Consider the following 45,495-nt stretch of genomic DNA (forward strand, 5'->3'; position numbering starts at 1 on the left):
AAATACATTATATTTTTCTTGGAAATCATTCATAACGGTCAACTCCCAGGTAATTTAATAGGTTTTTACCTAGTGTTGACACCTATATGAGGTTTTAGACTAAACACTAAATAGCGAAGAAGCAATTCATTCAAATCATGAACTTGTCTAGCAAGATTTTGAGTTTTAGAACTTACCCTCGCATAACCGATGATCATTAAAAAACACCTCTATATGTAATTCAATTATCATACAACCCTAATAATACACCGAAAACACCTTCAAATCAATGTTCATTTATGTATCGTTAGAGTGTACTCTAATTGAACAATAAAAAAGATTGAATGACAGCTAGATAGCTTGGTAAACTTTGCTTGTCTTTAACGGGAACAAAAGTTCTTTTTTATTGACTTAACTTAAATAAACGGGTTATAATATAATCAACCCCCTAAGGGAATGTATGTTCTAATTGACACCCTTTTATTTTGACCACCTTATAATGGTGGTCTTTTTATATAAATTACTGAAGAAAGTATATAATCGGTTATTTAAAGTTCATTATCCAAGAGAGGAAGAATAATTTTGCAGCTGTCTGATTTCGAAAGAAAATTAGTCACGGTTCTGCAACACGATAATAAAAAGGGAAAGGTGGCTTCTATTCGAGAATTAGAGATGCGTTTAGGGTATAGTTCAGATAAGATTCAAAAAAGCATTAATGATTTAATAAATAGAAATTGGATCGAGAAAAATAATGGGGAATGGATTATAAAAAACAAACTGTTTTAATTGTAATGTTGGTGTTTTGCATAATCCCTCAAAAAGGTGGAATAAATTGTTTGAAACTTCTTGTGTTGATCTTCCAATACAGAACGGGCGCTTTCTAATTCTGTTAAAGCGCTCTAATATGCGATATTGGCGCCATTCCTTATTAGAGAATAGTGCCCGTTAGCGGAAGACTCGAACTCAAGATAACACAAACTTTTAATTATATAAGTAAGTCCTTCTGAAAAAAATTCATTTCCATCTAGTACCTTTTCAACGAAAATGAGTCAGTAAAACAATCATATGGATTAGACATCGTTATAAACCTTTTCGTACATAAATTTAAATGGGGAGAATAACCTATTGGGTAATCGTCACCGTTAGTTATGTCTCGATATCAAGAGAATTATTTGAAATTTAACATTAGTAGTAACTGACCAAATTATGTATTCCCACGTTTTACACAAAGATTAAACCGGGTCAATTAGAGTTAGGTTGATTGCATTAAAAAGTGCATGTCGGCACATACTGCCCTGTATTTATCCATTCATAACACTGGACGGACGGCATCCCGTTCCATCGGTGACCTAAAAAGAGCGCTAAAAGAGCCGGCCCGGCATAAAATAAATGAACTTTCTCTGCATCCACTTTGGTAGCTGCAGCTTTAATTTCCTTTTTTAATTTGTTTACTACCAGACTAGCCTGCTCTGCAGTAGTTATTGGTGATTCTGTATGCATATAGAGTTTTGAAGAATAGCTTAGTTTTTCACCTTTTAAATAAGCTGTAACTTCATCGGAAATGCTGTCTCTTGTAATCCCTATTGTAACAATCAGCTGTTTATCCAAACCTTCTTCGAAATCAACTGCAAAGTCACATCCTGGAGTTTGGTTATTTGGATGTTTGTTTGTTGCCCAAATATCACCTTCTCTTAGCTCTGCTTCAATAGTAAATCCTGATACCGATGAAAATACAGCTCCTATTGCCATAGCTGAAGATAGTCTGCGATGCCCACTTAAATGAATCCTTTTAGAAGACCGGTTCTTTTCAATCCACTTTTTTGTTGCAACTATATTATTGTACATCTCTTCTGTCCAAACAGCTGACTCTGGATATTTTCTTTCCTTACCACCAAAAAAGGATTCCCATAAAAAATTTATTTTTCTGGGTTCTTCGGGCAATTCATTAATTTCTGTATGAATATGTACTTTTTGATCATGTGGTATAGTATCTTCACTAATAACTGAATGCATAGCTTGCTTTAACCATTGACGGAACACCGGTTTATTTTTTTGTGACCGGACAACGCTGTGCAACACATCAAATACTTTTTCTTGTTCACTTCCTCTTAAATCATATCCTGGGAGATGTCGAATGAATTCGATATTAAACATACCCTTTGCCTGTTCACTAAGTGATCCCCATTTATCCTCAATGGAAACCTTACGGAAAAGAAATTCTGCCATTTCTTCACTTTTGCCTAAGCCGATTACCTTTTCTTTATAATCTTCATAAGAGTTTTCAAACACACCTGATGTTTGACTGTAGAACGGATAAGGATCGCGCAACCTTCTCAATCCATTTATCAGAGGATGTAACTTTTCAGATAACCCTGTACAGGACAGTGTGAACCATCGGTATGTGCCCGGGCTGCCTTCGTCCATATTCTTAAATCGATCGATTTCTTCCCAAAATTCTTTTGGTATTATCCGATGGTCCTTAGCTTCAATCGCCTCAATCACTTCTCCTTTCTGAGGATCAAAAAATTTTGCTTCAATATCACCTACCGATTCCCAAATTACAGAAGAAAAACCCTCAAAAGATAACCAATGTGGAAGTTTGCACAAAATAAGGTACTCTTGAAAATCGAAACCAGAGGAAGCAATATCGCCTCCTGTAGATTCTTTTTCTAACAACGAGGGTGATTGCTTTCCATTTTCATTTTTCACCATTCACTCTACCTCCTCTCTTATTAAATCCCCTAGTATCATTGGATTTCCCGGTACAAAGATTGACACACTTCCCTCAACTTCCCCCTCATTCCTCTTTACCAATAAAAGCATAACGAAGTTTGCTCCCACAGTAGGATCGTTCACGATTTGCCACATAGTTTGCCTATCCCTTATACTCGGCGTTAGCTCGAAGGAGGGATGCGAGTGCCATTCCCCTAAATAATTAAATTTGGTGTAGTTACATTTTGTTTTATTAAAAAAATCAGTCAGATGATTTTTTAACGACTGGTGGATATGCCGAATAAAAGATACTACAGTCCCGCCTGATCGTTGGATGGTGAAATCACTAATCCGGAATACCCCTTCGCTGACATGTTCCCCTAAAAGCACACCTCCAATTTCCTGTGTCCCGGCTACTATTAACTCCTTCTTCAACTCCTGTTCAATTGCCTTAGGAAGGATAAGCTTAATCATCACTTTTCTCCAGTAAAGATGCAATAAAATCAATGGTTCTATTACGTTCTTCTTCATTTTCTACTGTTTCTGTTTCATCTGGTAGATGGTTAATATGGACAGGGCGTGTATCAAACGGCGCTTCGAATATCCAAGAATTTGACAAACCTATCAAGTACATTGAATAGGGATATATGGATTGACCAGGTTGTAAGACAGTATCCAACACAAAACGAGTAAGGTGACCAGCTATTATCGAAACATCGGCATCTGAAGCTACCATTACTTCTTCCTGCTGGTCTTCTGTTGCATACAATTCACGGATCTTAAATTCAAATTCGGGTAGATGCATGGTATATCCATTAAAGCCTTTTCTCATCGTCAGTGCATCCGGATCAGCTTTTGGTCGGCTTCTTGCAATTAATCCTCCAATCCCACCAGCAAAAACCTCACCCCAAACCATTGGCTTTCCATAGGTAGTCCCAACCGCTGACAAGAAATTAAATACTCTTGGGTTGGCTGTTGAATCTATGATCAAGTCGCAATTACCTAGCTTGGACAGTACCGTATTTAATGAGGTTGTTGCTTCTTGACCGGATAAATTAATTTTTGAAACTTCTACATCCACAGCAGATGATATATTCATTAATTGATTTTCTACTGCATCTACTTTATGGGAAGCAACACTTTTCCAATCCAAAGTATGACGCACCAAGTTCCCCGGTAAAAAGACATCGTCATCCACTAAATAAAATTTTCGGACTCCTGTCCTCGCCAATGATTGCGCTATCTTACTGCCTAAAGATCCCAAACCGACTAACCCAATCTTCTTTTCGTTCAAACCGACCAATTGATTGGGAAGTCTCTCTTTATGCTCTTCCGTTACCAAAGGAATGGAGAACAATTTTTCTTTGCTTGTACTACTCATTAGGACATGGGGATTGTTTTCATTATCCATTGCAATAATTAGTTTTTCTTCTGACAAAGGATTGATTGATTCCGTATCGTAATGTTGTTCCCATTGATTGATCGTATTCAACTTCTCAACTTCAGTTGACGATAGATCAGTCTTCAATAATAATCCTGTTAATTCATAATTAGGTTTAATATCGTCCGGTAAAGAAGTGTTTTCCCAAACACTTCCTTCAATGTCCTCTATTTCAAGCACATGCAAAACAGCTGTTTTACGATCCCCAAAAATAAAGACAAACTTTATGTTCGCCACATAATTTTCCTGTAAATTTGATATGATGTTCAGGAGTTCAGGTTCAACATGTAACCTGAATATTTTGTTTCTTAAATTTTGTCCTTGTGTTAAAAAGTGTCTGGAAATGACAAGATGCTTTTCCCCTGTCTCGCCTAAAGGATTTTCCATATAAATTAAACGGTAGGTACTTTCCAACATATTCGCTCCAGTAACAGATCGATACCAATTATCTGGTCCCCATTCCAGACACAAGGAACCATTTTCATACTGGTGAGACGACCAATCCGCCTCCTCCTCCATTGGTGTTACCATTGGCGGTGTCGATGGAAAAAAAGGTGGATAAGTTAATTTCACTTCATAAAGGTGCCCATGGGATTTTATTTTGGCTATCAATGCTAACCCATCATCCAAAATCCACTCTGTTTCCTCTAACCATGCTGCCGTTAACTGTAATTTTTCAATTTCATTCTTTTCCTTGATTAGACGACTTGTGTCCGATAAAAACCAAAATTTCATTAAGCAAACCCTCCAGGTTTATTTGGTTTTATCGGGCGGTCGGGAAAAGATAAAGAAGGTTCTACAGCATTCTTTAACAGGGAAGAAGAGTTTGCACTTTCGGTGGTTGGAAATCTCGGCCCGAAAATCTCTCGCCATAATTTAAGCCCCTTTTCTTTATCAGTTTCATTGATCGCTTTCCTTCCTTTTTCCGCATGGGATTTAACTTTATAATAAAATCCCTCAAATGCATCAAAAGTAATGCCGTTCATGACCGAATTACCCGGAACCCCAGGATCTTCAATGTGAGGCACCATACGTAACCCAATATAAAAAGCATACTTTTCTACGATTTTTTCTAAGGTCCCTACAAATAACTCATCATACTGCTTTTCGTCCTTATCCATGCATTCTGCTGCAATACATTCAATTACAAATCCTTTTGGTTTCTTAGCAATAGTAGGATTTTGCCTGCGCCACCATTTCATCAATTTAACTAGTGGTTTAAATCGCCCTCCACTATCCGTGTTTACTTCTGTTGTCCATTCTGTATGCTTGGGAGGGTCAGTCTCAACCCATTCCTCTTTCTTACGATCCGGAATATATAAAGTGCCATCCTTGCCATTGGGTGCAATAATCGGCACCACATCCATATCTACTTTATTTGTTTCAATTCCTACCGAGCGAGCTTGTTTCCGAATAGTTGAATATTTAGGTTTCAATGTATCGTACAGTAAATCAATGACCTCTTGTTGTTCATCGTCTTTTATGTGATTTGTCACCACAATTATGTCTACATCTGGACGAGAAACAATCCCATCTTTCTTCCTTGGTCTGATAGCCGTATTTCGTTTATATGAACCGGATAAGAAGTCCGTTTCACGGTAACTTTTGAATGTGTCATCATCTTTAAGGTACTTTCTTAGGTTTTCATGACCTGCGCTAGCATCACTTTTTGTAGTTTGGCTTGGTTCAATATCGCTTAAAAGCTTCCTAAACTGTGATTGTGCTCCCAAATAAATGACCTCCCCATTTTTCCATCACTCTCTAAATTCATCATAACACGAACATATATTCCCTAAAAGTTAAAATTCAATGATTCTTTTCGAAAACACCCATGTATGGTAAAGAACCGAGGGGATATGAGCGAATAACCCTCTTGGACAATCCGGCCCGAATGTTTAAGTATTTTCCTTGACAAAGATACTCTTCATCTTTTATTTACAAACTCTTACTTTAATAACAAACCCCTTTTCCTTAGAAAATGCGCTTTTTAATTGTATTCTATCAGAATTATCTCTAAAATTGTTAACTTTGACTAATATGAGTTGTATTAAAAACGAATGTTTTTGAAACAACATGGAATAACTTATTTTTTCTTAAATAACAATAGGATTATCAGTTTCAAAAGTTTATTCAAAAACTATGCATTTAAAACTACCTTTTGTGATACAATTTGACTTGAAAGGTGGTTATTTTATGCCTCAATACATTTATGGGTATGCGAGGGTCAGTACCCAGCAGCAAGATTTATCCCGACAGGTAGATTTACTGGAATCCTATAACTGTAATGAAATATTAACGGAAAAAATGACCGGGACCAAGGCTGATCGACCTGAATTAGAACGCTTGAAAGATAAAATAAGACCAGGTGACATGGTTGTCGTTGAAAGTTTCTCAAGACTCGGCAGAAGCACAAAGGATTTAATTAATCTGGTCAATTACTTTGAAGAGCATGATGTAAAATTGGTCAGCAACAAAGAAAACTTTGATACATCTACGCCGCAAGGAAGGTTGATGATGACCGTTTTTCAGGCATTCAGCCAATTTGAAAGGGATTTGATTGTAGAACGCACGAAAGAAGGATTGAAAAGTGCCAGAGCCAGAGGTAGAAAAGGCGGACGTCCAACAGTGAATCAAAAAGACATTACTAAGGCCATCAAACTGTATCATACCGAGGAATACAGTGTGAAAGAAATTGAAGAAATGACCGGAACCAGCAAGGCTACGCTGTACCGTTATTTAAGTAAGGAAGGGAATGAAAGTTCATAACTCACGATTTTTGTTTATTAAAAGAATCAGGTGCAAAACAGCACTTTAAATTAGTGCAAATTAACGTTAAAAGTAATAATTCAAGAGTAGATATTATTAATTTTGATTTTGGCGGAATTTGAATCAATGTAGAGTGAGAACATTAGGCGTTGCATTACATCTAACCAGTCAACATTCAGCGTTCCTCCTTTTTCATGTCGAGTATATATTCCTATTCCAGCGCAAAATCACAAGAGTCCATGCGCATCAATCCCTAGATCCCGCAAGCCTGTAGCTTGCGGTCACAATCAAGGGTATAGCTTTAATGTTTCGGCGTTCATGAGATACGGCTCGATCACATCATTGAATTGAATATGTACCATATCGTCTTCATACACGATCCCTTTAAACCAAGGAAACCAACCGGATTGTAATTCCGTTTTAATCATGATGTTTTTCTTCGTGAGTTCGTCCATTATTTTCTCCACTTTGGCATGATAATCATTACCGGAAATACCTGCTACTTTTATGAACTCTGAGATTGTAAACGAAACATCGGGAAAAGATTCGGGTGATTTACTAACTTTACCGGCAGCATATCGGATGATTTTATGCTCGGTTGCTGTCAACTCATCCTCATAAATCGCTTCAACCAAATCATTTGATTGATAGATTTGCATTTTTTTCTCTGTGTTCTTCTCTTTCGAATTTGTCATGATGATACACAACCTTGTCTTAAATTTATACATTCTCATATTATGCCATAATATGAGGCGCATTTCGACAGATTCAATGACAAGTCACAGATTGAGGATGGACATAGAACAATAGCAAAAGGACAGTAAAGGAGTGAATCATATGCCCGCAACTGCCCGAAATCCAAAAGATCCAACATTAGAAGAATTAATGGCGGGGGTCACAAAAGAAAAATCAGCATGAAGAAATTGATTGGGGGAAGCCAGAAGGGGAAGAAATCTGGTAATAATACTTATGTGTGATACTTCCATAGATTATGACAAGCCAAATCGATGCGAGTGAACCCGCATCGGTGTCGTCTACTATTTATTGACATTGAAAACTTAAATACCTCACGAATAATAAGAACAAAAATTCTAAATACGAACGTAAATCAAAATAGATTATTCTTCTTATCCACGTAATGATGTACTTTGTATTTATATGCGGCCCTTTTATGTGACCGTCGAAGCAGTGAAATTGGGCAAAGACCCAATGAAGCTTATTTGTTTGGCTTTATTTTTGCTCATGAGTTTCCCAACCTTTTCCTGAGTTTTTGTTGCGAGCCCGGGTTGTTGGTCTCTCTTTTCCATGTGGGGATTCCTTTTAGGTCATAGTCTCTCTAAGAAACCAAAGGTATAATACCTTGTGACTTAGGAATTATGTGGTTCTCACAGGTAAAAAGTGGGGTGGTGATAAGTCTTTCGTTAATTTCAGATTTGTGTCAGTTGTGCCAGTTTATTTCAAGAAGTTTTTTTATATTTATATATTTGCTTTTTTATTTTTTTATATAACTTTATATAAAAAACAGGCACAACTGGCACAAAAATATAAACCACTGAGCCAGTAGGATTTTAGTGTGAATATTTGTGCCAAAATGCAATTTGAAACAGGCACAAGACGGGCACAAAACGACGAGATGGGCACAAAATATAAAATATATTATCAACCACGTGATATTTTCTTGTGATTTGTGCCCGTTTAAGTGTAAAAATACGAAAATGCGCCCGTTTTGTGCCAGGAATTACTCGTCATTTTGGCACAAAAAAAGACTAGAGGTTCCATCCTCCAATCTTTTTATGTGACTTATATACGTTCTAATCCCTTATACGTATCTTTGCGTTTTGAGCTCACTATACCATTACTTAATCTTTGTTCATCGTACGCAAGATAGTTCCACGGACCAAGGTTGCCCCTACCATCATTTTTATACAAACCATATGTTTTTATCAATGGTTCCCCTTTATCCATCCTACCTGCTGACCTTACCGATTTTTTACGACTATCCACCCATTCGCCTTGTGACTCTATAATCGGGACAAGGTTATCAAAAAACTCACGTTTTTTCAGCGTCTTACCATTTGGGTTATTCATAATCCGCCATTGCTTGTAAACATCATATACAAACTGTGTCGGTAATAAAGACCAAGCCCACTCATTTTTTAGTTCGTTCCAAAAATCCAATACAGGGTCGTTATTTTCTTTGTAATCCGATAACAACTGAGCTGAGGCACGTGGCAGGATGAACTCCTCAAAGTCTAAACTCAATGCCTTGTGTAGCACGTATTCCAATACGTCTCTCCGATTGATATAATCATCTTTAATGTATTTCCTTTCGCCATTGTTTGTGAATGATTTCAGAAACGGAACCGGAAGAATGCGGCGATAGAACGAGTCTGTTTTATCCTTCGTTTTTGGCATACCATTCATCATCTGAATATTCGTACCTAAGAATTTCATACGTAACATTGACTTGTGTTTTCTGTTAATGTTTATATCATCACCTGTTATACTCGCTTTGAAGTCTTTAGATGATTCTAAATACGTATTCACGTCGTTTTCGTCCGCTATGTTAGCCGCTACACCTAACAGAGTATCTTTCGAAAATTCATGGTTGAAATCCGCAACGGATAACGAAGCGTAGTTTCCTTTCCCGAGTAAGTTTTTAATTAACTGACCAAGTGTACCTTTACCGTTATTTCCTTTTTCCGAATAAAACCATATACTCTTGTGGCGGGAATGGTTCGGCTGCAAGCAGTCCGCAATAACCTGCCATATTAGTTCTATGACTTCCTGGTCGCCGTTGAATAAGTCTGTCATCCAACTTTCCACGTCCCACTGATAACCATCCGGTGCTGTATACACAGGGTTTATTGGGTGTGGTTTATAATCCACCGGGATTTTTGTTAGATACACGTACTCGGCGCTGAACGGCATCAGCTGCTTCGTTTCCTGATTATAGATTCCGTTGTTTACCGCGAACAAGTGACGCTTCTTCGTCTGCTCGACTGTCGGTACTGCCCGCTCGATCTTGTACACTACCTCATCCATTTCGCGTTGCTTAAAGTTAGGCGCCAGCCGCTCCATTATCTCATAAAGAAACGCCCTGCTCGGATTGTAAACCCCCATCTTCGGGGAATCTTTGTTGTGGTCATATATTGCAAGCAGTGTGTCGTCAGGTCGCTCCGTCATCTGTATATTTCTGAGTGTGAAAATAGACATCATGATCACTGCTACTTCATCGAATTCTATTTTCGTCGGGACGTGTTTTTTTAACGATTTCGCGACAGTCATGTTGTATTCTTCCACACTCTGTATCTTGGACATCAACGCATCTTCGCCGACACGCAGTAAAAACTTTTTATTAATTTGTTCCGGAGGGTTCAGATTGTTCAAAAATCGCGAAAGGTATTTCGGGATGTAAACATCATCCGGCAACTGCACACGGTTATTCGACTGACCGTCATCGTCGCTGTTTCCTGTAACATTTCCATTATTATTTCCACCATTACCACCGGTATTATCACCTACGGTTACAGCGTTATATCCATCTTCGTTCTTGACTTTTTCAGAATTAGTGTTATTATTAGTAGTAACTATAAAGCTCATATCGGGCATATGATGCCACCTCTCATATTTTTTGTTTGGTGTTGCGTTTCGTACAATTCGAAGCAAAGTAGTTCTGACCCTGGCACGGTCAGTAATCGAAACTCGAACGTTTACGTCTAGCTCCTGTTGCGAATGTCGCTTCAAGGGGCTATTTTTCCCTTTGTTTCTGTTTGTCAAAAAGGATTGTTAGATCCATTTCTTCCTCACTGAGCTACATCACCATCATCCCTCCTCTGCATAAACCATCGCAGTAATTAGCTCGGCTTTTGTTATGGCTGCGCTTGGTGGACTGGTCGTCCATCTATTTGCACTTGATGATGATAGCGCTGCTCCGGAAAGATTTTCTCGTGAAGTTTTTCGATTGCCAAATCCACGACGTCCTGTTTGTGTACACTCCCAAGTGATATTTGTCCTTGAAAATGTCCTATTAATTCATCAATTTTAGTTGCATTTTCTTCCTTAATACGAACGCTTGTGAAAATTCTACCATTCGGCATATTCAAACCTCCTTTTTCTTTGTTACTACAATGATAAGCCATGATACTAAATGTCATCAATAGTCCCCTGAGAACATTTGTTCACATGAATATACAAAAAGTTTAAAAAAAGTCATTGACAAATCTCTCTATCTATGAATGAAGCGATATACGTTTTTTTAATTACCTAGATCCCTTGAAACATTACTTCGTTCATCAAAAAGGTGGGTACAGTGAAACAAGAATTTCGCGTTTTTAACTTCTCACGTATTTAAGAAATTCATCCTCTGGTTGAAACCACTTCCTCCTGGAGATACTTCACTTCACCCACCAATTTCATGAATGCATTAGCAGGGGTGATTACTTCATTCTGATCGCCATCCGTATCGATCGTGAAGGGTTGTCCACCTTGAAGCATAAATCTATACCAATAGTGCTCACAAAGTAATCAAGCTACTGAGCGGTTCGCCTTACTGTGAGCGCTGTTGTAGTTCAATGAACCTGAAGAAAATTAAACACCGGTGCGGAATTCCGCACCGGTGTTTTGTTGTAAACCTTTACAAAAGATGGATGACTCTTTGGTCGAACTACTTAATTAACAAACCTCTTAGTGGTATCAAGAGCTTGTCTAATACTTTTTTCTCAGTTGGAAAATATATTTTAGAAATAATATTCTGCACATGATCCATGTCTTTATGTTAAAATTGAAAATATTAGACTAAGTAAACAAAAAAAGGAGAAGTTCCCTTTGATTGCTACATTCAATATCTTTGCTGAAGATTTAATTGCTCAGCAAAGGAATGCTGTAAACAACACTAAATTCCATAAAAAGGGTAGGGTGATGCAGATAATCGTATCAATTTCATTGGTTATGTTTGTTTTAATAATGGCTGGATATTCAACATATTTTGTTATTTTTGGGTTTATTTTGTGTTTAATTCTCATTCCTCTGATATGGAAGTCTTACGAGCACGCCATTCTAACTCGCTATAAAAAAGATATTATTAAACAACACAAACACAAAATAGGCTCCTTCACTTTGAGATTATCAGAAGAAGAATTAATCAAAGAATCCCATAATTTAACTGAAAAGTTTCGATGGGATGAATTAGAAAGACTCGCAGAAGATGAGGAGCGCTATTTCCTATACTTTACAGATCTAGCTGCAATCACAATAAAAAAAGAACCTGACAACATGAATGAAGAACAGGTTATGGATTATCAATCGTTTATAGAATCAAAGTTAAGGAAATGATACAGGTTTAATCATACGAAATCGTCCAAAAAATTGAAAACGCGTTGACCAAGATAAAACAATAAAGTATGATGTTTCACTACTGATTAATTAAACCATAATGTTCGAGAAATGCTTGTTCTTCTTCTTCAGTGGCCAAACGGTAATTATCTACTTCTAAGAAGTCTCGTAGCTCTTCAGGTGGGTTCGACACCTCGAGCAAAAAAGTTTTATGAACTTCAATTAAATTACTAAAGTCTCCGTTTTCCCACTCTGTTAAGAATTCTTGAAAGTATTCATGCGTTTCTGCATCTAATTCTAAACCCTCAATGTGATTTTTCAAATATACTATATTATCTTCTGTTAAAGCTGCATAATCTGATGGGGTTTCAAATTCTCCCAATTGAGAAGGATATACCGGTGTAAAAGGAAAGGTCGGAGCGTCATTACCTTTCAATTCTCTGACTCTCTTTGATTCAACTTTTTGAGAAGTCATCTGAACAATTTCTCTTTTAACATCTTCGATCGTTGTCATACTCCCAAAATTGTCTTTAGTTTCGTTAAAGCGTTCTTGTGTCCAATCTTCCGGAATTGTTTCGCTATTAATTTTGGTTTGTGATTCTGAGTCCTCTACAAACTCTGGGGTTTCTTGGCTAGTTGTTTCTGCTTCTTCATCTGATGATAAAACAACATAAGATACTCCCCCAATGAATAATAATACTATTAATATTATCGCTGGTAGCTTTTTCATTCCCTTTCTCCCCCTTGTTTTTTTCTAATTATTACATAAACTTCTTAATTTGGGAACTAACGCAATCGACGACTCCGATATTATCAACATAGGCGTTGATTATGTTGCTGCGAATTACCCGTGGACAAGCGCCGGGTTCTGGTGGGACAATAACAACATGAATGCACTATGTGATACAAACCCTTCCGTTTCTGAAGTGACATTGAGAGTCAATGGCGGATATAACGGTCTATCAGATCGTCAAATGTACTATAATAGATGCGTGAACGCCATTTAATAAATTAAATTAAACTAAACAAAAAAGTGGCGATTTGTCTTGAATAAGACCGCCACTTTTTTTATTAATCCATTTCAATTTTTTCGATGTACTCAATAATTTTTTCATTGCTTAAGGCTTCAATTTCCACTTTCTCTGTGTCGTTGACAATACGCTCCGTGGTATTTTTTATTTCCTCTTTATCCACTTCCCCGCCCAACCTTTCATTCCAACGTACAGGTACTTTATATCTATCAATGGTACCATCCCCATTCCCGCTGTATGTGACCGCTCCATCTACGACGCGGGTGCCCTTCAACATAATCACATCTTCAGGGTAGGTAGCACTTACATCTTCGTGTTTAGGATTAAGCGGCGTACCAGCAGACTTTTTTATAACATATAATTTATCGATCTCCGGGTTTGGTCCTAGTTGGTGCCAGATTCTTGCGTATTCTATTTTCTCAGAAGAGTATTGAGATAAATCAACATCTTCATCGCTAGATCCATCTTCCGTTTGTGAGGAGGCGGTATTGGGTTCATCGTTTTCTAATTCGTTTGATGAATGATTACTGGAATCGCTCTCTTTTGAATCAGTTGTGTCCGCTGTGGACTCTGATTCATCTTCTTCCGTATCTGATGAATTCTCATCCGTTTCAGAATTTATGACAGAGTCGTCTTGCTCGGTATCTGCTTCTTCGCTCTCAGAATCTTGACAACCTGTGAAAATCAAAGCAATTAAAAGCAGACTTGTAAAATAAAGCAGCACTTTAAATTTTCCCATTCAACCTACCCATCCTTTCCCATTAATTCTTTTTTTTTCTAAATAAAAATATATGTATTCGGGCGGAAAAAGAAAAAATTTCCGACCCAACATACATCGTATTATCTATCATCCAAAATAACAAGATTTTTTGTGATTTTTCTGCAATCCCTGCACGAAATGTCTCAGCGTATAAAGCAACACACAATGTGCCGTCTCTTATGTAGCATGGAACCGCCGCGGTGCTTCATTAAACCGACAGTCTTTTAACGAGATTGTCGGTTCTTTTTTTTATAGTCACGCGTTACCGGTGATAAATCAAAACCAGGAAAACCTCGTTGCTACACGGCTGTTCCGCAACCAACAAAACGCGTGACATCATTTATAAAAGGAGAGGTCACACATGAATGCAGGATTCGCCAAACTAATTATATCTATCAAAAAATCGATTCAACAAGACATGCCGAAAAACAAAACGGATTGGGGTTATCTATGCATGTTCACCGGTGCGCTTGTGTTTTTATATGTTTCGCTTATTAATGCTTGAAAAATATTAAATCAATCAGGAGTGATACTAAATGGAACCAGAAACATTAACGTTCGAACTAAACAAACCCTATTTCGTGATTCCCGAACTGGAACTCGATTATATAGCCAGCGAAGACAAAGACCTTGCTATACACGAGCTAGAGCAATATATCCAGTGTGAAAACGCCACGCCAAGATCAGGCGCATCCGTGATTCAGTCTGGCGATATGATCTATATTCCAAGCACACGGACGATTGACTATGCAGACATGATGTTCTATTATGCGGACGCATGCTAAACCGGTAACCTTATGATAATAGGGTTACCGGTTCTTTTTTGTAAAACTGACCGTAAAAAAAATAACCACTCCTGTCAGTTTATTTTTTGTTTGCAAATCGTTTTTTCGTGTTATAATAAACATAGAAACAGAAAAAAGACATAAACTAATAAAGACCGAAGATACGGTAATATCTCCGGTCAGCAATGAATCGCTCCCCTTCAAGAGGGGTCAGCGCCAGTAAGGAATAGACCTCACCCGGCTGCTAAACTCAGGGAGGTCTATTTTTTATGGTCTAATATCGTCACAACGAGTGTTGCAAAAGCGATCATGATGACCATTGTCTCAAAAACAGACATAGGCAACACCCCCTTCCGTTATAGCGTATCGCAAGACACTACAACCGACAGGAATGCGCCGACCTCCCTTGAGGAAAACACGATTATTGCATATTTCCATTATATCAATTGTCTGAGAAGTGTACAGACGTTTTTTAATTTTCCTCTGGCCTGGCTTCTGGCCATTACTTTGATTGATTCACTCAATGGAAAACCTCCCAAGGAGGGAGGTGCTTGCCAATGGATATTGTTAGCGCTACCGTCATTATACCACGAAAATTATAATTGTACACATCCGCATTTTAAGCGAGAATAAAGGCATTTGCTGTTATTCCGCAATCGCGCCCGATTGTTTAATAATTTTTCCCTTAATCTATCACAGTATTCAAATTTGCTGTGTCGGTTTTCGAACAAGACCCATAATACCTGCAATAAGATAAAAGATTCCAGGGATAATGCCAAATCCTATAGTGATAATGGCAGCTAAGACAGACACTACAATGTAGATGATACCCGCACTTTTAGGACGCTTATTCCCTTTAATTAAAAAGATTGCTACGATACCTAATATAATAGCAAGAATGGATGTAACAATAAAAAGCCATCCGCCTGTATTCATTCCTTCTATCAGGGTATCTATATCATTTATACCTATTTGAGATTCCTGATCTTTGATTTCTTGTAGAAACTCTTCGTTATTTTGAAGAAATAACATAGTACCACCTAAAGCTGCGAGTAGCACATAAAATAGAATTCCAACTACACTTAATATAATTTCTGCTGTTCTTTTCATTATATAATCCCCCATTTTTTCTTTACACGTTAAACCTCGTTTGATTTGGTAAATATCCTATTTATCTTCATCTTTAAATCCAAATATTATATACAATCCTATTATAGAAACACCAATAATTATCTCCGCTATTGATTATAAACTTACTCCTAAAGGCATTGTATTTGATATTTTAGACGTTGGACGAATGGTCTTTAAAAAAGATATAATAAGCTAAATACAAAAAGAAAAAGCCACCAATTAAACCTAATATATTATCCCAATAAAAGTATAGTAAGGGGATTGGAATTAAAATTAAATAAATAATTCCCCAAAAGATTCTTTGTTTTTTGGGCATCACTATAAATCATCCCCCCTTCTCTTCCTCAAGTAAAATAGAAAAAGAAATGGAATTACACCACATATTAAAAATATTACTCCTGTTAAGATACCATCAGTTGCGGTAAATCCTTCATTAAGCGAGGTGAAAATACCAATAGTAATACTAATCAATGCTAATGCGATAAATGAAATCATTAGCCCTTTTTTAGCAGAACTTTTATTATTCTCGTGATCCACACCAACATCCATTGATAAAAATGCCAATATAGTCGTTGACAATATAAAGATAATCCACAGAGGATTTTCTTTCATTCCGCCCATACCTTCAGTAACAAGATCGTACCCCAATATGCCTACGATACCAAGTGTTTGAACAGCATAAGCAACACGTATTTTTTGCAGATTTTTCAATGTTAGGCGTTCATCGGTTGTCATTGATAAAAATGCCAGTATAACCGTTGATGCTACAAATACGATCCACAAAGGATTTTCTCTTATACCATTCATTCCATCAGTAACAAAGCTGCCTCCTAATAAGGCCACTATCGCGAGTGTTTGAAGGGCATAGATTATACGTATGTTTTTCATATTTTTGATCATTAGTCGTTCGTCATTGATTCTTTTCGGCATCATCATTTTATGATCTTCCCCTTTCTATCCAAAAAATATCATCTAATGTTTTGTTTACGGCATAACAAATGTTAAGACATAATTTTAAAGTTGGATTATATTTCCCTTTTTCAATTAAACTAATTGTTTGCCGAGTAATGCCTATTTTTTCAGCTAATTGTTGTTGGGTTAAATTAACTTGAACACGGGCGACTTTAAGATTATTCTTCAATGTTTCTGAACACCTCCTAGGTTTAATTGTAACATATGAATTACATTATTCAATGTATAATTTACATAAATGAATATATATTTTACATTTACTATAAAAATAAACCATCTTATATAAGATGGTTTTGGAGCATTGCAAAATTTAATCTTTATTCCACAAACTGGCCCGATTCTTGAATAACCGTTTGCTTAAATAATACCATATCTCTTCGAAAGTATATAGATTTTTTCAACTTTTTTATTACCCAACACCGGACCGATCCCGTGACGGTATTTCCGCACAGGTACACGACACTTCATATCATGTGTCCGGTCGGTCACGTGACGATCACAAGGCGGTCACACGCTATACACACCCTGTATGACCAGAGTATGCGCCGCAAGTCATACGGCGTATGCACGTTTTGTCACACGGGGTATGGCTTTTATGTGTCCCACTGTATACAATGCGGGCATGTGCACTGCAAGTCATAAGCAGTATGCTTATAGTGTGACCAGCGTGTGACCGGAGTGTGTCTTTTTTGTGGACTGATTGTCACACGGACTATATTCGCGGACCGTGTGACTGGCGTATGTCCTTCAAGTCACACCCAGTATGCAATTTATGTGACCCCCTGTATAATTCTGGGCGTGTGCCCGCAGTATGACTCCAGTGTGTCTTTTATATGCAGTTGGTGTGACCAGAGTGTGACCAGAGTATGCAATGCAGGTCGTGTGACCGGACTGTGTCCATCGTATGACCAGAGTGTGACCGGAGCGTGACCAGCGTGTGTTCAAAATGTCGCACGGTATATCGCACCGGGTGTGCGCTGCGTGATTCACGCTTTAAACATCTCTTTTTTTTGCCAACAGATCCTGATTTACCTGAAACACCAGACCGCAAAACCCTTCTCCTGATATCGATTAAAGACCAACGCACGCCTTTCGGTCCGGGTCCTGCGTCACTTAGTGGTATTTCCTGACTTTCTCGGCTTTCGCCTCGTATAACCGCTCGTTCCTCCCCGTTCCGCAATGCGCGAAAAGACCAATCTAATCAAGTTCAACCCGTGACTTCTGGCCGGGTCCCGCACCCGTCGGTGGTATTTGTTGACTTTTTCGCTCCCGCTCATATAACCGCTCCGGGCTTCCCGTCCAGAATTCACGAAAAAACCTCTCTAATCAAGAGCAGCCAGTGCTTTACGCGCGGGTCCTGCGTCGTTTAGTGGTCTTTTTTGACTTTCTCGGCTGTCGCCTCGTATAACCGCTCACTCCTCCCCACGCGAAATCACTGAAAAACCTTCCGTCCAAGCAGCGCGGAACCTTCCTTTTATTGAATCAGAACGGTGGTTTTTCCTGACTTTTTAGCTCGCACTTTGTGCGTACAAAGAGAGATTTCGTGACATACAACCGCCTCGCTTTATTTGAATCAGGCACGCTGTTTGATTTCAATTTGACTCCAGGTTGAATCTCTCGACATTCTTTTCCTGACGATCCGCTGCGCTTCTCTACCACTTTTTTGACAACGTCCCCTACCTGATTTTTTGGCAGCTCCTTCTCCCTCTTATCTATGTAAATTAATTTTCCTGACGCAAATCCCGCACCGTAATTCCAGCACGAAACGCGCCCCTGATTAAACCATCTCGGGACGGAATTACGTGCCGGTATACCCCGACTAACTCGTCATACGCCTGTCGCTCGATTATCGGGGCGACTTAACTCGGCTGATCGCTCTATGGCGCGGTTTATCGGGACGTGAGTTAAGCCGGTTAGTCGGCATGGATTTCGCGCCGGTGTGTCGTTAAGCCTGTCGCGCCGGGGATTAATGACTTACCGGGAAGGGGCGACTTAATCTCGGTATGCGGTAGGGGAAAGAGCATAAGAAACCCGTATGACATTTCGCTTCGCTCCATGTCAGTCAGCATAGCTGACCGGGTTTCTTACTGCGATTACGAGACGCTTACGCGTCTGTAATCTTGGTCCTACGCTGCGCTCCGGACTGCTCATTCGAAAGCTCCTGTTCGTCGCTTTCTAATTATAAAAAGCAGCGCTTTCGCTCCCGTACCGAAAACTATTTCGGTACTCCCGCTCCGCAAATACAAATCGTTTAAAACCGCGTGCGTAAGTTCGAGCTCGCGCTCGGAAAAATATCGGAATATATTCCGATATTATGTACGCACGCGACAAACAATCTGTACGCACACCGGTCTGTAGGACCGGACCTCTGTTAGACGTCTGTCGAGGAGGGCGGTGCGGTGTGCGGAAAAACCCCGAAGTATCTTGCGACGTGACGTCACAGGAATCCATGAACATGATCTCTATGGCACTATCACGCATGAAAAAATACAACTAAATTATTAATTCACATCGTGCATCTGTGTACCCCGACTATTGTAGCTTTGGAAGAAAGTTTAATCAAAAATATTCCGCAAAAACCCATTCTAGTTTCTAGGGCAAATAAAAAAGAATCCGTTTTGAAAAAAGATTGATCAGAAAGGATTCATCTCCTATGAATTAGTATACATTTTTACAAAAATATTTGATCATTTTCCGCTTGTGTTCTTCCGCAAAAGTGCTCGTTAACGGCATAGTCAAATCAAAGTTTTACAGAAAATTTAGTAAGACATGAGGGAATCGACGAGATTCCATTGAAACCACCGTCCATGACCATCCGTATCGCCAATAATTAACTTGGTTTCTTTACCATCAATCCAATAATCAAGGTGTAATGCTTTATCCCAGATATTATTGTAAACATGAATAACGTCTCTTTCTTTACCTAAGCCCTCGATTTTATTTAATAAATCTAATTTCACATCTTTTGGTATTTGGTTCGCTACATGCGTATGGAAAATACATATTGCTTGATCAGAAGGTATTTTCTTTGCGATTCCCTCAATCAATGAAACTCCATCACCTTCTATAAGATTTGGTGGTTGTTTTTTAAAAAGTTCAACCGCATCATCAAAAAGCCTTAATCTTCCTTTATGTTCTGGCCAAATGAGTGATTTCAGCCAGCTAAATTCTTCATCATCATTAAGGTTAGGGATATTTATGTCTAAGCCTATTTTGTTAGTGACAGGAGGGGGTGAACTTGGGATTTCCGGTAGTTCACCTTTAACTTCTGAAGTGATATGTACTTTTGAATTAACATCTCCGAATATCTTGTCAGTCCCATATGAATAGCTATATTGATCCCACATTAATTGTAAACCTGCACTTGTGCCGATTTCGATCATGGCCAGGGGTTTGTTCACTTGTTTATAAGCATAACAAAATGTTGGGTAAAGGTAAGCGCACCGTCTCACTTCATTTGTCTGCACTAATTTACTTCTTAGAATTTCTATAATTTTTTCCTTATTCTTTAAGCAAAAATCTTTGAATAAAGGAAAAGCGTCTTTCTTATTTTTTGGCGGATTAGTTATACTTGGATAATAATATTTCAAATCATGATTTAAACCTTGTAATAGTAAATGATGAACAGCCCCAAATAACATGTTTGGTCTGGGTTGTCCTTCTCTTACATAAGCGGATAACTCAAGTAGTTGCTCATCAGAAGCTACTTGTAAGGATAGAAATTCATACAATTCACTCGTACCTTTGCATTCTTCTTCAGCAAATTTTTTAAAACTTTGAGACAGAACTTGTTGATCCACACAACCCCTCCTCTACTCTGTTTGTTCCGGATAGGCGCCCTACAATTTAATAATGATATTTGCAATCACTCAAAAATTTGTCGAACTTACTTACATCCTATTTTTTTATGTAAACCCTATGAATATTTAATGCTGCTTCAAAATCTCCTTGCGCCATATGATAATCAATCCATTGACGATCATCTTCACTATAAGCGACAGGCTCCCCGAAATAGTTAAAGGTTACAGGCTGTTCTACTATCAATTCTGCGTCTTCATCTAACAAATCGTTTTCTGACCTTACAGCAATATCAAACATCTTCTGCTCCTTTTCAGAAATCGATTCTTCTTGATCATGACATATTTCATCCCAGAATTCTTCATGTAACACTTTTATGCTTGGTAAAAAATATTGTTGATAATCCCTCAATTGATTTTGAGTTTTCAGATGAATTGCTTCCAAAATCACAGGTATAGATAGGTCTTCACGTAATTGTTGTTGGTTATGTTCCAATTCTGTTATTTCAAAAACGTGTTCATTGTTAAGTGATGAATGAATGAAAAGTTTTTTTCCAAGTGTAAAGAACGTATAAGTGCTGTACAATCCTATCGCTACAAATACATTATTAATCTGCTTATGAAAGTTGTTCATATTTTTTTTTGATTTTTGTTTTTACTTTTCCTTCTCTTCTTTGCCATAACAGTTTCTCCTCAGCTAAGAAGTTTAAATATTAAAGAACAGGCAATGTAGTTATTTTGACTTACAAAGTGCAAATACGAGCACAGGTTAAAAACCTTTCTTCAAGGTAAAAACCATATGTTCAGTAGAATCAAGTTCAGAACAATGCTGAAGGCCAACTCTTTCAGCCACTCGTATAGATGGTTTATTAATAGAGCGAATACGCGCCACAACCGGTAAATTGGGGAGGTAAACGTCTGCCATTTTAACAGCAGTTCCAGCCACTTCTGTCGCATACCCACGCCCCCAAGCCCTAGGTGAAAACCTGTAATAAAGATTTAATATATTCCGGTTTTTCCAGCTTTCTCGTCTGATGCCGCCGAAACCAATGATTTCCGATGAGGATGGTAAAATAACCGTCCAGTATCCGTATCCGTAAATTTCCCAGTTGTTTCTCCATTCTTTCAAAGTTTCTTTTGCTTCGTTAATGTCTTTCGTCGGACCAGCAGGTCGATATTTATTTGTGGCAGGGTTTCCCTCAATCGAAAAGACAGAATGCAAATCTTCTTCCTTCGGTATTCGAAGAAACAGATTTTCTGTTCTAACGCTTTCAAATGTATCTTGAATTGAATCGTCCATTTTGTCGCCCCCAAAAAGAATTGCTTTATCTAAATACACAAGTTAGTTATCTCGATTTTAGCATAAAAACTGCAAAGAAATAATCTATACCTTAATTCCGCAATGTGGCCCCTTATACGTGATATTGAGCTAATCCTTATTGGGGAAAAGCATCCGGTTGGTGAAGAATGATTATACCTAACCCTGAAATATGTAAGGCGAAGAGGATTTCAACAAACTTTCTATTCCACCTGGATGATAAGGCATTAACTTATTCGCTGTTTGGAAATCCGCCCATTTTATTTCTGATATTTCAGTTTTATCTTGTATTGAAGGCTTTCCATCAATGATTTCTGCTAGAAATGTTATAAATAGTGCGTGATGATCCTTTTCTTTAAAAAAGGCCTCATTAACTGAAACAACTTCCCCAACTTTGACCGTCAAACCTGTTTCCTCTGCAACTTCACGGGTAGCTGCCTGCTCTAATGTTTCACCTTGCTCAACTGCTCCACCGGGTAAAGACCAGGTACCGTCATAATTATTAACCATAAGAACTTCATTTTCTTTACAAATTAATGCGTAAGCAACATCTACTTTTATCATACTCCTGCCTCCCTGAACGTTTTAAATTTATTAGGCAAAATGGACTGATAATGCAGATTTGAACGTTTTTTTTATTTCGTGAAAGCGCCCTTTAATTTAAGAATTGTTGTTATCTGGTTTCATATTACCTTTGGTGAAAATCCCAATAATTAAAATGATAATACCTATAATGCCTCCGATAAACTCAGCAATATAAAAGTCCGAATCCCGAACATACCGAATAAGAAATCCTCCACCGAAAATCTACCAGAGAATAGCAGAAAAGACTATTCCATTATCGGGCGCTTTTCCAGAATACAGATTTGCACTTTAAAAGGGGTGAATCAATGAGTGCTCGATAATGATTCACATTGATTATTAAGAACAACAATAAATAGCTTTGTCAAAAGCGTCTTCTGGAATATATATCATTCCATCTCTTATCTCATAAGGTATATTATGATCCTCTAGCAATTCGGTAGCATTGCTATTCGTCGTATTTTCTCCCCATTCTATATATTCTCCGTTATATTCCTTTTGGCAAGCAGATAAAGTGGTAAAAAGAAGCGAACAGCACAGTATTAATACTAGAACCCTCTTCAAAATACCTCCCCCTAAATAATCAATTATACAACAATCGCTTTCCATTTTTCTCCACAATATGGCTCTTATGCGTAGAATAGGTGCCGAGTCCTATTCCGGAATGGCTCCCGTTTCTATAATAAGCAAGACGATTTGCCAGATCTATGTAAGTTATTTCTTCGATGAATCAACAGCGAATTGAATTACTAAAAATTCTTTAACTATGTCCTGATTAGCGTCCTCAGAACTGTGATAATCGACAAACGGAATTATTTAAGACGGTTCTCCAAGGATTCAATTGCCAGTTTAAATGCAATTAAACGACGCTCATTTAATGTTTTTTGAGAACTACCTTCATTTGCTTTTACTATCTGCTTTTCGATAGATGGAATGAGACTTTGTAGAACTTCCTTTGCGGTCAATGTGGTTTCTTCGTCGTGGGGAAAACCTTCCCCATTCCAAGAATCTTTAAGGCTTTCTAAACCAATTTGTACAGCATTTTTTCTCTTTTTGACTTGGTTTGTATTTGAACCTTTCTCTGTCATGCTTTTATAAGCGTTTGAAAGTTTATTAAAAGTTGATTCCAAGGATTTAATCGAAAAATCTCGGGTTTCTTGATTAACAATCTTCATCTTTGAACCTCACTTCCGTTTTACAGTAATCCATTGGCCCTATTGAAAGGACCGCTATTCGATTAGCGCGCCCGTTTGTTTAAGGAACTTAAAGGGTAATTTTAAATATTTTACCTTTCCTCACAAATAATTGATTGTCACTATTACTCGTATATTCTCCAATTTCTGTACCAAGACGGCTGTATAAAGAAAATACTTTTTGATGACTTGATTTTACATAGATTGTTTTAAAGTTTTTTGATCTATAATACGGCATAATAATATCCTTAAACCACATTTGCCCATTTCCTCTACCTTCTTGGGATATATGAAAATAGTTAAATATCAAGACATCGTTATTATTTTCACTTATAGGTATAGGCTCTTTAAAAAAGGTATTGTAGTCGATATTTCCTTTATTAAGAAGAGCAATACCTAAATATTTTTCTTCCTTCATCATAATATGGAAGTCCATATTCATATCCTTTTTATTTCTTACCTTCTCAATTAAATTACAGCAATGATATACTTCATTATAGTCATCCCACTCATTTTCTACTTTATATAACAAATTTTGGACCATTGGTGTAAGGTATTTACTGTTAAACTCGGTTGTAACTCCAAAATTAATATCATTTATTCTACGGATAATCTCCATAAAGTTTCCTCCTTTGCAAATGATTTTAAAGTCCGTGTTCTAATGTAACTACCTTACAATTATGCCCTTATGTACGAACGAGCACCAAGTTTTATTCCGGAATGGCGCCCTATAATTGAATACTACACACCAAATATTGCTGTTCCACCAATCATATAAATAAACGGAAATAGGAATAAGACTAAATTTGCAATTACAGCACTAATTGTCAAAGCACTCTTTTGGATTTGATACGCTTTTGATGCAAAGAATAAACCAAAAGAACAAAAAACTATAGGAAGAAATACAGGCAATCCTTGTATCTTTTCAAGCGTAATAATATCAAACAGAAAATTTACAATGAATATAAGAGGTACAAAGAACAACAAATAGGCAAGTATTATAAACCTTTTGTACACAACATAGCCCCCTTTTTAAAAAGTGGCACAAGTGTTATTCAGTTCTTGCGCCCTATTCCGGAATAGTCACTTTCTACCATTGGCAATCGAGGAGTCTAATATTAGTGTTTTCTAGATCCTCTCAGGGTAATATTTTCTATCCTCTTTATAAGAAAAGTTCAATCTGTCCCGTCTGTTAACCCTCCGGTTTTGCATAGGTGACATAAGTTCCTGCAATAAAGTCGTGTATGGCACGTTTGTCTTCGCGAAGACCAACCATAAATGCACTGACAATCATCGCGATACCAAGCGTTAAAACATAGACGATTGCGAATCCCACAATATAACGGAGCACCATTGTTCCAAAGCCAACCTTCTCTCCGTCTATGCGTGCAATGCGAATATTGCAAGTTCTTTTGCCAACAGTGTAGCCATACCATACTACAGGTAACAATAAATAATAAGGTACGGAAATGACAGCGTTAACGATATCCCTATCTTCGACAGATAGTCCAAGTATCACAGAAAGAATACCAATGGGAACACCAAGTAAAAGACCATCCAAAATATTAGCCCCCATACGAATCCAAAATCCGGCGCGTGATTGTTCCATTAATAAGCTCCCTTCTTTTAAAATATGCGAACGCCCTTCGACATTATAAAGACTAAAAACTTCTTTGAGTACGGGTACAGAAATAGTTCATATTGAAAAATTCATTCGGTTTAAGAAATTCCAGAATGAAGTCCACCACCAAACTACGAATGAAGTTATAATCGAAAAGTTAATGCCAGGAGATTAAACAGCGCACACATTGCATTCTCGAACCAAGCAAATAGATTAAATGGTGTAAGAATAATTAAAATGACTATGATAAGATTATTAATCACCCAACTTCTGACCTTAAGCCTCCTGACAAATTATTTCAAACTACAAGTATTTCCTCAATCCTTTTTTCCATAAAAAATGGCACTTACCCTATTTGAGAAAAGCGCCCTTTTATTGAATAACCTTGGACAAGCTCAACCATCAAGAAAAGCTTTTAATTTATCTTCCCAGTCAGGGCTGCCTGTAAGCACGGCTGACTGAAAAGCAGAAGAACTGTTTGAAAGCTTAACTGTTTCGTAGCCGTAGATGTCGTTGAAAAAGACCGCCAACTCCGTTTTATTTCCTTGCTTATCTTCTGCATAGAAAGCATATGTAAGTATGTAAGCCGTTGAACCTCCCTTGCCACCTAAACTTTTAAATCTTTTTTGGTTTTTCTTTCCGTCCATTGGCCACTCCATAATTGGCTGTAAGTGCTCCCAAATACGAAATGGAAAATACAATCCTTCGTTCATTTTCCGTACAATTGAAACATATTCGAAAGTCGTAGAACGGACAAATCGTTTGGACGACAGCCTATCAAATTCGATATTGTGCCATGCTTTTATGTTAACCTGACTCTTATAATCATCATTAATATCTTGAATGAGTTTATCATGAATTTTAATGGATTCTTCAATGTAGGCTGCTTGTGACATTTCCTCAATGTATGCCGCTATCTCTTTTGCATCCTTTTTATCATGAATATCAAGCCTCTTTTGATGTGCAATTTCATATGGAATAAAAAGAGCTGATACAAAAGGATAAATTTGCTCGTGTTTAGACAACTGAAGCTTTTCAAGATTAGCATTTATTCTGTCGAGTCCAAGCCGCATCATCAAGAATTCTGTGTTAGCATTTGAGCTGTGGGACATCATTCCTTTTGCAATCTCCATCAATGAAACAGTTTGGTTTTGCAGAAGTCCTTGTTCTTTCATTGTTTTCAACCATGCTTCGTGAGCGCCGCCATCTGTCCCAGGTATATAAAAGCGTGCCAGATCATCTGTTTTAATTTTTTCGGCTGGATTAATTTCACTATGTGCAGCTTGTTGAGAATATTCAATGGCTATAATAATCTTCACTGTACTTGCCAATGAGAGCAATTGATCAGAATGAACATCCGCAAGGCTTTTTCCATTTTTTATAATGGATAATGAGGATCTTTTTGGGTTTTTAGCAATAAACTTCAAAACATAATCTGCATCAGGTTTCTTTGTCCATTGACTTAACCAAAGGAACCCCATTACTAACAAAAGAACAACTAAACCAATAGATATAGCGATATAAAAAAACAATCGAATCTACCTTTCAGATAATAATAACGTGGTTAAGGATCATACCGATTAAGCTTGAGCACTATTCTTATTCCTAATTGGCGCCCGTTTGCTTTATAAACCCGTTAATTGATCTCCTCTATTCGCGCCTAAAAACGTAAATATTGCTGAAATAATAACAAAATACGCCCAGTAGCTATTATTGTAAATTGCTAACACTATACCAATAACTCCTAATAGTAAAGACGTTACTGTTAATGACAACCATTTTGCATCTTTTAATACTGCCCAGTTCAATCATTACCCCCCCTTTTTCTGTAATAAGGCGTAGCTGCTCTAAAAATAATTATTAATTATCTTCACCCAGCCAAATATTGCAAGTATAATCATTATTAACCAGAAAAGTCCTAAACGTAAAATTCTTGGAATGGAAAACCAATAAGATACAATCTTTAATGAAGTGCTATCTTCGTTATTTTTATCATCGTTAATTTTGACCACTCCTTTCTCAGTAAAATCTCCTGATGAAGCATTATTGGCCGCAAACCTTATTCCGGAAGTACGACCGATTGTGGATTATAAATTCCTGACATAGTTCCAATATTTTTATAGGGGAAAGTTTTGAATAAGGGAAATAGTAATAACTGATGTTGATAAAGTACCGAAAGATGTTAGAGTGATGATTTTTCGGTTATTTTGCTCTTTTGAAGGTTTAATTAGCTCAGAAATCGCTGCAATCCATATAAATACGGATGCTACGGTGATAATACTCATAGACATATTTCATACACCCTTTCCTATATTTGATTATAACTTAGCATTAAATTATTTGTTCTACAATCTGATTCTTGAAAGTAATAGTGGACGCAATTCTTGTTCCGCGAAAGCGCCCGATGATTGAACAAGAAAAGACAGACTACTTACTTTTTATGGTCAATCTGTTTGTTTCTAATACTCCCCCAAATTACTAATCCAAAGAGAAAGGTAAATAATAACGTAAATATAACACCGTGACCTATTTCTTGGTTTGAATAGCTTTCATATGCATAAAAAATCATCGCGATTGAATTAATAAATAATCCCACAAGTATCAATGGGTGTATTTTAACTTTAGGCAATCATATCCCCCCTCAATAACTTCTGCCCTTAAGCTTAAAACAATCATCTCAAATTTCTGTTATTTTCATAAGTGTTATTCCGTTAAATGGCCAATTTACGCAAGCCACGACACCAATCATTATTCCTGATAAGCTTCCGATTGATTAGTAATGTGGTTCATTTTTTCTCAAATTACTCTCCGCAATAAAAAACACAATAAGAGCTACTCCCATAAAAAATGAATTTAATGTGTTAGAAATTAATCCGTACAGAGATAGTGTTATTATGCTTAGGAGTATTACAGTAAAAATAATTCTTAGTCTCAAAAATTTCCCTTTGAAATACGTTGACATACATACTCCCCTTTGTATCCTTATTAAACAATCTGGCCCGATTCCGGAATAATTCAACACAGCAATTGTATCAAACTTTTTTATCAATTATCGGGTTCTATTCAAAATAATCAAACCTTATTATAAATTATCAAACTTTATTTTTAAACCACAATTTTTTGCATACGAGCATATTCCTTATTGACAGAGGCTTTACTTTGGATTAGATTTAAAGTGTAAAGAAAACATGCGTGTTTCACTTGGAAGTGCAAAAAGAACTGACTGACTATCGGCTCTTTTTTCTGCGCGTCTTTCTATTCACCTAGGAGTACACCTCCCTTTAAGGAGGATTTACCATGCAAGCTTACCTGCCGCATGATTTCTTAATTTCACCATAGAAATCAAAACAACTGAGAAAAACCGGGCAAAGTACGGCCCGGTTCTTTTCTTTCTATTTTCGTCCTTCGTCGGTGAAAATCCGATAATTTGTATTCCTGTCCATGATGTCTTTATAATATTCCAGATTCTTGCTTCTGTGGTGAATGCTACTTTTATTTCCAGTCTGCCGTCCTCAAAAGGAACAAAACTAAGCGTATTCATTAAAAGATGAATGAACCATTATATATTAGGTAGTCCCCAATTTTTCTGAGATTCATTATTGTGTGATTGCTTACTTATGAAGTCGCCGCACGCTGAACGAGGCGACGAAGCTTAATCAAACATCAATCGCCTACAACGACACCGTAACACTATTCCAACATCCGGACCCTACATAAGGGCTCGGAGTTTTTTTATAAATGATCCAGGGTTCCAAGTGTCTGACAAAGACTGGTCTTCAGAAAGCAAATAACGAACCGTAAAGACATTTTCGTATTCGCTGGATAAATCCCGCACGAATATCTAAAAGACACACAGAGAGTCTCTCTGAAGGTTTAAACGGTAACGAGGAAGGTCACAGAGATAAACTAATAAATTGCTTGCGGAAGTATTCAACACCACAATCGCAAATTATGGCCGAAAGTCTCTCAAATTCAAAAAAAGTTCCTCTCTTCCTAGTTTTTGCGAGAAATCTTTATCGGCAAGAGGCATCCAGGTAATTGATAAAAGAAGCTTTGAACACAAAAAAATAGCCCCCCTGTTCACAGCGGGATAAGGGCTATTTTTTCTTAGGAATAAGATAACGCCAATCTCCAAGAGAATGGGTATCGACGGCCACAGTTGGAGCTCATAGAATACCACATTTCCGCAAAAATTACACGGGGTAAATTCGTTTTTGTAAAATCACCGGCGCGCCCGCAATGACCGGTCATAAACGCATCGTCTTCAATTAAATAGATGCTTGCCGGGATGCGCACGTGCGTTGGACTTAGATAAAACCGCCGTATACGGAACCGTACGTACGTTGATATGAGAGGCCAGGGGTTAGTCACCCTCCCCAACTCGATTTTTTATAAATGGCTTCAAGTTTTTAGCATCTAGCAAGAATGCAAATAACGGACTGTGAGGGCGTTATCGTATCCACTGAATACCAAAACCCTCACAATCTCTAAAAGACGCACAGAAAGTCTCTCTGAAGTCTTTAACGGTAAAGAGTAGAGTCACAGAAGAAAATCGATGAATTGTTTCGGAAGTTATTTAAACCGCAGCCGTAAATAGCATCCGAAAATACACTTCAAATGCAAAAAGTTCCTCTGTTCCTGGTTTTTTCGAGAAAACTTTATACGCGTGACACGTATGTATATATATTTTTATTTATAGTTTTTCATTAAAAAAAGGAGGAACCAAGGAACCCGATCGCGTGACCCCTTGATGTAAAGGGATTTATACGTTCCTTTTTGAAAAATAAACCAGGATCATCGAGGAACATTCGGGGGGTAAGCAGGAACAAATTACTTGCATACATGCAACGCAGCACATAGGTTCGCGTTACCGATCTATCACTTTTTACAAAAAAATACTTGCATACATGCAATAGCTCTTAGAAATAGGAACATTTCAGCCTTAAAAAGGAACTTTTTGCCGCTATAAGGAACAAAGCAGGAACAAAAGAAAACGCTTTCATATAAAATGAATGAACGATTTTTTAGCAGCAATCCCTTCTTTTTCTGTGACTTACTGTGTGATTGCTTGCTCCGAAGGAGTGGCTGTAGCTTTCGTTCTGCCGAATCATCTGTGCTTCATACCCCAAAGCCTGTCAGCCTTGACGCATGCAGGGTTTGTTGACAGGATGGTTTCAGGTATCATGGTTTCGTCATTCCCATCCTCAATTGTAAAATTAGGATTGGACGCTAATTAATCCCCTGCTTTTCAAGCTTCGAAGCACTTATAGCAGAACTTGTCGAGCGTGGCCCGTATATGCAAGATGAGCGCTACCCTTTATTAAAAAAAGCGCCCTCGTAACGGACCGATTACCTCAATTAAACTTGGCTTGTTATGGTAAAATAAAGACATTAATTTAATTAATGACGGAGAGTGTTCAAAATGGATTATGTATTTATTCATGGACTTGGTCAAGATTTCTCAAGTTGGAATAAAACCATTGATAATTTGGATTTAAATTCAAACGCATCATGCCCTGATTTATTTTCCCTTCTTGGTACAAGCGATCCTACTTATAACAACTTATATCAATTGTTCCATGAATATTGTGAAAGTTTTAAAGGACCCATTAATCTATGCGGTATTTCTTTGGGTGCCATTTTATCACTTAACTACGCCATTGACAGACCAGACAAAGTTAATTCTTTAGTTTTAATTGGTGCGCAATATAAAATGCCAAAGGTGCTACTAACCATACAGAACTTCATGTTTTATGTTATACCTAAATCTGTATTCCTTAAAATGGGTACTGATAAGAAAAAATTCATTGGATTAGCAAAATCTGTGAAGCAATTGGATTTCTCCGGAAAATTAACGGACATACAATGCGATTCTTTAATTGTATGTGGAGAAAAGGATTTCGCAAATAAACGTGCCTCAAAACATTTAAGTAAATATATCAAAGGTGCTCGTTCAGTAATTATACAAGATGCAGGACACGAATTGAATAAAGATAGTGCAAGCAAACTTTCAGTTATTATTACTGATTTTTGGAATAACAACGATCATAAAACAAAGCGATAATGTTTTTTAATCTCACGAACCCTTTGCAACGAAAAATAGCCCCCCTATTCAGCAAATGGGTAAGGGCTATTTTTTCTTTAAAGATTAGATACCGCCAATCCCCTATCAGGGATCGGTATATATCATACCACATTTTCACAATAAATAAAACGGAATAATCGAACGATCCGTTTATTATTACCGGCCGCGCACGCAAGGACCGGAAATCATCAATGTACCCAACGTGATGGTCCAAAAGCGCACGCAGACTAATCGCTTTTCTTCCCGTTACGGTGACACGGTTCATTTCTTCTTTACTCAGGTTAAATGCATGCCGGTGAATAAAGGCCGGCACCCCTCGAACTCAATATTTGTAATAGGATTATCATCAAATGCGCCCGACTGAATCTCCTGGGTAACATTCCTTGATTTAGATCTATTGTAGTTTGTGTACGTTCTTTTAGTTCGTTGATTGCATGGTTCTTTATTTATATACTACCTTGTAATTTTGTAAAGAATTTTAGATCATTGTTTGTGGCTGTCATGCTGGCTGTCATATCATCCAGGAATTGGTCAACTTCTTCCTTTTTAAATAGATACTTACTCCCCACCTTGTAATAACGTAAACCGTTTTTGATAAGTCTGTCCTCGATTACTGGCTTACTGATATTTAGATACTCGGCTAATTCTTGATAGGTCATGAAATATTTTAAAGAAGCTAATTCCTTCACTTTTTCATTAATGGCTTTTTCCAGCATGGTATTTACTGTCTTATCGTCAATTTGAACGTTGAACATTTTTTCTCCTCCCTTAGTACATGTTCTTACTTAAATACATTTAATAGAACTTGTACTATAATTAAAACATGTTCTATTGTATTTGTCAATGTTTTATTTGTTGGTACATGTTCTGAAATTGTGGTATTATATAGTTGAATAATAGTAGGAGGCAGAGAATCTATGAAATACCCTGTTATAAGTAATTTGATTAAAGAACAAAGGAAAATTAAAGGTATGACCCTGAATGAATTAGAGAAGGTTGCAGGTGTTACTGCTAGTTATCTTAGTCAAGTAGAAAATGGTAATAAAATACCTTCGAAAAAGGTTTTATTTTCAATAGCATATTTTTTAGATGATAGATCTAATGTTAAAAACAACTATCAAGGAAAGCTAATAACTGAATATGCCGCTATAAAAGAATTAAATAAAAATGAACTATGGAATGATTTCCAAAGGTTCCAAAGATTCCATTCTAATTTAATACGAGAAATGGAAAATTCAATGAATGAATCGATTGATACTGTTAACAAAAATAAATTTAGAATAAAAAAGGGTGCATTAAAAGCTGAACCCATTGCGGAACCCTATTTTGATCTAAAATGGTTACTAACTCAAAAGGATTATGAGGTTTTTTATGGCTCTGATTACAATATAAATTCAGGAGAAGAGTCGGAGTTAGATAAAGTTTTTTATCCTAGATTGCGTGATGAAGATAAAAAAATTATTCACGGGATCATTGAGGCTTATATTTCGAATAGGTATGAAAAACGTAATAAAGGAGGTGATTAAATGGCATACATCTATAAGCGTGGCGAAAAGTGGGCATATAAAGTCTATGCAGGGAAAAACCCTATTACTGGAAAAGACAACGCACCGATAAGCAAATCAGGATTCCGAACAAAGAAAGATGCTCAACTGGCTGCTGGTTTGGTCGAAAGACAATTTCATAATAATGAATTTATTGAACCTTCCAAGATAACATTCAATGCCTTGTGTGATGATTGGGAAAAACATTATATTTCTTCCATGAAGGCAAAAGAAAGTAGCTTAAGGGCTAGAAAAATTGCATTGAAACATATCAGGGATGAGTTCGGGGATATAGCCATACAAAAAATATCAAAGAAAGCTTACCAGGATGCCATAGACAAACTGGCTAACAAATTTAGTACAAACTATGTTTCCAGTATTCACACTTCGTCTAATATGGTTTTTGAGTATGCAAAAGATAATAAACTCATTAAAGAAGTTCTCACAAAAGATATTAAACTACCTAAAAAAAAGAAAACTGTGGCTGATCTTGAAAAAGGTGATTCCATACAAGAAAAGTTTCTCGAAAAAGAAGAACTAGAAGAATTTCTAACTGTGGTAAAAAATGAAGGTTTAGAAGGCGATCTACTTTCTTTCACTATGTTAGCTTATACTGGCTTAAGAATAGGTGAAATGATCGCATTAAAATGGTCGGATATTGATTTTAATAACCACACATTAAGAGTTATTAGGACATACTACAACCCAACAAATAACAAGCTAGAATACACTTTACTGACACCTAAAACGGAAGGGTCGATACGTACCATAACAATAGATACGATTTTAATTGACTTGCTCCAATTGCACAAACAAGAACAAGATATAATTAAGAAGGAAAACGAACCATTTTATAAAGATAATGATTTTATTTTCGCAACTAATGAAGGTTATCCAAAAACCATTAAAAATATTGCAATTCGTATGCAGCGACTTTTAAAAAGGACAGGCATTAAAAAACATGTAACACCTCATTCATTTAGACATACTCACACATCACTATTAATTGAAGCTAACGTTCATATAAAAGAAATTCAAGAACGGTTAGGGCATAGTGACATTAATACAACAATGGATATTTACGCTCACATGACAAAGAACATTAAAAAAGAGGCTTCCACTAAGTTCAGCAACTTAATGAAAAACCTCTCTAATAATCTTATTGATCCAAAGCATGAACAAAAGCATGAACAAGAACAAACATGATGACCTTTAAGCCTTGTTAAATCAAGGTTTTTAGGCCTTTACTACATCATGCCGCCCATTCCGCCCATGCCACCCATGTCTGGCATGCCGCCACCGGCACCGCCACCATCGCTTTCTTCAGGGTGGTCAGCGACTACTGCTTCGGTCGTTAGGAACATGGCTGCAACAGAAGCTGCGTTTTGCAGTGCGGAACGCGTGACTTTCGTTGGGTCAACGATACCGGCGTCAACCATGTTCACCCATTCACCATTAGCTGCGTTGAAGCCGATGCCGACTTCTTCACCTTTCAAACGTTCAACAACGATCGAGCCTTCAAGGCCGGAGTTGTGAGCGATTTGGCGAATCGGCTCTTCAAGTGCACGCAACACAATGTTGGCGCCTGTTGCTTCGTCACCGGTCAGATTGAGTTCACCGATTTTAGCCAGCACGTTAATAAACGCTGTTCCACCACCGGAAACAATACCTTCTTCAACGGCAGCACGTGTTGAGTTCAAGGCGTCCTCAATGCGAAGCTTGCGTTCTTTCAATTCCGTTTCGGTTGCTGCGCCAACTTTAACAACTGCTACGCCGCCAGCCATTTTGGCCAAACGCTCTTGCAGTTTTTCTTTGTCGAATTCGGACGTTGTTTCTTCAGCTTGTGCACGAATCTGGGCAACACGCTGGGAGATGGCTTCCGGATCGCCAGCACCTTCAACGATGGTTGTGTTGTCTTTTGTCACAACGATCTTATTGGCACGGCCAAGCTGTTCCATTGTTGCGTTCTTCAGATCAAGTCCAAGATCTTCAGTGATCACTTCAGCGCCGGTCAGTGTGGCAATATCTTCAAGCATCGCTTTACGGCGATCACCGAAGCCTGGTGCTTTGACAGCCACTGCGTTGAACGTGCCGCGCAGTTTGTTGACGACAAGTGTTGCAAGTGCTTCGCCTTCAACATCTTCAGCAATGATCAGGATTGGCTTGCTTTGCTGAACAACTTGTTCAAGCACCGGCAAGACTTCCTGAATATTGCCGATTTTCTTGTCGGTAATCAGAACGTATGGATCCTCCAATACGGCTTCCATTTTATCCTGGTCCGTGACCATGTATGGTGATGCATAGCCGCGGTCAAATTGCATCCCTTCAACAACTTCGAGTTCCGTGTTGAAGCCTTTTGACTCTTCGATGGTGATAACACCGTCATTGCCGACACGTTCCATCGCTTCAGCAATCAGGTGACCGACTTCATCATCGTCGGAGGAGATGGCGGCAACCTGAGAAATGGAATCTTTGCCTTCAATTGGGTTGGAAATGCCTTTTAATTCGTTGACAGCTACCTGCACTGCTTGTTCGATACCGCGGCGTACGCCAACAGGATTAGCACCGGATGCCACGTTTTTCAGCCCTTCACGGATCATTGCTTGAGCAAGAACGGTTGCAGTGGTTGTCCCGTCACCGGCAACATCGTTTGTTTTGGATGCTACCTCTGACACGAGTTGTGCACCCATGTTTTCAAAATTATCTTCCAGTTCGATTTCCTTAGCAATGGTCACACCATCATTGGTAATGAGTGGGGAACCGAATTTTTTATCCAGAACAACATTACGGCCTTTTGGCCCCAATGTTACTTTAACGGCATCTGCCAGTGTGTCGACACCGCGCAGCATGGCACGACGGCCTTCTTCACTGAATTTAAGTTCTTTAGCCATTTAAAAACGCCTCCTTAAAATTTCTTGTATATGTCCTGACATTGACTCGGCTGTCCATTAGTTAATGACAGCAAGGATGTCGCTTTCACGCAGAATTAAGTATTCTTTTCCGGAGTAGTTCACTTCTGTTCCGGCAAATTTGGAGAAAATAATCCGATCTCCTTCATTTACTTCCAAGGCAGCTTTTTCGCCGCTGTCTGTCATGCGTCCGGAACCGACTGCAACAACATTGCCTTCCTGTGGTTTCTCTTTAGCTGAGTCCGGAAGCACAATACCGCTTGATGTTGTTTCTTCCTGCTCCACAAGTTCGATTACAACACGATCTCCTAGTGGCTTAATCATGCCGACAACCTCCTTAATTCCTGTTTTCATGTATTTGGGAATCTCTTATTAGCACTCTTGTATAACGAGTGCTAATTCCAATTAATATAATAAATAATTCAGTTAAAAAATGCAAGTATTTGTCACCGGTATTTTTTAATTTTATGATCACAAAAGATACAGCCCGTTCTATTATAATGCCTGTTCAATGTATGCTAAACTGGAAGAGTGGATTTTTGAGGTCCTATTTTTTTGCTTAAACTATTCCTGACAAGCATACACTATATCAACCTGGAACCTAAAGGAGTCGGTATACTTTGCCTAAACGCTACTGGTATGTGATTTTAACGTATATCATTATGCAATTTTCCGGATTTGTTTTTGCTCCAATTTTATATTTGCTCACCCCGCTCGGCGTTAACGATACAGGCGTCTATTGGTCCATTTTCAGTTTCATTGCCGCGCTTATCGTTGTTTTATGGCTCATGCGTCCTGATATGAACATGTCACAGTACCGGCAGGGCCCGCCCACATGGGAAATTATCCTCTGGTCGATAGCCGGTTTGTTTATGGCTTACTTCGCCAATTCGATTGCGTCAGTTATCGAAACAGTTGTCCTGGGCATCAACCCCACTTCGGAAAATACGGAATTGATTATGGATATTACCAGATCAGCGCCGTTCTTTATGGTGATAACCGCGATCGTGGCACCGATACTGGAAGAGATCATTTTCCGCAAAATCATTTTCGGGGAATTGTATAAACGGATGAACTTTTTTCTGGCTGCAGCACTGTCCGCATTAGTTTTCGGGTTCATTCACGGGGAGCCGGAACATATTCTTGTTTACGCTTCGATGGGATTCGTGTTTGCGTTTCTTTATGTACAGACAAAGCGGATTATCGTACCAATTGTTGTGCACATGGCCATGAACTCCATATCCGTCATTGTACAATTATCACTTGATCAAGAAGATTTCGATAACATGATGGAGCAATTCCAACAAATGCAAATGATATTTATTGGAGGCTAACGTTTTATGAAAATATCACCGAAAACGATGGGGATCGTTTATTTTCTGCTTGGTATATTGTTTACCTATGTTGCCATACAGAGTGCAGAAGAAACGATCTGGAATTTTCTCACCATCCTGCTTGCCTTTTTTGCCACACTTGATTTCGGTGTCAGTATACGTATGTTTAATATCCATTTCAAAATCAAAAAGCAAAAGAAAAAGAAGTAGTGCCAGCTGTGCACTGCTTCTTTTTTTAATCAGAACCGTCCTGTTCCAACGGATAGTGTTTCAGAAAATACACCAATGACTGCAGTTCCACCGCTAGATCAATGTGATGCACCCGGATCCAAGCTGGTACCGTTATTCGTGCCGGTGTAAAATTAAGAATGCCGGATAGGCCGAAATCTGCAAGCCGATTGGTAATTGGTTGGGCCTCGTCAGCCGGAACAGTCAAAATGGCCACAGACACATTCCCCATTCTCTCTTCCAGCTCATCAATATGATAAACCGGTACGCCGCCAATGTCTGAGCCCGCTTTAGCCTGATCGGCATCAAACGCCATCACAATTTTGGTATTGTTGTTTTTCAGGAAATTATAATGTAAAAAGGCGGTCCCCAGGTTGCCGACGCCAATTAGTGCGACTTCGGTCAGTTCATCCTGATCCAGCGTTTTACGGAAAAATCCGAGTAGGTATTCGACATTGTAGCCATACCCTTTTTTACCCAATGCCCCAAAATAGGAAAAATCTCGTCTGATAGTTGCCGAATCAACCTTAATCGCGTCACTCAATTCCTTTGAAGAGACACGTTTTTTTCCCTGTTGATTCAAATTATTTAAAAACCGGTAATATAACGGCAGCCGCTTAGCAGTAGCCTGCGGTATTTTATTTTGATCCAAAGTCAGTCCTCCTCGGCTCCGCGATGATATTCACCGGATTTACCGCCCGTTTTAGTCATTAAATAGGTTTCCCCGATAACCATCCCTTTATCGAGCGCTTTACACATATCATAAACCGTCAGGGCTGTTGCCGATGCTGCTGTCAATGCCTCCATCTCCACACCTGTTGATCCTTTTGTTTTGATGGAAGCGTTGATTTGCAGTTCATAGTGATCCGCATTTATTTTCCAGTCAAAGGTAATATCCGTTCCCTTTAATGGCAGTGGGTGGCACATCGGGATCCAGTCCGATGTTTTTTTGGCAGCTGTAATTCCCGCCACCTGGGCAACCGCCAGCACGTCCCCTTTTTTCATCGTGTTGGCCGTAATATTGTCATAGATTTCTTTCGTGACATGGACGCTGGATACCGCGACAGCCGTGCGTTCTGTTTCTGCTTTATCACTGATATCCACCATGCGCGCTCTTCCCTGTTCATTAAAATGTGTGAAATCAGACATGTGCTCAACTCCATTCAAGCGTGTATGAACTACCACCTATTCTAACAGAAAACGGTCGATTAGTCGTGATTGATTTCACAATATGATTGCCCTTTCAGACTGTCATACGGTACACTTGGATGGGATGAGGTGAACAAAGATGATACTAATGCAACTAAATAATATAACCAAGTCATTCGGAGCCGAAGAAATACTAGCCCATATAAAACTTGAAATACAAGAGAATGACCGGATTGCCATTGTCGGCAGGAATGGATCTGGAAAATCAACCTTATTAAAAATAATGGCTGGTGATCTTTCCTATGATGAAGGGGAATTGTTCAAGCCGAAAGATCTGACTATCGGCTATTTGTCGCAGCATACCAGTCTTGAATCGGACAAATCGATTTGGGATGACATGATCACGGTATTTGACCACCTGCTGATTCAGCAACAGGAACTCCGACAGCTTGAGGAAAAGATGACACAAGCGGCTTCACTTTCCGCTGACGATTATGAACAACTTCTATTAGATTATGACAAAAAACAGCAGGCATTCGATGCAGCCGGCGGTTACCGCTATGAAGCCGATATAAAAGCTGTTTTGACCGGGCTTAATTTTCAGGATTACGATTACAACACACCCATCACTGAACTAAGCGGCGGGCAGAAAACGCGCCTGGCCCTGGGAAAATTATTGCTAAAAAAACCGGATCTGCTCATTTTGGACGAGCCGACCAACCACCTTGATATCGAAACGATGGGATGGCTGGAAAACTACTTGGGCAGCTACCCAGGCGCCGTGGCAATCGTGTCACACGACCGGTATTTTCTCGATAAAACCGTATCAACTGTTTATGAAATATCCCGGCATCATTCCAAACGATATAACGGCAATTACAGCTATTATTTAAAACAACGGGCGCTGGATTATGAAAAAGAATTGAAGGAATTCGAGAAGCAGCAGACCGAAATTAAACGGATGGAAGACTTCGTTCAACGAAACATTGCCCGCGCCTCAACAACCAAACGTGCCCAAAGCCGGCGGAAGCAACTGGCAAGAATGGAAAAGCTGGACAAGCCAAAAGGGGATGAAAAATCGGCCTCGTTTTCGTTCCAGATCAATCGGGCCAGCGGGAACGATGTGTTAAAAGCCGACCAACTTGCCTTTCAATATGAACTGGGCGAACCACTATTTTCCAATCTTACAATCCATGCGAATCGTGGTGAACGGATTGCGCTTGTCGGCCCCAATGGTGTCGGGAAAACGACGTTATTAAAGGTGATTCTCGGGCGTCTCAAGCCGGCATCAGGATCCCTTCATATCGGAACCAATGTGGAAATCGGCTACTATGATCAGGAGCAGCAAACATTATCATCAACCAAAACCGTATTGGACGAGCTGTGGGATGAACATCCCGACATCGACGAAAAGGATATCCGGACAGTGTTGGGCAATTTCTTGTTGTCGGGTGACGATGTACGAAAACCCGTTCATTCGCTGAGCGGTGGTGAAAAAGCACGCCTGTCGCTTTCCAAACTGATGATGCAAAAGGCCAATCTGCTTGTTTTGGACGAACCGACCAACCATTTGGATATTGACAGCAAAGAGGTACTGGAAGCTGCGCTAATGGACTTCCCAGGGACCATTATTTTTGTCTCACACGACCGCTATTTCATCAACCGCATTACCGATAAAGTAGTTGACATGCAACAGGATGGCGCGACCACTTATCTTGGCGACTATGACTATTATATCGAGAAGAAACGGGAAGAAGCGGAGATTAAAAAACTGCAGGAATCAACTGAGACGGACAATACCGAAGATCAGCGCAAAACAAAATTCCAGGAAGACAAGCAGCTTCAACGTGAAAGACGAAAAAAGCAGCGACAGATTACCGAGCTCGAAGAAACAATCGAACAGTTAGAATCCGAATTGGCAACGCTGGAACGGACAATGGCTGAACCGGATGTGTATGAAGATCATGAAAAATCACAGGCGATTATGGAACAAATGAGCGAATTAAAACAAGAGATAGAGCGGTTGATGGAGGAATGGACTGCTTTACAGGCCTAAAGATTGCCATGGGCTTTTCAACACACTTAACACACGCTTCAAGACGACCCCCCACCTTATTCGAATTAGGTGGGGTTTTTCAGGCATGTAAAAATAAAATAATCCACACACTTATGCACAAATCAACAGTACGGCTGCCGAATTTCACCATAGTTATGCACAGTTTCCACAAAGAAAGACTAGGTTATCCACAAATAAACATCCACAAGACAAAAACGGCCATATAAGAATTCATAAAAAATATCCACAATGCAGTGGATAAGCATGTGGATATCAGTTTAAGATTAATGATGGATTCGCATTCAAGTCCCAGCCGGCCCGATTGCCTTGTTCGTATGACACAAAACCTGCTGCCGCAATCATCGCCGCATTATCGGTGCATAACTTTAACGGTGGGATCAGCAACGGCATCCCTGAGTTTTGGAATTTTTCCTCCAGCGCTTGCCGCAGACCCTGATTGGCCGCAACGCCGCCGGCCACGATTACTTGTTGCACGTTATAGGCTTGAGCTGCCTTCCACGTTTTCGTCGTCAGTACATCCACGACACTTGCCTGAAAACTAGCGGCAATATCCTCTTTTTTAAGGGATTCTCCGCGCTGGGAGGCATTGTGGATTGTGTTGATAACAGATGATTTCAATCCACTGAAACTAAAGTCAAAACTGTCGTCCTCCAGCCATGCCCGTGGAAAGTTAATTGTTTCAGCGCCCTCAGTGGCCAGCTGATCAATCTGTGGACCGCCCGGATATGGCAAATCGAGCGTCCGGGCCACTTTGTCATATGCCTCGCCCGCTGCATCATCACGTGTCTCGCCGATTAGCGTATAGGACCCATGATCGTTCATCAACACCAGTTCCGTATGCCCGCCGGAAACAATCAGCGCAAGCAATGGAAATGCAAATTCACGGTCGAACCGGTTGGCATAAATATGACCGGCTATATGATGCACACCAATCAATGGCTTCTGTTTGGCAAAGGCCAATGCTTTGGCTGTATTAACCCCTATCAGAAGCGCACCAACAAGACCAGGTCCTTCCGTGACAGCAATCGCATCAATTTGCTCCCATGTCATATTGGCTTGCAGAAAAGCTTCTTCCAAGACGCATGTGATTTGTTCAACATGATGGCGGGATGCGACTTCAGGAACAACCCCGCCAAACCGCTTATGACTGTCAATTTGGGAAGCGACTGCATTGGCAACCATCTCCTTACCGTTCTTGACAATCGCCACCGCCGTCTCATCACAGCTCGTTTCAATCCCTAAAATATACGTATCGTTTTTCATGATAAATTCACCCACATAACAATCGCATCTTCCTGATTATCGATATAATAATTTTTGCGGACACCACCAGGGACCAGACCGAATTTCCGGTACATCCGCTGGGCCACAATATTGGAGGTGCGGACTTCCAGAGAAAGCCGTTTGGCCCCCATTTGGACGGCCTCCTGCATAGTATATAAAAATAGCGTCTCACCGAGCTTCCGTCCCCGGAACGCCGGGATAACCGCAATATTCGTGATTTGTGCATCATCAATCACATGCCACATACCCGCGTAACCGATTATCTGCTGACCGACGAACATCACATAGTAATGTGCATAGTCATTATTCGTCAATTCTTGCTGCATAATTTCCCTTGGCCATGGTGCCGCAAATGCTTGTCTCTCAACTTCCATCACATCGTCAATATCAGATGGTTTCATCTTTCGGATAGCGCGCTCAGCCATTTTTCGCTTGTTCCTTTTTCAACCAGTTTGCTTCCGCTTCAGCGAGCCGTAAATAATTCGGCGTTAGCGTATGGGTGTTGTCTGGTGCTTTATACGATCCGGCAAGCGCCAGATGTGAGGGGTCAGCCATATGGAATGGCCCGTCTGGAATGACCGCCCGATTACCCAAATAAGTCTTAATCATTTCCTGGTGTATATCCATATCTGGACTTAAAAATAGGACGTCCTGTTGTTTATCGGCCAAATCTTTCAGCCAGTTTTCCATTAGCACATTTTTTTCCTGACAAACTAAGTCAAATTTATGGGACTGCTGCTGATACAAACCTGTATAAACGCGACCACGCCGGGCATCAAAAAATGGGTTTATATAAGCGTTATAAAAGCGTCCCTGCCAGGCCAGCGCTTCCAGACTGGACACGCCAACGACCGGTATATCCAGGGCCCAGGCCATCGATTTGGCTGTTGTCAGGCCAATCCGCACCCCCGTGTAGGAACCAGGCCCCTTGGCGACCACGATTTTATCAAGATCCTGCGGTGTCATATCAACGTCACGCATCAGCTGATTGATTGCCGGCATCAACCTCACTGAATGATTCCGTTTAATATTTGTCGTCATTTCGCCAATTAATTGATCATCCTGCAGTAAAGCCACACCCAATAACTGATTTGATGTATCCATTGCTAGTATATTCATTCCAGAGACTCCTTACAGTCAACCGATCACATCAGCTGCAACCGATTTAAAATGTCCACCCTTAGGAAAAAGTTCCAATAAGCGGGTATGTTCATCAACATAGGCTATTTTTATCATGAGGTATTCAGCTGGAAGATAATCACGGATAAAGTGTGCCCACTCGACAACACAAATACCATCACCATTAAAATATTCGTCAAAGCCAATATCCTCATCTGAATCCTCCAGCCGGTAAACATCCATATGGTACAACGGCAACTCGCCATGATATTCCTTGATGATGGTAAATGTCGGACTGTTGACGGTGCGTTTAACGCCCAAACCGTTTGCAAGCCCTTTGGTGAATGTGGTCTTGCCTGCACCGAGATCACCCTCCAGCGTGATGACATCACCCGGTTTCAACAACAATGCCAATTCCTCAGCGAATTGAACTGTGTCTCTTTCAGAACGTGTTTCAATTTTATAATCGCTCATCGTTTCACCTACTTCAGGTGGGTATAACCCTTTTTTTCCAATAGCTTATTTGTTTGCTGCCGATCTACTAGCCAAACATAATGGCCATTATCCGTGTTCTTACTAACATACCCAACTTCAGTGACCGGTGTTTGTGTTCTGTCAGCTATGTCTTTCAGTTCATCCCAATCCTGGCTGGGGACCGTTCCCAGCAATTCAAAATCTTCTCCACCGTACAATTGCCATTTCGACTGTTGTGATTCGGGGAATTGGTTATAGTTTTGACTCACAGGAAGCTTTTCTTCATAGACAGTCAAATTGACGTGAGAATCTTCGGCTATTTCGTTCGCTTCATTGGCTATGCCGTCACTAATATCATTTAATGTGACCCTTGAAAGGTTCTCCAACTCGCTTGCAAAGTCAACTCGGATCGTCGGCATCCGGTGTCTGCGGGAATAATAGGCCTGATCCAGGTATTCCCCCGGGTTTGTCAGTATGTGAAAACCCGCGGCTGAATCTCCCAATGTCCCGGTCACAAATACCACATCCCCCGGCTTAGCCGTATGTCTGTATCTTACCTTATCGCTGTTCACAAAACCAATGACCGTTATGGATAGTGCCAATTCATTCCCCGATACGGTATCACCGCCAATCAAATCCATCTGATAAGCTGCTCCCAGATCCGCCATACCTTTATATAACCCATCCAGATCATCTTCTTTCCAGGATGATGGTATGACAATGGAAACGAGATAAAATGCCGGTTTTGCCCCCATGGCACTTAGGTCACTAATATTCGCGGCAAGCGAGCGATACCCGATGTGAAACGGACTCATCGTTGACCTCGAGAAATGTACATCTTCCACAAATGTATCCACAGCCGTCACGATGTCCTGGGAAGATTGACGGAAAACAGCCGCATCATCCCCAATACCCCGTATGATCGAAGGCTGTCGATACGTTTTTTGTTTTATCAAATCAATAAATGAAAATTCATCCATTACCCATCACCCATTTTATTATAAACTATTTTCATAATAGCAAACACAGCATAAAAAAAGAAATTTGTTGAATGGCTGGTATTCCAATTCAGCTTTTTTTGTGAAAGAAGAAAAAGAGCTATAATATAATAAAAACCGTTCCCTTCAGTGTGGAAACGGTCGCTTTGTCACTTGTATTATGTACTTTAATTGACGTAAGTAAAACTATGTTTTCTCTAAAAGAATGATCTTTTGACTTAAAAAGGCGGTCCGGACGGGACTCGAACCCGCGACCTCCTGCGTGACAGGCAGGCATTCTAACCAACTGAACTACCGGACCAATTGGTGGTTACAATGTTTTGCGTTTTAATGATATTCTGCGTCTTCCGATGCCACTGATCGTAAAACAGATTCTATTTGGCGTAGCCAGTTGAATTTAAATTGGTTGCGGGGGCAAGATTTGAACTTGCGACCTTCGGGTTATGAGCCCGACGAGCTACCAGACTGCTCCACCCCGCGATATGAAAGAAAATATACAATTGATCATGAACCCTGAGAGTGTTGTACCTTGACTGTTCGTCGTGTTGCGTGGTATCTCGGGGATGCTACACTCCTCACAAGCCTGCACATGGCTGTTAGTTCAATGTTGATGGCGGCTTGCTCCACCCCCCACGGTATGAAACTTTAAAATAAGGCACAAAATATATTATAACCATTTATCTCTTGAATTGCAAGGTTTTTTTTAATTTGTACCCTGAAAACTAAATAAGAGCTTCATTCAACACCATATCATTTAGTTAAGTCCTCGATCGATTAGTATCCGTCAGCTTCACGTGTCGCCACGCTTCCACCCCGGACCTATCCACCTCATCGTCTCTGAGGGATCTTACTCACTTGAAGTGATGGGAAGT

At 39.2% G+C, this 45,495-nt stretch carries 46 protein-coding genes, 2 tRNA genes and 1 rRNA gene; 11 read left to right on the plus strand and 38 right to left on the minus strand.

What is annotated here, in order from left to right:
* The first annotated feature begins 561 nt into the window (after window positions 1-561).
* The gene (locus ACFQ4A_RS17315) at window positions 562-765 is read left to right on the plus strand and encodes a hypothetical protein (RefSeq protein ID WP_382402646.1); all 204 of its coding nucleotides are present in this window, start codon (window positions 562-564) and stop codon (window positions 763-765) included.
* A 480-nt stretch (window positions 766-1,245) separates the two neighbouring features.
* Here ACFQ4A_RS17315 and cap4 read toward each other — a convergent pair whose 3' ends face one another.
* Genes cap4 through ACFQ4A_RS17335 form a run of 4 tightly spaced genes read right to left on the minus strand, consistent with a single transcriptional unit; the run spans window position 1,246 to window position 5,862 of the window.
* Window positions 1,246-2,691, minus strand: coding sequence for a CD-NTase-associated endodeoxyribonuclease Cap4 (gene cap4 / locus ACFQ4A_RS17320; RefSeq protein ID WP_382402647.1), 1,446 nt, complete (start codon window positions 2,689-2,691; stop codon window positions 1,246-1,248).
* Entirely contained in the window at window positions 2,692-3,165 is a 474-nt protein-coding gene (locus ACFQ4A_RS17325; protein ID WP_382402648.1) for a Mov34/MPN/PAD-1 family protein, read from the minus strand. It lies immediately after the preceding gene.
* Complete coding sequence (locus ACFQ4A_RS17330; RefSeq protein ID WP_382402649.1) at window positions 3,158-4,867, minus strand: ThiF family adenylyltransferase; 1,710 nt, start codon at window positions 4,865-4,867, stop codon at window positions 3,158-3,160. The genes ACFQ4A_RS17325 and ACFQ4A_RS17330 overlap by 8 nt, the downstream gene beginning before the upstream one ends.
* The gene (locus tag ACFQ4A_RS17335) at window positions 4,867-5,862 is read right to left on the minus strand and encodes an SMODS domain-containing nucleotidyltransferase (RefSeq protein WP_382402650.1); all 996 of its coding nucleotides are present in this window, start codon (window positions 5,860-5,862) and stop codon (window positions 4,867-4,869) included. The genes ACFQ4A_RS17330 and ACFQ4A_RS17335 overlap by 1 nt, the downstream gene beginning before the upstream one ends.
* Window positions 5,863-6,325: 463 nt before the next feature.
* Here ACFQ4A_RS17335 and ACFQ4A_RS17340 point away from each other — a divergent pair, with 463 nt between their 5' ends.
* On the plus strand, window positions 6,326-6,898 hold the full coding sequence (locus tag ACFQ4A_RS17340) for a recombinase family protein (RefSeq protein WP_382402651.1): 573 nt from the start codon (window positions 6,326-6,328) through the stop codon (window positions 6,896-6,898).
* Between the two features lie 287 nt (window positions 6,899-7,185).
* Here ACFQ4A_RS17340 and ACFQ4A_RS17345 read toward each other — a convergent pair whose 3' ends face one another.
* From ACFQ4A_RS17345 to ACFQ4A_RS17355, 3 genes are all read right to left on the minus strand, one after another.
* Window positions 7,186-7,593: a replication initiation protein gene (locus ACFQ4A_RS17345; RefSeq protein WP_382402652.1), complete on the minus strand. Its 408-nt coding sequence runs from the start codon at window positions 7,591-7,593 to the stop codon at window positions 7,186-7,188.
* 1,105 nt (window positions 7,594-8,698) lie between these two features.
* Window positions 8,699-10,510, minus strand: coding sequence for a DNA primase family protein (locus ACFQ4A_RS17350; protein ID WP_382402653.1), 1,812 nt, complete (start codon window positions 10,508-10,510; stop codon window positions 8,699-8,701).
* 260 nt (window positions 10,511-10,770) lie between these two features.
* A complete protein-coding gene (locus ACFQ4A_RS17355; RefSeq protein WP_382402654.1) occupies window positions 10,771-10,998 on the minus strand; it encodes a hypothetical protein in 228 nt (75 codons plus the stop codon).
* 727 nt (window positions 10,999-11,725) lie between these two features.
* On the opposite strand from ACFQ4A_RS17355, the gene ACFQ4A_RS17360 reads away from it, so the two are divergent.
* Window positions 11,726-12,232 (plus strand): YcxB family protein, encoded by a 507-nt coding sequence (locus tag ACFQ4A_RS17360; RefSeq protein ID WP_382402655.1) that lies wholly within the window; start codon window positions 11,726-11,728, stop codon window positions 12,230-12,232.
* 79 nt (window positions 12,233-12,311) lie between these two features.
* Here the strand turns inward: ACFQ4A_RS17360 and ACFQ4A_RS17365 are convergent, their stop codons facing one another.
* Window positions 12,312-12,962 (minus strand): hypothetical protein, encoded by a 651-nt coding sequence (locus tag ACFQ4A_RS17365; RefSeq protein WP_382402656.1) that lies wholly within the window; start codon window positions 12,960-12,962, stop codon window positions 12,312-12,314.
* Between the two features lie 341 nt (window positions 12,963-13,303).
* Window positions 13,304-14,002 carry a hypothetical protein gene (locus ACFQ4A_RS17370; protein WP_382402657.1) on the minus strand — a complete coding sequence of 233 codons (699 nt, stop codon included), beginning with the start codon at window positions 14,000-14,002 and terminating at the stop codon, window positions 13,304-13,306.
* Between the two features lie 382 nt (window positions 14,003-14,384).
* On the opposite strand from ACFQ4A_RS17370, the gene ACFQ4A_RS17375 reads away from it, so the two are divergent.
* Both ACFQ4A_RS17375 and ACFQ4A_RS17380 read left to right on the plus strand, forming a co-directional pair.
* Window positions 14,385-14,528, plus strand: coding sequence for a hypothetical protein (locus ACFQ4A_RS17375; RefSeq protein ID WP_382402658.1), 144 nt, complete (start codon window positions 14,385-14,387; stop codon window positions 14,526-14,528).
* A 31-nt stretch (window positions 14,529-14,559) separates the two neighbouring features.
* A complete protein-coding gene (locus ACFQ4A_RS17380; RefSeq protein ID WP_382402659.1) occupies window positions 14,560-14,808 on the plus strand; it encodes a hypothetical protein in 249 nt (82 codons plus the stop codon).
* 260 nt (window positions 14,809-15,068) lie between these two features.
* Here the strand turns inward: ACFQ4A_RS17380 and ACFQ4A_RS17385 are convergent, their stop codons facing one another.
* The 16 genes from ACFQ4A_RS17385 to ACFQ4A_RS17460 all read right to left on the minus strand — a co-directional run bounded on the left by ACFQ4A_RS17385 (window position 15,069) and on the right by ACFQ4A_RS17460 (window position 28,051).
* Window positions 15,069-15,146: a putative holin-like toxin gene (locus ACFQ4A_RS17385; RefSeq protein WP_369693701.1), complete on the minus strand. Its 78-nt coding sequence runs from the start codon at window positions 15,144-15,146 to the stop codon at window positions 15,069-15,071.
* Between the two features lie 364 nt (window positions 15,147-15,510).
* On the minus strand, window positions 15,511-15,918 hold the full coding sequence (locus ACFQ4A_RS17390) for a DUF4064 domain-containing protein (protein ID WP_382402660.1): 408 nt from the start codon (window positions 15,916-15,918) through the stop codon (window positions 15,511-15,513).
* Between the two features lie 339 nt (window positions 15,919-16,257).
* Window positions 16,258-16,875: a hypothetical protein gene (locus tag ACFQ4A_RS17395; RefSeq protein ID WP_382402661.1), complete on the minus strand. Its 618-nt coding sequence runs from the start codon at window positions 16,873-16,875 to the stop codon at window positions 16,258-16,260.
* A gap of 1 nt (window position 16,876) precedes the next feature.
* A complete protein-coding gene (locus tag ACFQ4A_RS17400) occupies window positions 16,877-17,080 on the minus strand; it encodes a helix-turn-helix transcriptional regulator (protein ID WP_382402662.1) in 204 nt (67 codons plus the stop codon).
* A gap of 2,590 nt (window positions 17,081-19,670) precedes the next feature.
* Window positions 19,671-20,711 carry a DUF2332 domain-containing protein gene (locus tag ACFQ4A_RS17405; protein WP_382402663.1) on the minus strand — a complete coding sequence of 347 codons (1,041 nt, stop codon included), beginning with the start codon at window positions 20,709-20,711 and terminating at the stop codon, window positions 19,671-19,673.
* A 97-nt stretch (window positions 20,712-20,808) separates the two neighbouring features.
* Window positions 20,809-21,204, minus strand: coding sequence for a hypothetical protein (locus ACFQ4A_RS17410; RefSeq protein ID WP_382402664.1), 396 nt, complete (start codon window positions 21,202-21,204; stop codon window positions 20,809-20,811).
* 273 nt (window positions 21,205-21,477) lie between these two features.
* Complete coding sequence (locus tag ACFQ4A_RS17415) at window positions 21,478-22,047, minus strand: GNAT family N-acetyltransferase (protein ID WP_382402665.1); 570 nt, start codon at window positions 22,045-22,047, stop codon at window positions 21,478-21,480.
* Window positions 22,048-22,185: 138 nt separating this feature from the next.
* Window positions 22,186-22,590 (minus strand): NUDIX hydrolase, encoded by a 405-nt coding sequence (locus ACFQ4A_RS17420; RefSeq protein WP_382402666.1) that lies wholly within the window; start codon window positions 22,588-22,590, stop codon window positions 22,186-22,188.
* A gap of 357 nt (window positions 22,591-22,947) precedes the next feature.
* A complete protein-coding gene (locus tag ACFQ4A_RS17425) occupies window positions 22,948-23,172 on the minus strand; it encodes a hypothetical protein (protein WP_382402667.1) in 225 nt (74 codons plus the stop codon).
* 248 nt (window positions 23,173-23,420) lie between these two features.
* Window positions 23,421-23,783 (minus strand): hypothetical protein, encoded by a 363-nt coding sequence (locus ACFQ4A_RS17430; RefSeq protein WP_382402668.1) that lies wholly within the window; start codon window positions 23,781-23,783, stop codon window positions 23,421-23,423.
* An 88-nt stretch (window positions 23,784-23,871) separates the two neighbouring features.
* Window positions 23,872-24,420, minus strand: a complete 549-nt coding sequence (locus tag ACFQ4A_RS17435) for a hypothetical protein (protein WP_382402669.1) — start codon at window positions 24,418-24,420, stop codon at window positions 23,872-23,874.
* A 122-nt stretch (window positions 24,421-24,542) separates the two neighbouring features.
* Window positions 24,543-24,818, minus strand: a complete 276-nt coding sequence (locus ACFQ4A_RS17440; RefSeq protein ID WP_382402670.1) for a hypothetical protein — start codon at window positions 24,816-24,818, stop codon at window positions 24,543-24,545.
* Window positions 24,819-24,993: 175 nt separating this feature from the next.
* On the minus strand, window positions 24,994-25,410 hold the full coding sequence (locus tag ACFQ4A_RS17445) for an RDD family protein (protein WP_382402671.1): 417 nt from the start codon (window positions 25,408-25,410) through the stop codon (window positions 24,994-24,996).
* 407 nt (window positions 25,411-25,817) lie between these two features.
* Complete coding sequence (locus tag ACFQ4A_RS17450; RefSeq protein WP_382402672.1) at window positions 25,818-26,954, minus strand: serine hydrolase; 1,137 nt, start codon at window positions 26,952-26,954, stop codon at window positions 25,818-25,820.
* A gap of 93 nt (window positions 26,955-27,047) precedes the next feature.
* Window positions 27,048-27,230, minus strand: coding sequence for a hypothetical protein (locus ACFQ4A_RS17455; RefSeq protein ID WP_382402673.1), 183 nt, complete (start codon window positions 27,228-27,230; stop codon window positions 27,048-27,050).
* 623 nt (window positions 27,231-27,853) lie between these two features.
* Window positions 27,854-28,051, minus strand: a complete 198-nt coding sequence (locus tag ACFQ4A_RS17460; RefSeq protein ID WP_382402674.1) for a hypothetical protein — start codon at window positions 28,049-28,051, stop codon at window positions 27,854-27,856.
* 2,793 nt (window positions 28,052-30,844) lie between these two features.
* Between ACFQ4A_RS17460 and ACFQ4A_RS17465 the strand changes: the two genes are divergently transcribed.
* Window positions 30,845-31,486 carry an alpha/beta fold hydrolase gene (locus tag ACFQ4A_RS17465; RefSeq protein WP_382402675.1) on the plus strand — a complete coding sequence of 214 codons (642 nt, stop codon included), beginning with the start codon at window positions 30,845-30,847 and terminating at the stop codon, window positions 31,484-31,486.
* Between the two features lie 467 nt (window positions 31,487-31,953).
* Here the strand turns inward: ACFQ4A_RS17465 and ACFQ4A_RS17470 are convergent, their stop codons facing one another.
* Entirely contained in the window at window positions 31,954-32,262 is a 309-nt protein-coding gene (locus ACFQ4A_RS17470) for a helix-turn-helix domain-containing protein (protein ID WP_382402676.1), read from the minus strand.
* Window positions 32,263-32,424: 162 nt separating this feature from the next.
* Here ACFQ4A_RS17470 and ACFQ4A_RS17475 point away from each other — a divergent pair, with 162 nt between their 5' ends.
* Together ACFQ4A_RS17475 and ACFQ4A_RS17480 are read left to right on the plus strand one after the other, a co-directional pair.
* Entirely contained in the window at window positions 32,425-33,033 is a 609-nt protein-coding gene (locus ACFQ4A_RS17475; RefSeq protein ID WP_382402677.1) for a helix-turn-helix domain-containing protein, read from the plus strand.
* Complete coding sequence (locus ACFQ4A_RS17480) at window positions 33,034-34,257, plus strand: tyrosine-type recombinase/integrase (protein ID WP_382402678.1); 1,224 nt, start codon at window positions 33,034-33,036, stop codon at window positions 34,255-34,257.
* A 41-nt stretch (window positions 34,258-34,298) separates the two neighbouring features.
* Here the strand turns inward: ACFQ4A_RS17480 and groL are convergent, their stop codons facing one another.
* Window positions 34,299-35,942, minus strand: a complete 1,644-nt coding sequence (groL, locus tag ACFQ4A_RS17485) for a chaperonin GroEL (protein WP_382402679.1) — start codon at window positions 35,940-35,942, stop codon at window positions 34,299-34,301.
* A 57-nt stretch (window positions 35,943-35,999) separates the two neighbouring features.
* The gene (gene groES, locus ACFQ4A_RS17490; RefSeq protein WP_382402680.1) at window positions 36,000-36,284 is read right to left on the minus strand and encodes a co-chaperone GroES; all 285 of its coding nucleotides are present in this window, start codon (window positions 36,282-36,284) and stop codon (window positions 36,000-36,002) included.
* A 296-nt stretch (window positions 36,285-36,580) separates the two neighbouring features.
* On the opposite strand from groES, the gene ACFQ4A_RS17495 reads away from it, so the two are divergent.
* Complete coding sequence (locus ACFQ4A_RS17495; protein ID WP_382402681.1) at window positions 36,581-37,294, plus strand: CPBP family intramembrane glutamic endopeptidase; 714 nt, start codon at window positions 36,581-36,583, stop codon at window positions 37,292-37,294.
* 6 nt (window positions 37,295-37,300) lie between these two features.
* Window positions 37,301-37,504, plus strand: a complete 204-nt coding sequence (locus ACFQ4A_RS17500) for a YdiK family protein (protein ID WP_382402682.1) — start codon at window positions 37,301-37,303, stop codon at window positions 37,502-37,504.
* A gap of 25 nt (window positions 37,505-37,529) precedes the next feature.
* Here ACFQ4A_RS17500 and ACFQ4A_RS17505 read toward each other — a convergent pair whose 3' ends face one another.
* Window positions 37,530-38,174 carry a redox-sensing transcriptional repressor Rex gene (locus ACFQ4A_RS17505; RefSeq protein ID WP_382402683.1) on the minus strand — a complete coding sequence of 215 codons (645 nt, stop codon included), beginning with the start codon at window positions 38,172-38,174 and terminating at the stop codon, window positions 37,530-37,532.
* A 2-nt stretch (window positions 38,175-38,176) separates the two neighbouring features.
* The gene (gene moaC / locus ACFQ4A_RS17510; protein ID WP_382402684.1) at window positions 38,177-38,671 is read right to left on the minus strand and encodes a cyclic pyranopterin monophosphate synthase MoaC; all 495 of its coding nucleotides are present in this window, start codon (window positions 38,669-38,671) and stop codon (window positions 38,177-38,179) included.
* A 139-nt stretch (window positions 38,672-38,810) separates the two neighbouring features.
* Between moaC and ACFQ4A_RS17515 the strand changes: the two genes are divergently transcribed.
* Window positions 38,811-40,727 (plus strand): ABC-F family ATP-binding cassette domain-containing protein, encoded by a 1,917-nt coding sequence (locus ACFQ4A_RS17515; protein WP_382402685.1) that lies wholly within the window; start codon window positions 38,811-38,813, stop codon window positions 40,725-40,727.
* A gap of 273 nt (window positions 40,728-41,000) precedes the next feature.
* Here ACFQ4A_RS17515 and tsaD read toward each other — a convergent pair whose 3' ends face one another.
* From tsaD to ACFQ4A_RS17555, 8 genes are all read right to left on the minus strand, one after another.
* Window positions 41,001-42,011, minus strand: a complete 1,011-nt coding sequence (gene tsaD, locus ACFQ4A_RS17520) for a tRNA (adenosine(37)-N6)-threonylcarbamoyltransferase complex transferase subunit TsaD (RefSeq protein WP_382402686.1) — start codon at window positions 42,009-42,011, stop codon at window positions 41,001-41,003.
* Window positions 42,008-42,457 (minus strand): ribosomal protein S18-alanine N-acetyltransferase, encoded by a 450-nt coding sequence (gene rimI / locus ACFQ4A_RS17525; RefSeq protein WP_382402687.1) that lies wholly within the window; start codon window positions 42,455-42,457, stop codon window positions 42,008-42,010. The genes tsaD and rimI overlap by 4 nt, the downstream gene beginning before the upstream one ends.
* On the minus strand, window positions 42,450-43,151 hold the full coding sequence (gene tsaB, locus ACFQ4A_RS17530) for a tRNA (adenosine(37)-N6)-threonylcarbamoyltransferase complex dimerization subunit type 1 TsaB (RefSeq protein WP_382402688.1): 702 nt from the start codon (window positions 43,149-43,151) through the stop codon (window positions 42,450-42,452). Before tsaB ends, rimI begins: the two co-directional genes overlap by 8 nt.
* Before the next feature lie 18 nt (window positions 43,152-43,169).
* On the minus strand, window positions 43,170-43,625 hold the full coding sequence (gene tsaE / locus ACFQ4A_RS17535) for a tRNA (adenosine(37)-N6)-threonylcarbamoyltransferase complex ATPase subunit type 1 TsaE (RefSeq protein WP_382402689.1): 456 nt from the start codon (window positions 43,623-43,625) through the stop codon (window positions 43,170-43,172).
* 8 nt (window positions 43,626-43,633) lie between these two features.
* A complete protein-coding gene (gene thiL, locus ACFQ4A_RS17540) occupies window positions 43,634-44,605 on the minus strand; it encodes a thiamine-phosphate kinase (protein WP_382402690.1) in 972 nt (323 codons plus the stop codon).
* A gap of 245 nt (window positions 44,606-44,850) precedes the next feature.
* A tRNA-Asp gene (locus ACFQ4A_RS17545) sits at window positions 44,851-44,924 on the minus strand.
* Window positions 44,925-45,026: 102 nt separating this feature from the next.
* Window positions 45,027-45,103 (minus strand) — tRNA-Met (locus ACFQ4A_RS17550).
* Window positions 45,104-45,377: 274 nt separating this feature from the next.
* Window positions 45,378-45,495, minus strand: a 23S ribosomal RNA gene (locus ACFQ4A_RS17555); the annotation flags it as partial.

This window comes from Lentibacillus salinarum (genome assembly GCF_042679865.1).
Taxonomy (GTDB): domain Bacteria; phylum Bacillota; class Bacilli; order Bacillales; family Amphibacillaceae; genus Lentibacillus; species Lentibacillus salinarum.

Coding starts and splice junctions, on each gene's coding strand:
- ACFQ4A_RS17500 (WP_382402682.1), top strand. CDS start 37,301: ATGAAAATATCACCGAAAACGATGGGGATCGTTTATTTTCTGCTTGGT.
- moaC (WP_382402684.1), bottom strand. CDS start 38,671: ATGTCTGATTTCACACATTTTAATGAACAGGGAAGAGCGCGCATGGTG.
- cap4 (WP_382402647.1), bottom strand. CDS start 2,691: ATGGTGAAAAATGAAAATGGAAAGCAATCACCCTCGTTGTTAGAAAAA.
- ACFQ4A_RS17515 (WP_382402685.1), top strand. CDS start 38,811: ATGATACTAATGCAACTAAATAATATAACCAAGTCATTCGGAGCCGAA.
- rimI (WP_382402687.1), bottom strand. CDS start 42,457: ATGGCTGAGCGCGCTATCCGAAAGATGAAACCATCTGATATTGACGAT.
- ACFQ4A_RS17390 (WP_382402660.1), bottom strand. CDS start 15,918: ATGAAAAGAACAGCAGAAATTATATTAAGTGTAGTTGGAATTCTATTT.
- tsaD (WP_382402686.1), bottom strand. CDS start 42,011: ATGAAAAACGATACGTATATTTTAGGGATTGAAACGAGCTGTGATGAG.
- ACFQ4A_RS17330 (WP_382402649.1), bottom strand. CDS start 4,867: ATGAAATTTTGGTTTTTATCGGACACAAGTCGTCTAATCAAGGAAAAG.
- groES (WP_382402680.1), bottom strand. CDS start 36,284: ATGATTAAGCCACTAGGAGATCGTGTTGTAATCGAACTTGTGGAGCAG.
- ACFQ4A_RS17340 (WP_382402651.1), top strand. CDS start 6,326: ATGCCTCAATACATTTATGGGTATGCGAGGGTCAGTACCCAGCAGCAA.
- ACFQ4A_RS17395 (WP_382402661.1), bottom strand. CDS start 16,875: ATGATGATGCCGAAAAGAATCAATGACGAACGACTAATGATCAAAAAT.
- ACFQ4A_RS17435 (WP_382402669.1), bottom strand. CDS start 24,420: ATGGAGATTATCCGTAGAATAAATGATATTAATTTTGGAGTTACAACC.
- tsaE (WP_382402689.1), bottom strand. CDS start 43,625: ATGAGCGATTATAAAATTGAAACACGTTCTGAAAGAGACACAGTTCAA.
- ACFQ4A_RS17465 (WP_382402675.1), top strand. CDS start 30,845: ATGGATTATGTATTTATTCATGGACTTGGTCAAGATTTCTCAAGTTGG.
- ACFQ4A_RS17355 (WP_382402654.1), bottom strand. CDS start 10,998: ATGCCGAATGGTAGAATTTTCACAAGCGTTCGTATTAAGGAAGAAAAT.
- tsaB (WP_382402688.1), bottom strand. CDS start 43,151: ATGAATATACTAGCAATGGATACATCAAATCAGTTATTGGGTGTGGCT.
- groL (WP_382402679.1), bottom strand. CDS start 35,942: ATGGCTAAAGAACTTAAATTCAGTGAAGAAGGCCGTCGTGCCATGCTG.
- ACFQ4A_RS17345 (WP_382402652.1), bottom strand. CDS start 7,593: ATGACAAATTCGAAAGAGAAGAACACAGAGAAAAAAATGCAAATCTAT.
- ACFQ4A_RS17445 (WP_382402671.1), bottom strand. CDS start 25,410: ATGGAACAATCACGCGCCGGATTTTGGATTCGTATGGGGGCTAATATT.
- thiL (WP_382402690.1), bottom strand. CDS start 44,605: ATGGATGAATTTTCATTTATTGATTTGATAAAACAAAAAACGTATCGA.
- ACFQ4A_RS17475 (WP_382402677.1), top strand. CDS start 32,425: ATGAAATACCCTGTTATAAGTAATTTGATTAAAGAACAAAGGAAAATT.
- ACFQ4A_RS17470 (WP_382402676.1), bottom strand. CDS start 32,262: ATGTTCAACGTTCAAATTGACGATAAGACAGTAAATACCATGCTGGAA.
- ACFQ4A_RS17350 (WP_382402653.1), bottom strand. CDS start 10,510: ATGCCCGATATGAGCTTTATAGTTACTACTAATAATAACACTAATTCT.
- ACFQ4A_RS17430 (WP_382402668.1), bottom strand. CDS start 23,783: ATGAAGATTGTTAATCAAGAAACCCGAGATTTTTCGATTAAATCCTTG.
- ACFQ4A_RS17380 (WP_382402659.1), top strand. CDS start 14,560: ATGGAACCAGAAACATTAACGTTCGAACTAAACAAACCCTATTTCGTG.
- ACFQ4A_RS17385 (WP_369693701.1), bottom strand. CDS start 15,146: ATGTCTGTTTTTGAGACAATGGTCATCATGATCGCTTTTGCAACACTC.
- ACFQ4A_RS17375 (WP_382402658.1), top strand. CDS start 14,385: ATGAATGCAGGATTCGCCAAACTAATTATATCTATCAAAAAATCGATT.
- ACFQ4A_RS17480 (WP_382402678.1), top strand. CDS start 33,034: ATGGCATACATCTATAAGCGTGGCGAAAAGTGGGCATATAAAGTCTAT.
- ACFQ4A_RS17365 (WP_382402656.1), bottom strand. CDS start 12,962: ATGAAAAAGCTACCAGCGATAATATTAATAGTATTATTATTCATTGGG.
- ACFQ4A_RS17420 (WP_382402666.1), bottom strand. CDS start 22,590: ATGATAAAAGTAGATGTTGCTTACGCATTAATTTGTAAAGAAAATGAA.
- ACFQ4A_RS17325 (WP_382402648.1), bottom strand. CDS start 3,165: ATGATTAAGCTTATCCTTCCTAAGGCAATTGAACAGGAGTTGAAGAAG.
- ACFQ4A_RS17370 (WP_382402657.1), bottom strand. CDS start 14,002: ATGGGAAAATTTAAAGTGCTGCTTTATTTTACAAGTCTGCTTTTAATT.